The following is a 57,671-nucleotide window of genomic DNA, read 5'->3' as shown; positions in this document are numbered from 1 at the left end:
AAATTAAAATAGGAGAAAATATGAAAAAAGCATTAGTTTGTTCGGTATGCGGTTATATTCATTTAAAAGATACTGCACCGGAAAAATGTCCTGTTTGTAATGCAAGTTCAAAAGTATTTAACCTAAAAGATGATGCATTAAAAACAAATGAAGATATTGTAACAACCGGTGAAAGCCACAAAAAACATCTCCCTGTTATTTCCATAAATAATGTAAGTGAAAATGTTCAAGAAATAAAAGTAAAAGTCGGTGAACTTGAGCATCCCATGATGCCGGAACATTATATTACAAATATAATGTTTTATGCGGATAATGAATATGTTGGCGGTATAGCATTAACACATAATTTAAAGCCGGAAGGTTCGATTTCTTTAAATGCCAAGGGCAAAAAAATATCCGTTATCGAACACTGTAACATTCATGGAGATTGGATAACGGAAACAACTGTTTAAAAAATCAAAATCTATTTGAAAATTCTATATTTTTTTAGTAGAGTAAAGAGGTTGACAAACTATCCAAAAGGGGAAAACTTATGAAAAGCCTTAAAGGAACAAAGACAGAAAAAAATTTGTTACAGTCTTTTGCCGGTGAATCGCAGGCAAGAAACAGATACACATTTTTTGCATCCGTAGCAAAAAAAGAAGGTTACGAACAAATATCTGCACTTTTTTTAGAAACCGCAGATAACGAAAAAGAACACGCCAAGAAATTTTTTAAATTTTTAGAAGGCGGAACAGCCGAAATTACGGCAACTTTTCCTGCGGGAATAATCGGAACAACCATACAAAATCTTGAAGCTGCAGCAGACGGCGAAAACGAAGAATGGACGAAAGCATACCCCGAGTTTGCAAGAATTGCCGAAGAAGAAGGTTTTCAAGAAATCGCGGATTGTTTCAAATATATTGCATTAGTTGAAAAAGCACATGAACAAAGATATAGAAAACTTTTAGACAATATTAAATATGAAAAAGTATTCACAAAAGATGGTGTTGTAAAATGGAAATGCAGAAACTGCGGCTATGTTTATGAATCTAAGGAAGCTGCGGAAAAATGTCCTGCATGTAACCATTCAAGAGCATATCAGGAACTTTTTGTAGAAAATTACTAAAATTTGCTTTGCAAATTTTGATGTATAGATGGCATGGATGAATAGAGGTATAAAAAAGAAAAAACACTTTGTGTTTTTATAACGGAGGTAGTAAAATGAGATACGTATGTAAAGTTTGCGGTTGGACAAGCGAAGATGGTGCAAAACCGGATAAATGTCCTATATGCGGAGCACCGGCAGATAAACTTGAAGCTATAGTTGAAGGTGAGAAAACTTATGCAACCGAACATAAAGTAGGTGACGGACAAGTTGAAGACAAAGAAATTGTTGAAGGTTTAAGAGCAAATTTCAACGGAGAATGCACAGAAGTAGGTATGTATTTGGCAATGTCCAGAGTTGCAGAAAGAGAAGGCTATCCTGAAATTGCAGATGCTTTTAAAAGATATGCTTTTGAAGAAGCGGAACATGCTGCAAAATTTGCTGAACTTTTAGGTGAAGTAGTAACAAACTCAACACAGAAAAACCTTGAACTCAGAGCTCAAGCCGAACATGGTGCATGTGCAGGTAAAATGGAAATTGCAATAAAAGCAAAAAAATTAAATTACGATGCAATTCACGATACAGTACATGAAATGGCAAAAGATGAAGCAAGACATGGTAAAGGTTTTGATGGTTTGTTAAAAAGATATTTTAAAAAATAAAAGTATCTTATAAACAGTAAATATTTAAAGGCGATATCTTAAAAAGGTGTCGCCTTTATTTTTTGCCTATTGACAAACAATTATTAAAATGTTAGATTAATATAACATTTTCAATAAAAACTAAAAAAGTTTTGTTTACTTAAAGGAGTTTTTATGAACAAAAAACTTACCGAATCTTTGGAAAATTATTTGGAAACGATAGGTATGCTCATAAGAAAAAACAAAATAGCAAGAGTTAAAGATATCAGTAAAGAATTGGATGTAAAAAATTCAAGTGTAAATATTGCTCTAAACGTTCTTGCCGATAAAGGTCTTATTATTCATGAAAAATACGGTTATGTTGAACTTACTCCCGAAGGTCAAAAAATTGCAGACGATATTCAACATAAAGAAGATGTTTTAGTTCAATTTTTTACCAAAATTTTAGGTGTTGATGAAAATGTTGCTTTAAAAGATGCTTGTAGAATGGAACATACTATAAGTGATGAAACATTGGCAAAACTTATATTTTTTATAGGTAAAATAGGTAAAAAGAATACTAAAAAAACTAATAAATAAGGAAGAAAGTATATAAAGTGGAATTTTTAAAAGAGATAGTAAATGTTATTTTTTCAATATTTAATGCAATGTCGTTTTATTTGCTGTTGGGTTTTTTGTTTGCGGGAATTTTACATGTTCTTGTTCCGCAGCAACTGTTTTCAAAATATTTATCAAAAAATAATTGGGTATCTGTTTTATATGCCACATTGTTCGGTATTCCGTTACCGTTATGTTCTTGCGGTGTAATACCTACGGCAATGGCATTATACAAAGAAGGTGCATCAAAAGGTTCCGTAATTTCTTTTCTTATAGCAACACCGCAAACAGGTATAGATTCTATAATTGCAACATATTCGTTGTTAGGACTTCCTTTTGCAATAATTCGCCCTGTAGCGGCATTCTTTACTTCAATTTTTGCAGGCCTTGTAACAAACGTTTTCACTTCAAAAGAAAGTACCGCTAAAGTTACGGCTCAAAAAAACACGGAAGAACAAAAACTTTCGTTCGGTCAAAAAATAAAAAGAGTTTTTCAGTACGGTTATGTTGAAATGATGGAAGATATAGGTAAAATGTTGTTGTTCGGTTTAATAATTGCAGGACTGATTGCCTATTTTGTTCCGGACAACTTTTTTACAATATTTAAAGGTAACACCTTATTAACAATGTTGTTAATACTTGTAGTTGCAATTCCCATGTATGTTTGTGCTACCGGTTCCATACCTATAGCAATAGCGTTAATGATGAAAGGTATGAGCCCGGGCACCGCTCTTGTTTTACTTATGGCAGGTCCTGCTGCAAACATTGCTTCAATGATGGTTATAGGTAAAGTGTTAGGCAAAAAAACATTTATTATTTATTTAATAACACTTGTTATAGGCGCGATAGGATGCGGACTTATTATGGACAACTTTTTGCCTGCAAGTTGGTTTGATGTTTCTAATTTCGGTATGGCTGCACATAATCATCACGGCGGTTTTTATTATTTTAAAGTTGTTTGTTCGTTTATATTATTTGCTCTTTTAGCAAATTCAATATTATTTAAGAAACACAGAGAAGAGGCGGAAGTTATGGAAAATAATGGTAACAAAATTGCATTTAAAATTAACGGTATGACTTGTAACCATTGTAAAGCTAATGCAACAAAAGCAATAAGTAATTTGAAATCAGTAAAGGAAGTAACTGTAAATTTAAGTGAAGGCGTTGCTTATGTTGACGGTAATCCTACTGATGAAGAAGTAAAGTCGGCTGTGGAAGCGATAGGATTTACTTTCGGTGGAAGAGTTTAAAAGATAATTTGTAATTATATTAAAAAAGCACTTGGTGCTTTATATTTTTTTGATCTTTAAGTTAGATAAAACTAATATTTATAATATAAACTAAAAAATATAATAAAAACTAATATTTTTAATGTTAGCTAAAAATAGATGGTAAGGAAAATACAGGAGGAGAAAGAAAAAAAATGGAGATGATTTTAAGTAATTTAAAATTGAATCAACCTGCCAAAGTAAAAAAAATAACGACATCTGATTCGGTTTTAACGAAAAAATTACTTTCTATGGGTATCTTGAAAGGTGAACAAGTTGTTGTAACAAAGAAATCTGTTTTAGGAGATCCTATAGAAGTAACAATAAGAGGTTACAACTTAAGTCTCAGAAAAGATGAAGCTTCACAAATTTTAGTGGAGGTTTAATGATGACATTATTGAACGGAAAAGAAAACACATCCTTAAGATTTTTGGCTTTTGACAATATAGCCACGGACGAAAGAAAAAAACTAATAGATTTAGGGTTTGTGCCGGGTGAAGAATTAAAAATCTTAAGAGATATGAAATCCGGATTTATAACCGTCTTATTAAAAGGCGGAAAAATTGCATTAGACAGTAATAGTGCATCAAAAATTTTGGTAAAAGAGGTTTAAAATAAAGTGGAAAATTTAAAGAAAGTAAAAATATGTTTGGCCGGTAACCCAAACTGCGGAAAGTCAAGTTTGTTCAACAATATAACGGGGTTAAGACAACATGTAGGAAATTATCCCGGTGTTACCGTTGAAAAAAAAGAAGCTTTTGTAACAAAAAACGGTTATGAACTTCAAATTATAGATTTGCCCGGTATTTACGGCTTATCGGCAAGTTCAGAAGATGAAATAGTAGCAAGAAATGTTTTGATAGAAGAAAAACCGGAACTTGTAATAGATGTTGTAGATTCTTCTAACCTTGAAAGAAATCTTTATTTATATGCACAGTTATCGGAATTAAAAATTCCCGTTATAATCGCAATGAATATGACCGATATTTTGGAAAACAAAGGTCAAAAAATAGATTATAAAAAGTTGGAAGAAAAATATAATGTAGTTGCTGTTCCTATAGTCGCAAGTAAAAACAAAGGAACTGAAGAACTTTTAAATACGGTAACGGATGTTTTAAGTAAGAAAAAAACTGTTAAATCTGTTTCTATAGATTACGGTAAAGAAATTAATAAGGAAAAAGATACTGTTTGCCAAATTATATCCGAAGATGTAAACCTTGTATTAAAATATCCAGTTAATTTTTTAGCGGTAGAGTTAATAAAAAAAGAACCTTATGCCTTGGATAAAATCAAAAGTGCTAAAAACTCTTCTGCAATAATCGAACAGGTGGAAAAGAGTAACAAAATAATTTTTGATTTACATAACGAAAATCTTGAGGCCGTTTTTGCAGATAAAATTTACGATTGGATAAAGATAGTTGTAAGTGATGTTTTATCGAAATCAAAATCCGTAAAAAAAGATTTTACCGAAGCAATAGATAAAATTGTTTTAAACAAAATTTGGTCTGTTCCTATATTCTTGCTTGTAATGTACATTATTTTTAAATTTGCATTTACGGTATCCGAACCTATAGTAGGTTGGTTTGAAGCAGGTATCGAATGGTTATCCGATTTTGCAACAGGTGTTATCCCCGAAGGCATTTTCCAATCGTTAATAGTTGACGGTATAATCGGCGGTGTCGGCGGAGTATTAGGGTTCTTCCCGCAAATTATATGTATGTTCTTTGCCATCGCATTTTTTGAAGATACCGGTTATATGGCAAGAGCGGTGTTTATTATGGACAGAGTTATGAGAAAGTTCGGTCTTCACGGAAAATCGTTTGCATCTTTGTTAATTGCAACTAACGGTTGTGCAGTTCCCGCAATGATGGCATCAAGAACAATAGATAATCCTAAAGACAGAATTATTACACTTCTTGTTACACCGTTTATGATATGCGGTGCAAAACTTCCTATATTTGCACTTTTTATAGCGGCATTCTTCAGTAAAAGTTCAACACAAGCAGCAAACACAATGTTTATATTTTATACATTAAGTGTTGTTATAGCACTTTTTTCCGCATGGGTATTTAAGAAAACATTGTTTAAAGGTGAACCGGGATATTTCGTTATGGAACTTCCCCCTTACAGAGTTCCTACAATAAAAGGTCTTTTACTTAAAATGTGGGAAAGAGGTTGGATGTATCTTAAAAAAGCCGGTACCATCATATTATTAATGTCTATTATTATTTGGGCGGGTTTAACATTCCCTCAAGTAGATGAAGAAAAGTTGGGAGAAGTTTCCGAAGAAGAAGTTGCAGCGGCTCAAATGGATCAAAGTTATATCGGAAAATTGGGACACTTTATTGAACCTGTAATAAAACCTATCGGTTTTGACGGCAAAATGGGTATAGCTTTAATTGCAGGTCTTGCAGCAAAAGAAGTTGTAGTTAGTACTTTGGGAACAATTTATTCTATGGGTGAAACGGATGTTGAAGATGATGAAGCGGTAAATTCTTTAGCGGATAAAATCGCTTCCGATCCGGATTGGAGTCCGTTAAAATCCGTGGCATTTTTGATGTTCTGTTTAATTTATGTTCCTTGTATAGTTGCAATAGCTGTATTCTATAGAGAGGCAGGTTCAAGATTAAAATGGCTGATAATACTTTTTGCTTGGACAACAGTTTTAGGATACTTGTTATCGTTCATTGTATATCAGGGCGGAAGGTTGTTAGGCTTTTAGCCTAACAACGAGGTATAGAGGGCTAGAGGGATAGAAGAATAGAAAAAATCGCAAAGCGATTTTATCCATACATCCATACTTCCAGCCACTAAAATTTCGTAGAAATTTTTGGTCCATACCTCAAGAAAAAGTCGTTGGAGGTAGTAATGGAAACAATTTTTGTTTTATTGATAGTTGCTCTTTGCGCTTTTGTCCTTATAAAAAAAATATATAAACAAGTGAAAGGCGGTAAATGTGATTGCGGGTGCGGTTGTGACAACAATTGCGGAAGTTGTTTAAAAAAAGACAGTTGTATGACACAACTTATGAGAAAAAGTAAAAATAAAAAATAGTTGGCAAAAAATAAAAAAGGAGAGTAGAAAAAAATGAAGAAGTTAGCAGTAGCGGCATTTTTGGCAGCAACAGTAACACTTGGCTTCTCTAATGCTTATGCGGCAGAAGCCGAAAGTCTCTTAGAAGGACTTTCAATTAACGGAGGAATTACTTTGATTTTGCAATCTTTGCAAAAATCAAATGTTTCCACAGCAACAGACGGTTTATTTTATGAAACACCTACAATCGGTTCATATTCCGTAGATTTGGAAATCGAAAAGAAGTTTGATGATAACAACACAGCTTTTTTGCACTTAGAAACAGGAACAGGCGATGCAAACTCCCGTTTTACGGCTTTTTCGGGAATCAACAGAGATGCGGACGATTCAGGTAATCAGGTATCAGTAACAGAAGCATGGTTCGAACATAAATTCAACGATGCTTTCGGTATGACATTCGGTGTTATAGATCCTACATCATCATTAGATGATAATGCTTATGCAAACGATGAAACTTCACAATTTTTAGGTGATATTTTCAGAAATGCACCTGTAATATCTTTCGGAGATAATGCTATCGGTTTAAAAGCGGTTTATGAAACGGACTTCATAGATGTTGCAGCACAATATCTTAATGTAGAAAATACAGTTGAAATACCTGGCGAAGAAGTTAATAATGATGATATCACAAGACACGGTTTTGTTTCCGCAGAAGTAAACTTTAAACCGGGCTTTATAGAAGATATGGAAGGAAATTACAGAGTTTATGTTTGGGGATTGCTTGATGGCGGTATGAAATGGGAAGATGGTGAAAAGACAACCGATTACGGATTCGGTGTCAGTATAGATCAACAACTTTCAGATATTTTCGGTGTATTTGCAAGATACAGTTGGAAAAGAGATGATGCCGTTTCTTCAGCAATCAGCACTCTTGACGGTGACTACGAGTCTCCTTGCAACCAAACATGGAGTATCGGTGCACAAGCAAAAATTAAAGCATTGGGCGATGAAGATATCATAGGTTTGGCTTTCGGTCAAATGATGGTTTCCGATAAAGCAAAAGATGCTTATGGATTAGATTTCAAAGCGGAAGATCATTTAGAAGTTTATTACAGCTGGAATATAAGTGACTATTTAGCCGTTACACCAAGTATTCAATATGTAAATAATATCTGTGGTGGAATGTCTGAAGAACAAGGAGCAGATAATTCTGCTTTCGTAGGTTCTATAAGAATGCAAATAGGTTTCTAAAAATTGCCCGAAGGACAACCGAAATTACTAATTGATAATTAATAATTTCTAATTGTAGTTTTAAAGTCTTGACGAGAATTTACTTTCTCCTCAGAAGAAAACGGATGCAGTTGTTCGCCAACAAACTCTGCATCCGTTTTCCTTTTTTAATTTAAAATTGCTAAAATATATTTATTATGAAACAAGAAATAAATTATTCGGAATATTTTCAAACAAAAGTATTGGAAGAAATTTGCAGATTGTTTTTTGAAAACAATCTTGATGACATAAACCATTTGCCTTTTAACATCATACCTAAAGGTAATGATCCTCAGGTTCGTTGTTGCGTATATAAAGAAAGAGCTATTTTAAAATTAAGAACTCTTGCTTCTCTGGGATATTCAATAAACGATGTTGATGAAGCATTGCCTTTGTCCGATTATCTTAAACCTGAAAACGAAAAAAAATATAAAACGAACAATAAACTTTTAACCGTTCTTGAATCCGCATGTTCGGCATGCGTTAAAAGCAGATATATGGTAAGCGAAATATGTAAAGAGTGTTTGTCAAGAAAATGTATAAATGCCTGCAATTTCGGTGCAATATCTTTCGAAGATCATAAAGCACATATAGATACGGACAAATGTAAAAACTGCGGCAAATGTAAAGAAGCCTGTCCTTACAACGCAATTTTAAAACTTGTTGTTCCCTGTGAAGAAGCTTGTCCGGTAAATGCAATAAAAAAAGACGGTAAAGGCAGGGCAAACATTGATCACAGTTTGTGTATAAGTTGCGGAAAATGTATAGGAGCATGTCCGTTCGGTGCCATAATGGTAAGAAGACAACTGCTCGATGTTCTAAAACTTTTACATACGAAAAAACTTGTAGCATTAATAGCACCTTCAATCACGGGACAGTTCGGAGCACCTATAAGCAAAATTACAACCGCTCTGAAACAAATAGGCTTTGAACATATTTTTGAAGTTGCTTTAGGCGCGGATATTACCGCAAAAAAAGAAGCGGAAGAATTTGAAAACAAGTTGGTGGTAAACAAACAACAATTTATGACAACATCATGTTGCCATGCTTATATAAGATTGGTAAAAAAACATCTTGAAAAACTAAAACCGTTTGTGTCCGATACTTACACTCCTATGCACTATACGGCAGAAATAGCAAAACAAAAATATCCTGATTGTATTACGGTATTTATAGGACCTTGCTTATCAAAAAGAAAAGAAGCGCAGGAAGATCCGTTGGTGGATTATGTTTTAACTTTTCAAGAACTAAAAGCAATAATTAATACAAAACATATAAATATAGATTTATGCCAAGAAACCTCATCGGAAAATCCCCCGACAAAATATGCAAGGGAATTCGCCGTTACCGGAGGTGTATCTCAAGCATTAAAGCATTATTTAAGAATAGATACCAAATTTATTAAAGATGAACTCATTACGGATTTGGACAAAAAAAGTGTTCTTAAATTATCCGCTTATGCCGACGGACACTGCAATTCAAACCTGATAGAGGTTATGGTATGTAAAGGCGGATGTGTCGGCGGTTGTGAAACAATCAAGCCAATCAAACAATCTACCGAAGACGTAAAAAAGTTTTCTTTATAAAAATTTTACAACATATTTCTTTTTTAATATAATGTTACTCTAATCATAAATTTCCGGAAGGAGATATCATGGGATATACTAAACAAGACGTAATAAAAATCATTAAAGAACAAGATGTAAAATTTATCAGATTACAGTTTACCGACATTTTCGGTCAACTTAAAAATGTTGCAATAACCGCAAATCAAATAGAAAAAGCATTAGACAACAAATGTATGTTCGACGGTTCTTCAATCGAAGGTTTTGCAAGAATAGAAGAAAGCGATATGTATTTATATCCCGATCCCGACACATTCGTAATATTCCCGTGGAAACAGGAAGAAGGTAAAGTTGCAAGATTAATTTGCGATATTTATACTCCCGACGGAAAACCTTTTGAAGGTTGCCCGAGAAACATTTTAAAAAGAAGCTTAAAAAATGCCGCAAAGTTAGGTTATACATTTAATGTAGGTTCCGAACTTGAATTCTTTTTGTTCTTAACCGACGAGCAGGGAAAACCCACGACAAAAACTCATGATGCGGCCGGATATTTTGATTTAGCCCCCATAGATTTAGGTGAAAGTGCAAGAAAAGAAATGTGTTTAACTCTTGAAGATATGGGATTTGAAATAGAAGCCGCACACCACGAGGTTGCAAGAGGTCAACACGAAATAGATTTTAAATATGCGGACGCATTAAAAACCGCGGATAACATAAACACATTTAAACTTGTTGTAAAAACAATAGCACAAAAACACGGACTACATGCAACATTTATGCCTAAACCGATATTCGGTATTTGCGGTTCGGGTATGCACATAAACCAATCCTTATTTAAAAACGGTAAAAATGCTTTTTACGATGAAAAAGACAAATTGGGACTTTCAAAAATAGCATATAAATATATTGCAGGATTAATGTATCACATAAAATCTTTCTCTGCAATTTCAAATCCCCTTGTAAACTCTTATAAGAGATTGGTTCCGGGATATGAAGCTCCTGTTTATATTGCTTGGTCTGCAAGAAACAGAAGTCCGTTGGTAAGAATACCTGCGGCAAGAGGCGCTTCCACAAGAATAGAGTTAAGAAATCCGGATCCTTCTGCAAATCCTTACTTTTTGTTAGCATCATGTTTGGCTGCCGGAATTGACGGAATAACAAAAAATATGAAAATAAAACCCGCCGTTGACAGAAACATTTATCAAATGACAAAAGAAGAAAGAGATAAAGCAGGTATAGAAAACTTACCTCACAATTTAATTAATGCCGTTAAAGCAATGCAAAAAAGTGAATTAATAAAAGAAACTCTCGGAAACCATGCATTCAATCTTTACACTAAATCAAAAATTGATGAGTGGGATGCTTACAGAACAAAAGTTCATCAATGGGAAATTGATGAATATCTTATAAACTACTAAACGACAATGTATAATGTATAATTTAAAATGTACAATGTCGGTAAAAATTGCAAAGCAATTTTTGTTAAATTATTAGATTTTTGCAAAGCAAAAATACATTAATTATAAATTATAAATTGTAAATTATAAATTGAAAAAGCACCGAAAGGTGCTTTTTTTTATGCAAATAAAAAGCCCTTGGTGAAAGGGACAGTTATGGCAGTCCGTACCACAAGTTTTACTTGTTACTACATCACCAAGGGCAATACAAGTATAACTGCCAACCGGACACTTGTCAACAATTTTTTTCTATTTAATAACAACCGAAATACTTATCAACCGTCACTATAACGGTTCTTATATACTCGGTAAATATGTATTAAAAACAAAAGTTATCCACAAGTTGTTAACAACCATAAAAAAGACCGGAAGAAAAACTCTTCCGATCTTTTAATTTTTATAAATTACGGATTTAATCCACATTATTACTTGTTGCTGTCTATACTTCTATCCGTCTATACTTCCATACATCTGATTATTCTGCTGTTGTAAGAATTATTTCCACTCTTCTGTTTTTAGCTCTTCCTTCTTTTGTTGCATTTGAAGCTATAGGTTCTTTTTCCCCTTTACCGATTACGGAAATATCATTTTTAATTTTATGATCTTTCTTTAACGATGTTGCCACCGAAGAAGCTCTTTGTTCGGACAACTTTTGGTTAACTTCATCACTTCCCACACTGTCTGTATGACCTTCTATCAATACTTCCGCATCCGGATAATTTTGTATCTCGTTTGCCACCTCTTTCAATTTTCCTTTTCCGTCCGCACTAAGTTTAGTGGTTCCGAAATTAAATGTAGGACCTGATATTCTTATACTTTTAATAGTCTTTTCTTTCATTTGTTGAGCTTCTTGCTCACTTACGATTTTAGCTTCATAATTTTGCAATTGTTCTTGTAATGCTTTTTCTCTTTCTTCAGCTTCCCGTAAAGCTTTTTCTCTGTCTCTTAATTCTTGTTCTTCTTTAGTTTTAGCAGCCTGCAATTCTCTTTCTTTTTCTTCCAATTGTTTTCTTAATTCTTCTTCCTCATTTGCATTGTTATCAACTATTTCTATCACTCTTTCTTCTTTTTTATTTTCATTCATAACTTTCTTGTTATGTTTGCATCCGAATTTATATATCAATCCTATATTTGCATAATAGTTTGTTGACACATCTGCAAAATTTCCTAAACCGTTTGCGAATATTGTCCAGTTTTCAGATAAATCATAGTCTGCTCCGATTCCGCCGGTCAATGTCGTTTGAGCATTTTCGGCACTCCATATCTTCATCTTGGTTTCATCGGCAAAATCCAATAACGATATCTCTATTTCGTTACGTTTATCGGTTAATAACTGTCTTACTCCGGCTTTAGCATACCAACCGAACTTCTTTATTTTTCCGTTTATTTCAAGTCCGGCTCTTGCTTCTGCCGTCATTGCATCATAATTTTCTATCTTCAAATTCAATGATTCGGCACCTTTTTCCTCATAACCCTCATTGTTCATATAACTTCCGATTACTCCCACAAACGGTTTCAAGTACATCTTATGTCTTGCCTGACTGTCTTTTTTATTCAAACTTATTTTGTACCCTGCTTCCAAATCCAATGCTGCACTGTAGCCGTTATGATCACTGTTTGCGGTTCTATCCATAAACTCTATTGTTCTATCTATCGTATATTGTTCATATCCGCCCAACAACATACCTTTCAATAACCATTTATCATTTTCATATCCGCCATATAAACCTAAATTAATATCATTCATAGACGTTTTATCTTTTCTCTGTTTCAATTCGTTTGTCCCGTATCCTCCCATAACGCCTACTATCCATTGTCCTTTTGATTCCGCTTCATCTTCATATTGTACATCAGCATCATTTTCGGTACCATCAACATTGTATTCGTTCGGAGCCTCTTCATTACCGGTAACATAATATTTGCCCGGTTTTTCCGCAGATTTTTCGTTTACTTTTATATCATTGCCATCAACAAAATATACTTGCGGCACAGCTTCATACTTTTCATTCTTTTTCATTTCGTTACCGTCAAAATATTCTATAGGTTCGTCTTCATTACCTCTTACATAATATTTTTTTGGAACTATGTTTCCGTCAACGAAATATTCGTTTATTCCTACTTCATTACCGTCAACAAAATATTCGTTTTGTCTGTTACCGTTTACATAGTTTATTTTCAATTCTCTGTTTTCGTAATTTTCATTTGAAGATTCCGTTTCTTGTTTTTTAGATGATACAATATCAAATCCTACTAAGAATCCGTTTGTAGTTGTATTAAATTTCGGTGAGTTGTCATCTTCTTCAACATTATACGTATTATAATAATATTCTCCCCATATTCTATCGTGAATTTTTGTGCATGGTGCATAACTTGTTCTTTCTTTAATCTTATCGTATACATGTTCGGCTTTTGAATTAAAGAAAGTTAAGTTGGTTGCATTTGCATGTATTACACCGGCAACATCGTTGAGTGCAGCTTTCAATGCGGGTATATTTGTTTCTCCCGTTTCAGGATCTTCATAATAGTAGAAATGTTCCATCACATCTAACGGTAATGTTATATCTCCGCCGTTTCCTGTTGAGACAGCATCTATTGCATTTGCCGCTTCTTGTTCGTTGTGACTTCTATCAAAATCTGTTGCCTGCGAATATTCACTTTGTTTTCTCTGTAACTCTATCTTCAATACATTTCCTTCGGTATATACTCTTGTTGATATTCTTGTATCATATCCCGGTCTTAAATCGGTTGCATCGTTATCATTGAATTCAACATTACCTTCTTTATATTCGTATCCGTCTGCCAATGTTTCTGAATTTATTAATTCTATTGTTTCTTTTACATAATATTTCCCTTCCAAGTTGTTCAATGTTATTGTTGCATCTTCTCCGATTGTTGTTGTTCCGGACACTTGAGTATTATCATTATAGTGACCTTCACTATCCATATCGAATTGTCCGAATTCTACATCATAGTTTCCGTTATCTTCAAATATTAAGTTACCGTTTACTTTGAATGTAGTTGTTGAATTTCCGGGTGCAAGTGACGCATCTTTACCTATTATCAAATCGCCTGCCGTTATATCTCCGTATCCTTTTAATATAGAATCCGTCAATTTCATTGTATCGGTTACTTCAAAAGTGCTTCCGCTTCCACCCATTGAAGAATCATTGTTGATTACAAATGTTCCGTTTGTAATATTTGCATTTATCGCTTTAAAATTATTTGTTACCGTCATTGTTGCAGCACCGGTCTTATCGAATGTTCCCATATCGACAATTTCGTTTAATGTAACTTCGCCTTCTTCGTCGTAGAATTCAACCGATGATTTTTCATCTCCGCTGCCTACAACTTTTCCGTTGATATTTTCTGTTGTTCCTCTTATTCCGCCTTCATTTATTACAGTATCTCCCGTATATGAATTGGAGTCCATTTGCAAATCTAATATTCCGTTTCCTGTCTTTACCAAATCTTTATTTCCGAATATTTCACCGGTTAATATCGTGTCTGCACCAACAACTTCTATATTTACATCGTTTTTATCTGTTCCCATTATCTCATTTGCCAATTTAACTTCATTCTCACTGTTTATTATTAATTTTCCGCCGGCCATATATATTGTATTTTCGCTTATTCCGGTTTCTGCTGCTATTTCTATTGCACCGCCCGTAATTGTTGTTGTTCCGGTATATGAGTTATCACCGCTTAATGTTACCGTTCCTTCACCTTCTTTTACTATCTTTCCTGCTCCGATTATTGTTGCAGCTATTTCAGCTTCTTCTTCATCCGTTAATCTCAATACCGTTCCTTCTCCGGTTATTGTTATACTGTCATTTATATTCAAATCTGCTGCATCGGTTATTAATGATGAACCGTCTGCTACCGTTATTGCATCTGCCGTTATTAAACTTTCTCTTTCGTTTTCAAAATCGCCGCCGGTTATTTCTATTTCTTTCTGTGTTATATTTGCTTGATTAGTTAAATCGCCTTCTACTATTAATTTACCTTCATCTCCGGTTATTTCGTTTGTATTTGTTCCGCCGGTAAATGTTAATGTGCCGTCATTTTCTATTCCGTCTGTTGTTGTTATGTCATCCGCACTTGTCTTAAATCCGCTGCCATCGGTTACAGTCATTGATGTTTGACTTATTGTTGTACCGATATAGTTTTCTACTTCTCCGTCTATTGTTAAGTTTCCGCTTCCTGATATTTCGTTCTTGTTCGTTCCTTCTCCGGTATATGTCATTTCGCCGTCGTTTGTTATTGCGTCTGTTGCCACTATGTTATTTACATTCGTTTCTAAGCTTGCTCCTTCGTCTATCGTTACCGTAGTTTGTTTTATATTTCCTTTATCATCATCATTTATTACATCTCCGCTTATCTTCAAGTCTCCGTCTCCGGTTATTGTATTTACATTCGTTCCGCCGGTAAATTCCAAGTCTCCGCTATTTGTTATTTCGTTGTCTGTAACTATATTATCTGCATTTATCGTTAAACTTCCATCTTTTGATATCGTTATTGTTCCTTGTTCTATGCTTCCGTTTTCATCATCGTTTGTTACTGTTCCTTCTATTGTTAAGTTTCCGCTTCCGGTTATTATGTTGCTGTTTTCACCTTCGCCTACAAATATCATATCTCCGCTGTTTTCTATTCCGCTGTCTGTTGTTACATCTCCGATGTTTGTTGTAAATTCCGAGTTATCATTTACTGTTATCTTATCCTGATCTATTGTTGTTCCATCTGCATTTGTAACATCTCCGGCTATTACAGTTTCTCCTGTGCCGCTTATATCACTATCGTTTGTTCCGCCGGTATATGTTAATGTTCCTTCATTTGCTATTCCATCACCTGTTGTCGTTATATCATCTGCATTTGCCGTGAAACTTCCGCTTACCGTTACTGAACTTTGGCTTATTGCCGTTCCGGTTGAATTTGTTACTGTTCCGGCTATTGTTAAGTTTCCTTCGCCCGCTATCTCGTTCTTATTCGTTCCTTCTCCGGTATATGTCATTGTTCCGTCATTTGTTACTCCGTCTGTTGCCGCTATATTATTTACATTTGTCTCTAAGTTTGCTCCTTCTGTTATTGTAACTTCGCTCTGTTTTATGTTTCCTTCGTTTACAACTTCTCCGCTTACTTCCAAACTTCCTTCGCCTGTTATTGTATTTACGTTTGTTCCGCCGGTAAACTCAATTTCTCCCGCATTTGTTATCTTGTTTTCTGTTACTATATTATCTGCATTTATTACCAAACTTCCGTCTTCTGTTATCGCTATCGTTCCTTGTTCTATACTTCCTTTATCATCATTATTTGTTACACTTCCTTCAATCGTTAATGTCCCGCTTCCGCTTATTACATTATTGTTCTCTCCGCCGGTAAATATTAAATCACCGACATTTGTTATTCCTGTCGTTGTTTCTATATTGCTTGCATTTGTTGTTAAACTTGCACCTTCGGCTACAGTTACGGTACTTTGTTGAACGGCAGCATCATTTATTACATCTCCGACTATATTTATTGTTCCTGTACCTGTTATTTCGTTTCTGTTTGTTCCGTCAACAAATGTTATCAATCCGGAATTATCTATTCCGTTTTCTGCGCTTACGGCTCCGGCATTTGTTAATAAAGAGCCGTCTTCGCCGATTGTTATATCGTTTGCCGTTATTGCTTCAAGAGAATCATTATCATTTATCAATGTTCCGTCTATCGTTACTTTATCTTGTTCTATCGTGCTGTTTTCTCCGTTTGTTAATGTTGCGCCATTGTTTATTGTCGTGTTTCCTTCTCCGGTTATACCTTTATCCAATACTGTTTCCGCATCTTCTCCGGTTACTATTAGTTCTCCGTTATTTGCTATATCGGTATCTGTTTGGTTACCGTTAAATGTTACGGATGATAATGTTACTGTTCCTTCATTTGTTATTACCGCATCGCCGGTATTATTTGTAAATGTTACATTTGTTATCGTTGCTGTTCCTGAAGATTCACCGACTTTTTCTACTGTTATTGCATTTTCAAATCCGGACATTTCTGCCAAATCTTCGATTGTTAATGTATGTGTATCTACATTTATTCCGACAACTCCTGTTGTGCTTGTTAATATGCTGTCGTTTCCGTGTATTATTAAATCTTCTTTCAAGAAGTTGTTTGTTACTCCTTCAGGTTGTTCTATCCAAGCGGTAACATAATCGGTATCTTCCGTTATACTATAACTTGTTGCACCGTCATATATTGCATTTGCAAGTCCGCCGTATCCTTCTGCAACTAAATTCAAGAATGTTCCGTCATCGGTATTTTCTGCAGTTACTTTATACTTGATATTTGTTGTATAAATGTCCGGTGATGTTATTGCATATATATTAGATTCTGATATTTGAATTGTCGTTTCTGCTTTATTGCTGTCCGTTAAGAATTTAATATCATCTATTGTTGCTTGGCTTCCGGATTCTGCAGTTATATTCGTTAACATATCCGCTGATTCTTCTTGCACATTCAAATCTAACTGATAATTCCAATTTATACCGCTTGCTACCGTTATCGGTGCAACAACATTTCCTATTTGTTCATTTTGTGTATTTAATGTAGCACCGTCTCCCATAATCAATGTTGTTGTGTCTGCCAAATAACTTTCATCATTTAACTTTAATGTTGTTCCTGTTAAATTAATATTATTATTTGATACAGAGTTATCTATTATTATTTCACCGTCTTTAATGTTTATTGTTCCGTTGTTTCCGGTTATTTCATAACCTACCGTTCCGCCGGTTAAATTGTATGTTCCGCTGTTATTTATTTCCGCTTTAATATTATCTGCATTAGATGTTATCGTTCCGGCATTTTCTATCGCATTTGTACTTTCTATTGTTCCTTCGTTTACTATTGTTGCATTTTCATCGTTCGTTATATTTTCTGCTTTTATTGTTCCGGTGCTGTTAATTGTTCCGCTGTTTGTTATTATTGCAGCTGTTATTGTCTTTCCTGCATCATTTGTTAATTTTCCGTTCGTCGTTACTTCTAATTCGCCTTGTTCTATGTTTGCAGCGTTTTCCACCGTTCCGGTTATTGTTAAGTTTCCGGAACCGCTTATTCCATTAGCATTGGTTCCACCGGTAAACGTTACACTTCCGGCATTTACTATTCCGTTTTCTGCTACTACTGCATTTGCATTTGTAGTTAACGAACCGTTTTCAACAACCGTTATTTTATCCGTTGCCGTTATTGCTCCGCCGTTATCGTTGGTGTTGGTTAATGTTCCCAAAACATTTATTTCTTTTTGGTTTATTGTTCCGGTTGTGTTTGCAACATTTGATTCTTCATCTATTGTTGTTGTTCCTGTTCCGTTAATAACATTTTTATTTGTTCCGCCGGTCAATATTAAATTGCCATCATTTGTTACTTCTTCCGTTGCTCTTATTGTATCTGCGCTTGTTGTTAAACTTCCGCTTTCAGTTACTGTTATTGTGCTTTGTTTAACTTCTCCGTTATTTAATACTTCTCCCGTAACATTAAGTTCTCCGTCACCTGTTACCTTATTAGTATTGGTTCCGCCGGTAAATGTTACACTTCCGGCATTTACTATTCCGTTGGTTGCAACTACTGCACTTGCATTTGTAGTTACTGAACCGTTTTCAACAACTGTTATTCTGTTTGTAGCCGTTATCGCATTTTCAGTATCATTATTATTGGTTAATTCTCCGCTTACTTCTATATCTTTTTGACTGATTGTTGCTTCTTCGTTATTTTCCACTTTACCGGCTACTTCTAATTTTCCTGTTCCGCTTATATTGTTTACATTTTCTCCGTCATATAGTATTACTGTTCCTTCATTTGATATTCCTTCTGTTGTTGTTACCGCACTTGCAGATGAACTAAATACCGATCCACTTTCTACCGTCACTTTCTTCTGTTCTATACTACCTGCTTTTCCTTCTATTTCGGTATTATCAAATCTTCCGTCACTTATTAACAATTCTCCGTCACCCTTTATTATGTTCGCACTCTGTGCATCACCGCTTACGGATATATCCAATACTCCGTTGTTTGTTATTGCTCCGTCATTTGTGTACGTATCTAACAAGTTATGTGTTATCAATGTTGCCCCGGTTTCTATTGCTATTCCTGTACCTGTTGTTACTATTTCTCCGCTGTTTTCAAATGTACCTGCAGATACTGTTACACTGCTTTGAGTTACATTACCGTTGTTTGTTAAATCTGCGGTAGTTACTAAATAACCTTCTCCGGTGATTGCGTTTGCATTTGTTCCGCCGGTAAATACTAATTCTCCGTTGTTTGTTATACCTATTGTTGTTTCTACATCATTTGCATTTGTTGTTAAGCTCTTTCCGCTGTTTACGGTTACCGTACTTTGTTTAACACTTGCACTGTTTGTTACTGTTCCGTCTATTACCAATTCTCCTGTTCCGGTTATATTATTTGTATTTGTTCCGTTAGTAAATGCTACTATTCCATCATTTGTTATTCCGTTTGTCGAAACTACCGTATCAGCATCTGTTATTAATGTTCCGTCTTCTTCTACATTTATATTTTGTTGACTTATTGTACTTCCTTCTCCGTTTATCAATGTTCCGCTTGATATTGTTGTCGTTCCGGTTCCGGTTATACCTCTTTCTAATGTTACACCTTCTCCGCTTATTGTCAATTCTCCGTCGTTTGCTATATCTGTTGTTGTTTCGTTACCGCTGAATGTTACTGATGATAATGTTACCTTACCTTCATTTGCTATTACCGCATCTCCGGTATTATTTGCAAATGTTACTGTTGATACTATCAATTCACCGTTTTCATTTACTTTTAATGCATTGTTGAATCCGTTAAATCCTGCCAAATCATGCATATTTAACTTTGTATTATCGCTTACAACAACACCTTCAACATTTGTTGTACTTGTTAATACATTGTTGCCGCCGATTATTTCCAAATCACTTGTTAAATAATTTTTACCGTTTATCCATGCCGTTACCATATCGTTTTCTGTTGCCGAATATGTCTCATCACCGTCGTATATTGCATTTGCAAGTCCGCCGTATCCTTCTGCCGTTAATTGTAAATATGATCCGTTTTCATCACCTGTTAATACTACCTTATAGTTCATTAAATCTGTAGAGAAATAATATATTTCATCTTCGATATTTACTATATTTGCATTAGCTATCTTTATCTTATCGTTGTTTGCTTTATCTGTTAAAATATTTAATGCACTTATCATTACCGTGCCGGAGTTATCAGCCACATTACTTAACATATCTGCTGTCGCATTTTGTAAATCTATATCAAGTTTTATTTCCCAATTTGCAGCTGTTATAGCCACTTCCGCATCTACCGTTCCTATTTCTCCGTTTTCAATATCCAATACGGAATTTGTCCCGCCGATTGACAATGTTGAACTATCTTTTAAATAACTTTCTTCTTGTAGTTTAAGTGTAGTTTCCAAGTTTATTGTATTGTTTTCTATGTCGTTTGCTATTGTTACTTCATCGGTCTTAATATCTATCGTTCCGTTGTTACCTGTTACCTTATAACTTACTGTTCCGCCGGTAACAATATATTTACCGCCGTTATTCTTTATTTCTGCGGTTACAATATGTTCTGCATGAGATGTTATTTCTCCGCTGTTTTCTATCACATTTGTACTTTCTATTGTACCTTCGTTCGTTATTGTTCCGCTGTTTGTTATCCTTGTTGCCTTTATTTCCGATTCGGTTTCATTGTTTATTGTTCCGCTGTTGTAAAATTCATTCGTATCTATTATTCCGCCTTCTTTATTGGTTATTGTTGCGTTTTCGTTGTTTTCTATTTTATTTGAAGTTATTGTTCCGGAACTTGTTATTGTTCCATTATTTGTTAATTCAGCCGCAACAAATTCCGATGCATTATTTATTGTTCCGCTGTTAGATAACTTACTTGTATCTATTGAGCCGCCTTCTTCATTGTTTATTGTCGCATTTTCGTTGTTTGTTATATTTATAAGTTCCAATGTTCCCGTATTATCTAATAATGCATTCGTTTCATTTATCAAATCATACGAATTTATTGTTCCGGCATTTGTTATTTCCGATTTATTTGTTAAATCGTTTATATTTATTGATTTTCCTTCATTGTTAGTTAACTTACCGTTTGTTACTATAACTTCATTTTGTTCTATATCTGCATCGTTTTCTACTTCTCCTGCAATTTCCAATCTTCCGTCACTATATTCGCCTCCGGTTATTTCGTTCGTATTCTTTCCGCCCGTAAATGTTATTGTTCCGATATTTACTATTCCGTTTGCTGTTACTACATTGTCTGCATTTGTAGTCAATTTTTTATCTGTTGATACAGCAACTTTTCCTTGTTCTACTTTACCTTCGTTTACTACTTCTCCGTCTATTGTTAAGTTTCCGGAACCGCTTACTTCATTCTTATTTGTTCCACCCGTAAATATTAATGTTCCGTCGTTATTTATTATTGTCGCAGATACTGCATTAATATTATCTGCATTTGTTGTTAAGCCCGCTCCGTTTGCCACATTTATTCCTGTTCCTACATTTATTGCCGCGTTGTTTGCGAACATTCCGCTATTTACATTTATTGTATCTTGGCTTATATTCTTATTATTAACTAATGCACCTTCTACATTTAACGTTCCTGCCCCTGATATTATATTCTCGTTTGTTCCACCTGTGTATATCAATGTTCCGCTGTTTGTTATCTCTCCCGTTGTTGTTATTTTGTCCGCACTTGTCGTTAAACTCTTTTCTGCTGTTATTATTACATTCTTCTGTGCTACGGTTGCACTGTTTATTACTTCTCCATCTATTATCAATTCTCCCTCTGTTCCGGTTATTGCATTCGTATTCTCTCCGCCGGTAAACATTATTGTTCCTTCATTTGATATTCCGTTATCCGCTTTTACTGCTCCCGCATTTGTCTTTAATGTTGCGCCGTTTGCTATTGCAAATTCATCCGTTGCTTCTATTGCATTTGCAGTTTCGTTATCATTTGTTAATGTTCCTGCTATTGTTATACTTGATTGTTTAATTGTGCTGCTTGTTCCGTTTGTTAATGTTGCACCGCTTGCTATATTTGTTGTTCCGTTTTCACCATTTATTCCGTTTTCTATCGTTACAACTCCTTCGTCTATATTCAATATTCCGTTGTTCGCTATATCTGCGGTTGTATTGTTTCCGCTAAATGTTACGCTTGAAAGATTTACTGTTCCTTCATTTGTTATCACCGCATTTCCGGTATTGTTCGTAAATGCTACGCTTGATACGACCAAACTTCCTTTTATTCCGTCTATATTTTCTACGGTTATTGCATTTTCAAATCCTGAAAATTCTTTCAACTCTTCTATCGTTAATGCATATGAACTTGTTTTTATTCCGGTTAATCCGGTTGTTGTGGTTAATATTCTGTTGTTGCCGTTTATAGTCATACCGGCTTTCAATGTATCGTTACCCAATATCCATTCTTTTGTATCATCCGTTTCTTCAGTAACACTGTAACTTAATGCTCCGTCATATACTGCATTTGCAAGTCCGCCGTATCCGTCCGCAATTATCTTTAACCATGTCCCTTCCGCTTGCTCTTCATCCACAACTATCCTGTATCTGATATTTGTTGTATATGTATACGGATTCGGTTCCGTTTGTGCATTTATATCTAAATTCGCTATTTGAATTAATGTTTCGGCTGCTCCGTCATTTAACAATTTTATACCGTTTATCTTCGCTATACTGTTTACTTCTACTTCCGATATCGTTAATGTATCTGCTTTCTTGTCTGCCAAATCTATATCCAATTTTAAATTCCATGTCGCTTCGGTTATTTTTATTCCCGCTCCTACGGTTCCTATCTTATCGTTTTGAAGATCTAATGTTGCTCCTTCTTCTATCGTTATTGTTGAATCGTCTAAATAATTCTCTTCTTCCAATTTAAGTGTTGTTGCCAAGTTTACATTGTTCCCTGCTACTGTTGTACTTACTGTCACTTCATCGGCTCTAATATTAACTGTTCCGTTATCTCCGGTTACCTTATAACTTACAGTTCCGCCCGTAATGTTATATTCGCCGGCATTATCTACTTCCGCTTTCATGTTATCGGCATTAGATGTTATTTTTCCGCTGTTCGTTACTGTTGCAGCATCTATTGTTCCGTTATTTAATATCTCTCCGCTGTTTGTTACTGAAGTTGCATTTATCGTTTTTTCTGCATTATTTGTTAATTTTCCGCTTATAACTTCAACTTCTTTTTGTGTTACATTTGCATCATTGGTCACTTCACCTGATATCTCTAATCTTCCGTCTTCTCCTGTTATTTCATTTTTATTTGTTCCTGCATTAAATGTCACTGTTCCTGAATTTACTATTCCGTTTGTCGTTACTACATTATCTGCACTTGTTGTTAGTTTTTTGTTGTCATTTATTGTTACTTTGCTTTGTTCTGCTTTTGCTTCATTTGTTACTACACCATCTATATTTAATTCTCCGTTTCCGCTTATTATATTTTCATTTGTTCCGTCATAAAATATTACCGTCCCTTCATTTGATATTCCGTCTGTTGTCGTTATCGCACTTGCCGATGATGTTAATACCGCTCCGCTATTTACCACTATATTTCCTTGTTTTATCGTTCCGCTTCCAGTTTCTGCATCGTACATATTATCGAATTGTCCCGCACTTACCAACATTTCTCCGCTTCCGTCTATCACATTTGAATTCTGTACATCGCCGGCTACAGATATTTCCAATGTTCCTTCATTTGCTATCTTTCCCGTTCCGCTGCTATGTGTATCCAATTCTCCGTGTGTTAATAATTTTGCTCCTTCCGCTATTGCTATACCTTCACCTGTCGTCTTTATTCTTGACTCTTCACTGTTCTCCGTTACTCCGCTTGCTATTGTTACACTGCTTTGAGTTATTGATTTGTTATTTATCAAATCTCCGGTTACTGTTAAATATCCTTCTCCGATTATTTCGTTACTGTTTGTTCCGCCGGTATAAATTATGTTTCCGTAATTTGATATTTCATTTACTACTTTCAATGCACTTGCATTTGTCGTTAATTTTCCATCACTACCTATATACATATCATTAGATGTTATTGTATTTGCAATTTCGTTGTTATTTGTTAATGTTCCGAATATCTCTATTTGTTTTTGATTTATTTTACTTTCTGTTCCGTTTACTAATTCTGCTCCGCTTTCTATTCTCGTTGATCCTGTCTCTCCGCTTATTCCTTTTTCTAATGTCGTTGTCGTTCCTTCTCCATCCGCAACTATATTTAATTGTCCGCTATTTTCTACATCTGTTGTTGTATAGTTTTGACCAAATGTTACACTTGAAAGATTTACCGTTCCTTCATTTACTATCACAGCTTCACCGGTATTTTTTGTAAACGTTACATTTGAAACATTTAATGTTCCTTTTTTATTATTTTCAGTATCTTTTTCTACTGCCACAGCTCTGTCAAATCCGGAATATTCAATTACATCTTTTATTGTTAATGTATTCGTGCTTGTTTTTAATCCTGTTAAAAATCTGCTGCTTTCCGGTGTTGTCGTTATCACTTTATTATTACCGTTTATTACCATATCTTTCTTTATCGTATTGTTGCCCAATATCCATGCCGATGTTTCATCTACATCATCTTCTACTTCATAAACTTCTTTTGCATCATATACCGCTCTTGCTAATCCGCCGTATCCGTCCGCTACTATTTTTAACCATGTCCCTTTGTTGTCTCCGGTATCTATATTCTCTGTCGTTATTTTATACTTAATTCCGCCTACTATTGAATAAATTACATCTTCAATTTCTTCTTCCGGTGTTACTCTTGCATTTATACTTTCATTTGTTATTTGTATTGACGCTTCTGCTTTATTGTTCTCTGTTTCCATAAAGTTTAAATTTAATAATGCTTTACCGGAAACAGACTCTATTATGTTTAATGTATCTGCCGTTCCATCATCTAACTTAACATCCAAATTTAAATTCCAACTTGCATCGGTTATCTTTACTGCCGATACTTGTCCAATCTTTTCGTTTTGAATATCTAATGTCGCTCCGTTTCCGATTGTCAATGTTGATGTATTTACTAAATATTCTTCTTTTTCCAACTTTAATGTTGTTCCCAAATTTACGGTATTATTTGATATTGAAGTACTTATTGTTACTTCACTATCATTAATATTTATTATTCCGTTTTCGCCGTTAAAACCTGTCACTTTATAACTTATTGTTCCGCCGGTTACATTATATGTTCCTGTTCCGATGTTTTCTATTGTAGCTTTAATGTTATCTGCATTTGATGTTATAATTCCTTTATTTCCTATTCCGTTTTCAACTTCTATTTCACCTTCGTTTGTCAGTATTGAATTTGAATTGTTAGCAAAATTTTTTGCTGTTATTTTTCCGGAATTATCTATCGTTCCTCTATTCATTATTCTTGTTGAATTTATGGTTTTATTTTCTTCGTTTGTTAATTTAGCGCCTCTTACCACTTCTACATGATTTTGTGTTACATCGGCAGCATTTTCTACTGTTCCCGCTATCTCCAATCTTCCGTTATCTCCGGTTATCTCGTTTGTGTTTGTTCCGTCAAATAATTTCAATGTTCCGGAATTATCTATTCCGTTTTCCGTTGTTATCAAACTTGCACTTGATGTTAATACTGCATTTTCTGCTACTGTTACTTTACCTTGTTCAATACTTCCTACTTTTCCGTCTATTTCTGTATTATCAAATGTTCCTGCAGATATTAACAATTCTCCGCTTCCTGTTATCTTATTTGCACTTTGTGCATCACCGCTTACTGCAACTTCCAATGTTCCTTCATTTGCTATTTCTCCGTCGTTTGTATATGTATCTAATTTATTATGTGTTGTTAATTTTGCTCCGTCCGCTATATCTATTCTTGTTTGTGTTATACTTCCGTCGTTTACTACTGTTCCGGTTATATCTAATTCTCCTGTTCCGGTTATATTATTCCCGCTTGCATTTGTTCCACCCGAAAATACTGTTAATCCATTATTTACAAAACCGTGTAACATACTGCTTGCATTTGCTGTGAATGTTCCGGCATGAACTATAAAGTTTTCTGTATCAAAGAATTTATATCCGTTAGTATCATAATCAGCATTCATTTCCAATGTTCCGCCATAAAGGTTAACATTACCTTTATATCCGCTCATATCTTCGTTCAATACAACTTTTCCTGTTCCGGAAGATTCGGTAACGCTTACCTCTGTAACTTCATAATAGGGAGCTTCATTAAAAAGAGAAATGCGTTCATATGATATTGTCGGGTTAATATTTATTGTACTGGTTGCCCTTACAACTCCTTGTTCCGCGGATACTATTTTATCGTTAAATATTATACTTCTACCTTCGTCCGCCCATAAATTTATTATTCCGTGGTCATCGTATATTGCATTGGATTCTCCGTTTGCAGTATTTCCGGTAAACACCATATCGCTTTCTTTTGATACTAAATTTAATTCTGCTACACCATTTACAACACCGGAATCATTATAATCCGTTTCATTATAAATTGCTCCGCCGTTTTCCGCAGCCGAATTATTACTGAATGTTCCGCCGTCTGCTATTGTTGTTACCAATCCTCTGTTAAAAATCGCTCCACCTACTCTGGCTGAATTAGAATCAAAAGTAACATTTTCACCTATTGTTAAATATCCTTCATCATTATAAATTGCACCGCCGCGACCATTTTCTCCGGAACCCAATGCCGAATTGTTACTGAAAACAGCATTATCGCCTATAGTTGCATTTCCAAACCAAGAAGAATATATTGCACCACCGCTTTTGTCAGATGTATTGGAACTGAAAACAGCATTGTCACCAATAGTCATTAATGCGGAATTTCCGTTAGCGGTATCACTAAAAATTGCACCGCCTACACCAACCGACTTGTTGGAAACAAAAGCAGCATTGTCTCCTATTACAAGGTCTCCGTAATTAAATATTGCCCCGCCGTCACCGGAAGAAGAATTATAATTGAATGTGCTGTTGTTCTCTATGTTTACTGTTCCGGAATTATATATTGCACCGCCATAATGAGTTGATGTGTTAGTACTGAAAGAAACATTGTCTCCTATATTTACTTGTCCGCCGTTATTATGAATTGCCCCGCCAAATCCTTCTGCCGTATTATTTTTAAATGTTACTGTAGATACTTCCAATGTTCCGCCCGATTGTACTGTTATTGCACTTTTAAAGCCTGAATATTCGGCTACATCTTTTATTGTCAGTTTATGTGAACCTGTATTTATTCCGGTTAAATAACTTCCGTCAACCGTAGATGTTGTTATTATCTTATTATTTCCTTCTATTACCAAATCATTCTTTAATGTGTTTTGTCCCAATATCCAAGACGATGTTGTATCTATATCTTCCGTTACACTATAACTTGGTGCTCCGTCATATACTGCATTTGCAAGCCCACCGTATCCGTCTGCAACTATCTTTAACCATGTCCCTTCCGCTTGCTCTTCATCCACAACTATTCTGTATCTGATATTTGTCGTATATATGTATGGATTAGGATCTGTTTGAGCATTTATATCCAAGTTTGCTATTTTAATCAATGTTTCGGAAGCTTTATCAGACAAAATCTTGATTGCGTTTATTGTTGCCTGACTGTTATCTCCTATCTCAATTACATTTATATTATCTGCTGTTTCGTTTGCTAAATCTATATCAAGTTTCAAATTCCAATTTGCATTTTCGGTTATTTTTATTCCTGCTCCTACTGTTCCTGTCTTATCGTTTTGAAGATCTAATGTTGCTCCACTGTTTACTGTTAATGTTGATGTATTTACTAAATATCCTTCTTCTTTCAATTTAAGTGTTGTACCTAAATTTACATTGTTCCCGGATACAGTTTCTGCTATTGTTACTTCTTCTTCATTTATGTTTATTGTTCCGTTTTCACCTGTTACCTTATAACTTATCGTTCCGCCTTTAATATTGTATATTCCGGAATTTGCTATTTCTGATTTCATTCCGTCTGCATTAGATGTTATTGTTCCGCTGTTTGCTATCGCATTTTCAGATTCTATTGTTCCTTCGTTTGTTATTGTGCCTGCATTTGTAAATGTTCCTGTGGATGTTATTGAACCATAATTTGTCATTCTTCCATAAGCATCGTTCGTTATGTTGTTGGCTAAAACTTCTGCCCCTTCATAATTATTTATTATTCCGCTATTTGAAATTGTTCCTGTAGATTTCAAAGTACCATAATTTTCAAAAATACTTGTATCTCTCCTGGTTTGTGAAACATCATTTGTTTCTACAAGAGAACCTTCTTGATTTATCATCTTTCCCGAATTGTATATTTTATTTCCTACAGACAATGTCCCACTGCTTGTAAGCGTTCCGGAAGATCCGTTTTCTAGCGTTCCGGACACAGTCATAGTTCCGGTACTGGAAAACAATCCGGAATTGTTTACAGCACCAACAGTTACGGTTCCGCTACTCAAAAACGTGGCAGATCCACGACTGTTTAATGTTCCTCCTGCCGTTATGTTTCCCGTGCTTATAATAGTTTTATAATTGAATATGCTGTTAGTTATGTTAATATCGCCATCATTGTTAAGAACATTGTTATTACTCAAAGAGTTTGCAGTTATTGTTTTTCCTTCATCATTTGTTAAATTACCGGTAGTTTCTACCACCACTGAACCTTGATTTACGTCTGCGGCATTCTCTACTGTTCCGGTTATACTTAATTTACCTGTTCCGCTTATATTATTCTCGTTCTTGCCGCCGTTAAATGTTAATGTTCCTTCGTTTCCTATCTTGTCTGTTGTGGTTATATCACTTGCATTTGCCGTAAAACTCTTTCCGCTATTTATCGTTACAGAACTTTGATTTATTGCTTTTCCGTTTTCATTCGTTACTGTTCCATTTATCGTTAAGTTTCCGGTTCCATTTATAACATTTGCATTTGTTCCTGTTCCGTTAAATGTTAATGTCCCTTCGTTTTCTATTTTATCTGTTGTGGTTATATCATTTGCATTTGCTTCAAAACTCTTTCCGTTATTGATTGTTATTGAACTTTGTTTTATTGTTTTACCTGCTTCGTTTGTTACTGTTCCATCTATAGTTAAGTTTCCGGTTCCATTTATAACATTTGCATTTGTTCCGCCGGTAAATACTACTAATCCTTCATTGTCTATTCCGCCTGTTGCACTTACTGCTGTTGCATTTGTCGTTACTTTTCCGGTTGCTCCTACACTTACTTTTTCTGTTGTACTTATTGCTCCGCTTGTTTCGTTACCACTTGTTAATGTCCCACTTACCGTTATATTTTTTTGACTTATTGTGCTGTCTGCTCCGTTTACTAATTCTGCACCATCTGCTACTATCGTTGTTCCTGTTCCGCTTATACCGTTCTCTAATGTCGTTGTCTTATCTGTTCCGGTTATATTCAATGTCCCACTATTTGCTACATCTATATCTGCATCGTTTCCACTAAATGTTACATTTGAAAGTTCTGCCGTTCCTTCATTTGCTATCACTGCATTTCCGCTATTATTTGTAAATGTTACTGTTGATATTACTAATTCTCCGTTTGTATTTACCGTTATCGCTCTTTCAAAACCTCTAAATGCCTCTAAATCGTTTACTGTTAATTTTGTATCTTCACTTACAATTATTCCTTGTGCCGATGTTGTGCTTACCAATATGTTATTGTTACCATTTATTGTTAAATCGTCCTTTAATGCATTGTGCGTTACTCCATCCGCCACTATCCAAGCTGTTAAATAATCTGCATATTCAGTCAAATTATATTCACTTGCCCCGTCATATACTGCATTTGCAAGCCCGCCGTATCCTGCTGCTATTATGTCCAACCATGTACTATCAGATTCATTTCTTGCTGTTACTTTATAATTTATTCCACCTATATTATAAGTATCAGAAGCTGTTGTTGCATTTATACTATTTGTCGTTGTTATTTGAATTTGATTTGTTGCTTTAAGATTATTATTTGTTCCTATAAAACCTATATCCGATATTAATGCATTGCTGTTTGCTACTACACTTACTACATCCAACTGGTCTGCAGTTAATGTGTCTATATTTACATCAAGTTTTAAGTTCCATGTTGGTGCTGTTATGCTTACTCTTTTTACTGTTCCTATATTATCGTTCTTTATATCTAATGTTGCTCCATCAGTTATTGTCAATCCTGTACCATATGATAAACTATCTTCTTTCTCCAAAGTAAGTTTGTTATTGTTTTCTATTGTTACTATATTGTCTTCTATCTTTCTATCACTTGCTATCGTTACATCTCCATTTATGTTCACTTTATTTGTTCCGGTACTACCACTACCAAATATATTGTATCCGCTCAATGTTCCACCGGTTATATTAAATGTTCCACCCTTATTGGTTATTTTCCCTCCTGCTATAACTATATCTTCGGCATTAGATGTTATTGTTCCTTCATTTACTGTTGCATTTGTCAATGTCATCGTTCCGTCATTTGTTATTGTTGCACCTGCATAGTTGTTTAACGCTGTTACTGATAGAGAGCCTGCATTTATCAATGTTCCGTAGTTAGTTAGTTGTGATTGATTTATTGTACTTTCGCTACCACTTACTAATGTTGCTCCTGTATTAATGTTCATTTGTGAAGATGTTCCGGCTCCAACTATTCCACCTTCAAATGTCGTTGTTCCACTTCCAAATGTCAAATAACCATCGTTATATATATCGTTCAGTTCTCCGTTTGCCGTGTTCCCGCTGAATACAGAATTGTTTATTGTCAATGATTTGGAAGAGCCATTGTATATTGCTCCTCCATATTGTTTTGCTATGTTATTAGCAAACGAACTATTTTTAATTGTTACTTCTCCATGGTTAAGAATTGCTCCACCCTTACCGTCAGTATCATCTGCTTTGTTGTCATAAAAATTCGAATTATCAACAATAACAGAACCAATATTGTGTATTGCACCACCACCACTTGCTCGATTGTTATAAAATTCCGAATTGGTAATTGAAACATTACCTGAATTAATAGAAATTGCTCCACCGGTAGATCCACTGTTAGAATAAAATTTCGAATCGAAAATTGAAGCATTACCTCTTTCATTATAAATTGCTCCACCGCGCGTTCCTGCATTGTTATTTTCAAATGTACTATTATAAATTGTTAAATTTTTACCGTTGTTAATTGCTCCACCGGAACCTATGGCGGTATTTGTACTAAAAGTTGCATCTTTTATTATTAGAGAACCACCATTACTAATTGCTCCACCGGAACTATAAGCCCTGGTCGTTTCATTTTTGATAAAATTTGTATTTGTTATTGTAGCAGAAGAATTTCCGCTTAAGTAAATTGCCCCACCGTTGGAATCTACCTTATTACCATAAAACTCAGAATCGGTAATTGTTAATTTAGTTCCGGAATGATAAATTGCTCCACCAAATGTTTTTGCGGTATTTGTGCTAAAATTTACATTGTTTATTGTTAAAGATGAACCGGTATAACTATAAATTGCTCCGCCAGCAGGTTGATTACTACTACCGGTTGTACTATTAGCATAAAATCCCGAATCGGAAATTGAAGCATTACCTGAATTATAAATTGCTCCGCCGTATGTTGTTGCTGTATTTGTACTAAAGTTTACCGATGATACTTCTAATTCTCCACCGGCATTTACCTTTATCGCAGTTCTAAACTTTGAAAATTCCTCTAAATCTTTTACTGTTAATTTTGTATTCTCGGCTACAATAATACCATCAAGTGTTCCGCTTGTCGGTGTTGCTTTTAACGTGTTTCCGCCACCGATTATCTCTAAATCATTCTTTAATGTTCTTGTTCCTTTTATCCATGATGTTACAGTATCATTTTCCACAACTTCATATGTTTGAGCTCCATCATACACTGCATTTGCAAGCCCACCGTATTTGGCTGTATCTGCTACTATTTTTAACCATGTCGAATCTGTTTCTGTACCATCTACACTTATCTTGTAATATATTCCGTTTATTCTTTTATCTGCTAATACGTTTGCTAACTCTGCATTTATGTTCTTGTCTGCTATTTGAATTTTGTTTTCCGCTTTAATGTTAGTACTACTTATAAAATCTATATCCGTTATTTTTGCTATACTGTTTGCTGCTACTGTATCTATTATCAACTTGTCTGCACTTGATTCTTCTAAATTTACATCCAATTTTAAGTTCCAAGTTGCTCCGGTTATGCTTACATTATTTAATTCACCTATATTATTGTTTTTTATATCTAATGTAGAACCATTTGTTATTTCCAGTGTAGATGTATCTAAACTATTTTCTTTTTCTAATTTAAGAGATTTATTTCCTTCTATCTTTACTGCACTATTGGTTATTCTTTTTCCGCTAGCTACCGTAACATCACCCTGTATATTTACTTTTGAATTTTCTAACGATGTTCCGGACACATTGTAACCCACCGTACCACCGGTTGCATTAAATGTTCCGGCGTTTGTTATTCCGTTGGTTACAGTGATATTACTTGCATTTGCAGTAAAACTGCTATCGTCGTTGATATCTATTGATTTTTGATTTATACCGGTTCCCGCTAAATTTTCTACATTACCCGATATCTCTAATTTCCCGGCTCCGGTTATTGTGTTTTTGTTTGTTCCTTCGGTAAATTTTAATGTTCCGGCATTACCTATTCCGTCGGCTCCTGTAGTTATGTTGCTTGCATTTACCGTTAATTTACTGTCTTGGGTTATTGTTATTGAACTTTGATTTATTGTTTTCCCTGATGTATTTGTTACCGTTCCGTCTATAGTTAAGTTTCCGTCACCACCTATATTATTTTTATTTGTTCCGCCGGTATATTTTAATGTTCCCGCATTTGTTATTCCGTTTGTTGCGGTTATATCGTTTGCATTTGCTGTTAAACTGTTACCATCATTAATATTTATTATTTTTTGATTTATTGTTGTTTCTGTTTTATTTTCAACATCACCTGATACTTCTAATCTTCCTGTTCCTGTTATATCGTTCTTGTTTCTTCCACCGGTAAATTCCACTATACCCTTATTATCTATTTGTCCGTCTGATGTGCTTATATTACTTGCATTTGCCGTTAATTTTCCGTTATTTGTTACAGATATTACGGAGTCCAATATTTTACCATCCACTCCGCCTTTATTCATTGTTAAGCTGCCGCTGGAAACATTTATTGTTTGATATGCTATTGTTTTTGAGGATTCTACAACACCGGCTTTATCACTTTTACCTATGTTTATTTTATTTTTTGTTGCATTATAATCACTCGTTATTCCCTCTTGAATAACAAAATTATCTAATATATTTATTGTTGACTTATTGTTTGTTATTTGTCCTACAACTTCCGAATTTTCTATAGTTAATCCTTTGTTACTGGTTAAATTATTTACCAAATCCGACTCTATCTTCGCATTTTGCAACGTTAACGATCTTGTACCTGATAAATCTGTTGTTGCCTGCTGTACGGTTTTACCATCTAAATCCAAAACTACATCTCTAGTATTTAACTTTATATTAAATATTCCGGTGTCTTCTGTCGATACTAAATTTTTCAAAGTATAGCCATCCGAATTCGATAAATTTAAAGTTAAATTTCCATTATTATTTAAGGTGTTATTATCATAAGTGTCATCACCTAAAATTTTATTTACGGTTGTATTTGTACCGGCATCTCTTGTAACAGTATTACCATCACCTTGAATATACATAGTACCATGTTCCAATTTGGTACCTTTGATGTTTATGTTTCCGTTATAATAATAATCTCCTGTTCCTTCCGTACTCCAATATAAGTCACCATCACCGTTAACATAAATTTTACCGGAATTTTTAACTGTATCCGTTATTTTAAAATCATTATCGTTTAAAGCTACATTCAAAATCCATGATGCACCTCTATTTACAACAACTTCTTTTTGTTTAAATGTTGCTCCGTCTACAGCTCGTCCGGTCTCATCATATCCAACCTTTAAAGTAACATTTCCTGAAATTGTTGTTATTCCTTTATTTGCTTGATCATTATTGGTAATTCCACCGGTCATAGTTGTGTCACCCGTAAAAGTCAAATTACCGGCATTATAAATATCTCTTGCTTTAGTTTCTCCGTTAACAGTTGAATAATTATTTTTAAATATCGAACTTCCTATTGACATAGAAGCCGTATCCGTATTATATATCGCCGCACCCTCATAATTAGCATTTGCACTGTTATTCGTATTACCTATAAACTCTGCACCGTTACCGACTTTAACAATACCTTTGTTGTCATTATATATTGCTGCGCCGACACTATATCTTTTATTTGTAACATCCATATCGGTGTCACTCGTAGATTTATTGTAGTAGAACTTTGCATTTTCGCCGATTGTCGTAGTCGATGCATTAATATTAGCTATCGCTACTCCTGTTCCGCGACCTGTATTTGAAGAAAACTCTACATTATTTCCAATTTTCACAGTGGATTGTTCCATGTTATATATCGCTGCACCTGCACTATTGTCATTATTTTGTGCCTCATTATAAGTAAATTTTGCATTATCTCCGATTTCAATATAAGCATTTCTATAATTATATATAGCTCCACCGGATGTATTTGTTGCGGTATTGGATGTAAAATTTACATCGTCATGTATTACAATTCTTGCATTGTTTGTATTATATATTGCACCACCGTTTAATGCTGTATTATGTTCAAAGTTTGCATTATCTCCGATTTCTATTCTTGCATTATCGTTATTATATATTGCACCGCCAATATCATTTGCCGTATTTGTTGAAAACTTTGCATTACTTCCGATTGTCAAATTAGCATTTTTCTCATTGTATATTGCACCGCCCATATCATTTGCCGTATTTTCCAAAAATTCCGCTTTATTTCCTATTTTTATTTTAGCTCCGTCATAATTATCTATTGCGCCACCTTTATCGGCTCTATTATAAACGAATTGTGTTTTAAGATCTTCGTCATCACCGACACCAATCTCCATATAAGCGCCTTTATCGTTTGTTATTGCTCCTCCTGCAGCAGTAACAGATGTACCGGGATAAGCTGTAACTGTATTGGTACTGAATATTGCACCTTGGGATATTGTCATTGTGGACTGTCTATTGTATATAGCACCATATATCCATCCTGTTGTCATAGATGCCAAAGAACTTGTTTTATTATTATCAAATACGGCATTTTTACCGATTTCTATTTTTTTATTGGAACCTACATTGTATATTGCACTACCTGCCTGTGTTGCGGTATTAGATGAAAAATATGCACGCTCTCCGATAGTCATATTTGAACTGTTATTATAAATTGCTCCGCCTTGTGTGGCTCCGTTATACGTAAAAGATGACCTATTGTTCAAGTTTATATTGCCACTTGAAGCATTATTGTAAATTGCTCCGCCGTTTGCTGCTTCATTATATGCAAAAGAAGCTCTCTCTCCTAAGTAGTTTATAGTGCCGGAACCGTTATTGTAAATTGCACCGCCATCCGTTCTTGCCTTGTTGGTTGAAAAATTTATATTGTCATGCATAACTACACTTGCATTATTATTATAAATTGCTCCACCGGCATTTTTGGATTCATTTTCGATAAAATTTGCTCCGTTTCCAATTTCTATTTCTGCTGATGCATTGTTATATATTGCACCGCCATGAGTATCGTTTCTCGTGCCGGACGTTTTATTTTTATTGAAAGTAGCACTCTCTCCTATTTCAATTTTTGAACCTGCACCGGTATTGTATATTGCTCCACCATTTATTCTATTGTTTTGAACTTCATTAGAATCAAATTTTACATTTTTACCGATTGTTATTTCTCCGCCACCGGTATTATAAATTGCTCCACCGCCGTCTCTAACATTGTTTTCAGATCTTCTGTTATCAACAACATTTGAATTAAATTCTACATTGTCTTTTATTGTCAATGTTCCTTTATTGAATATTACACCGCCCTTGGCCTGTGCCTTATTACCGGAAAACACCACTTTGCTTGAAGGATCATTTTCTACACCTATTGTTGTTGTTCCCTCATTATATAATACACCTGCACCGGCATCATCCAGATTAGGCCAAATACGATTATTTTCAAATGTGGAGTTTACTATTGTTAATACCTTCCACGGATTTACGGTTAAGACTCCACCCATAGTTGCACTATCGTTAGAAAAATTAGACATCGTTATATTCTTCAATGTTAAATCGTTTACAATTATGCTTCTTCTTTTTCCTTCTGCTGCACTAAAAGTATCTTCCCCGTTACCATCTATCGTATATTTTCCGGTAAGTTCATCATCTTCATAAATACCACCATCTATTATAAGCGTTCCTGTTTGTATATAACCGCTTGTTGTTGATTCTTGATTAGTGTTAACTATGTCCCCAGTAAGAACTGCCGTTCCATCAGACGACAGCACAGAAGTAAAATCCGACCATAATGTTCCGACAGGAATCGGCTCCGCATAACTCAGCGGCGAAAAGGCTAATGTTATAGCCAACACGACAGCAATTAACTTGCTTGATTTTTTTATAAAATTATTAAACATTTATGGCCTCCAAGACAAAACTTCTTTTTATTTTATATATTATATTTATATATTATTTTAACATACCATTTTACATTATATAAAAAAAACTCATAAAAATTCAATATTTCATTGATTTTTCATTGCCTTTTTAATTTTTATTATGTTTTTTTGTTTTTTTATAAAGTACTAAAACAGGAAGTTTATAATAAATTTCCAACTTTCTCGTCTTAAAAATAAATATTATTGACAAATGTCAAAAATATATGATATATTCCGTTACTGACAAATGTCAAAAACAATAAAAAAAGGCAAAATTTATGGTAAGACCTTTAAAATGCAGAAGAATTTGCAGTTTTCCGCAAAATTTAACTTTCGGTCCCAAAAATTCACATGAAGTTGTTGAAATGGCTATTGACGAATACGAAACTATCCGTTTAATAGATTTGGAACAGTTAACTCAAGAAGAGTGTGCCGTTAGAATGAATGTTGCAAGAACCACCGTTCAGGCAATATACAGCAGTGCAAGAAAAAAACTTGCCGATTGCTTAATAAACAACTCTTGTTTAAAAGTGAAAGGCGGAGACTATGAAATATGTGAATTTTCAGGAAAACATTGCAGAAAAAATTGTTGTAAACAAAAACATAAAAAATAAAGGAGACCGACAATGAATAATGAAGAAAAAGGTTGTTCATGTTCACATCATGACAAACAATCATTTATGGAAAAACCTCACGAAGCAACAAAAATAAAAAAGATTATAGGTATAGTCAGCGGTAAAGGCGGAGTAGGAAAATCGTTGGTAACATCTTTACTTGCAGTAGCAATGAATAAAAAAGGATACAAAACCGCTATTATGGATGCAGATATTACCGGTCCTTCAATACCGAAATCGTTCGGTATAAAAGAAAGGCCTATCAACGGAGAAACAGGCTTTTTTCCTGTTCTTACAAAAAAAGGTATAGATATAATGTCTATAAACTTGCTGTTGGATAACGAAACAGATCCTGTTATTTGGAGAGGTCCTGTTATTGCAGGTGTAATAAAACAGTTTTGGAAAGATGTTATATGGAACGAACAAGATGTTATGTTTATAGACATGCCACCGGGAACGGGCGATGTTCCTTTAACTGTATTTCAATCTATACCGGTAGACGGAATTATAGTTGTTACATCTCCGCAGGAACTTGTTTCCATGATAGTTGAAAAAGCAGTCAACATGGCAAAAATGATGAATATTCCTGTTTTAGGGCTTGTGGAAAACATGAGTTATCTGAAATGCCCAGATTGCGGTAAACAAATAAATGTTTTCGGTGAAAGTAAAATAGAAGAAGTTGCCAAAAAGTTTAATATTTCGGTTATAGATAAGTTGCCTATAGAGCCGAGTGTAGCATCTTTATGCGATAAAGGCGAAATAGAGAAAGTTGATGGTATAAATTTAGACAAAAACGTTGCAAATATAGAAAAGTTGTTATCTTCAAAACAGGTATCCGTAAAAGAAGGGCCTATGAAAGTAGCAATAACTTATGAAAACGGTGAAGTATTTCAACATTTCGGACACACGGAAAATTTTAAAGTTTATACAGTAGAAAACGGTAAAATATTGTCCAGTGAAATTATATCAAGTAACGGAACAGGTCACGAATCGCTTGCAGGAATGTTAAAAGGGTTGGGAATAGAAACATTAATTTGCGGCGGTATCGGCGGCGGAGCAAAAGTTGCTTTGGCGCAGGAAGGTGTAACGGTATATCCGGGAACAAGCGGAAAAGCGGATGATGTGATGAAAGATTTTCTAAACGGAACTCTTAACTATAATCCGGATACAATGTGTTCACATCATAGTCATGAACATGGTGAAGGTCACAATTGTCACGGCAGCGGACACAGTTGCCATCACCATGATTAATTAGTGATTAGAAATTATAAATTAGCAATTAATGTATTTTTTGCTGCGGCAAAAAGTCTAAAAAATAAAAATACCAAAATTACTCATTACTAATTACTAATTGCTAATTGTTTTAAAATTTGACAATAAACAAATAAAGTTATAGAATTGGAACACTATGGCAAAAATAACAGTTAATCAAGACAGATGTAAAGGTTGTGGACTTTGTATAAATGCATGTCCTAAAAAATGCATTGATTTTTCAACCGAAATTAACAAAATCGGTTACCATTATGCGGTATTAAAAAATGAAAAAGAATGTGTTGGTTGCGGATCTTGCTATCAAATGTGCCCCGATACTTGCATAGAAGTGTACAGGTAAAAAACAATGGTAAAAAAATTAGTAAAAGGTAATGTGGCTTTGTGTGAAGGAGCAATAGCGGCAGGCCTGGATGCTTATTTCGGCTATCCTATTACTCCGCAAAATGAAGTTCCTGCTTACATGTCCAGAAGAATGGTCGAGTTGAAAAAGGTTTTTATTCAAGCAGAATCAGAATTGGCAGCAGCCAATATGGTGCTTGGGGCATGTGCATCAGGTAAAAGAGCAATGACATCATCGTCATCTCCGGGAATATCTTTAAAACAGGAAGCAATATCATATATGGCAGGTATGGAAATACCGGGCGTTATTGTTAATGTTCAAAGAGGCGGACCGGGACTCGGCAACATTGCAGGTTCTCAAGCAGACTATTTTCAAGCAGTTAAAGGCGGTGGTCACGGAGATTACCACTTAATAGTTTATGCTCCTGCAAATGCACAAGAAATGTATGAAATAGCATACAATGCATTTGATGTTGCACAAAAATACAGAAATCCGGTAATGTTGTTATGCGACGGTATTGTAGGGCAAATGATGGAACCGGTTGATTTCAATAAAGAACCGAAAACAAAATTCGAAGACAGAGATTGGATTTTGGACGGTTGCAAAGGAAGAGAACCGAGATCATTAAAATCTTTGCTTATGCAAGACGGTGTTTTGGAACAACACAATTTAGACTTACAGAAAAAATATAAAACTATAGAAGAAAACGAAGTTAAAGCAGAACTTTATCAAGTTGAAGACGCTGAAGTTATAATAGTAGCTTTCGGTATATCTTCAAGAATTTCAAAAAATGCAATTAAACAGGCAAGAGCCAAAGGCATAAAGGCAGGTTTAATAAGACCTATAACTTTGTGGCCTTTCCCAAGCAAAATAATTGAAAGTTATGCTAAACCGGGAGTAAAATTCTTCTCGGTGGAATTTTCTTTAGGTCAAATGGTGGAAGATGTAAAACTTGCCGTTAACGGTAAATGCCCGGTAGATTTCTTGGGCAGAGCCGGCGGCGGAATAGTTTCGGATAAACAAGTATTAGATAAAATAGAAGAACTTGCAAAGAAATAGTTTACTGTAGGAAAAAAGACATGGAAAAAATATTATCAAGACCAAAAGCATTAAAAGATTTTCCTTTATCATATTGTCCGGGATGCGGACATGGCATTGTGCACAGACTTGTTGCACAAGCTATAGATGATTTAGGAATAAGAGAAAGAACAATTGCCGTAGCACCTGTGGGTTGTGCGGTATTTGCATACAATTATTTCAATTTTGATACTACGGAAGCTCCTCACGGAAGACCTCCTGCGGTTGCAACAGGTATCAAAAGAACAAATCCGGACAAAATTGTTTTCACTTATCAGGGAGACGGTGATTTGGCTGCTATAGGAACAGCAGAAACCATTCACTGTGCAAACAGAGGCGAAAACATAACCGTAATATTCATAAACAATGCAAATTACGGTATGACCGGCGGACAAATGGCACCTACAACATTGTTGGGACAAGTAACGGAAACAACACCTTTCGGCAGAGATCCTCAAAGAGAAGGTTATCCTATAAATGTTTGTGAGTTGTTAGCAGGTTTGAAAGGAACAAAATATATTGAAAGAGTATCCGTTTGTGATGCTCCTCATGTAATACAAGCAGGAAAAGCTATAAAAAAAGCTTTCCAAAATCAAGTTGAAGGAAAAGGTTATTCATTTATCGAAGTTGTATCTCATTGTCCTGTAGATTGGGGTAAAACTCCGTTGGAAGCGACAAAGTGGGTAAAAGAAGAAATGTTTAAAACTTTCCCTTTAGGTGTAATAAAAGACGAAACAAAATAAGACGGGACAAAATAAAATGAAAATTTACGAAGAAATAATATCAGCAGGTTTTGGCGGACAAGGCGTTTTACTTGCAGGAACTCTTCTTGCACAATCAGCATTGGAACAAGATTTAAAAACAACATGGTTCCCTTCATACGGAGCGGAAATGAGAGGCGGAACAGCAAACTCTACAGTTATAATTTCCGATGAAGAAATCGGATCTCCTGTAGCATTTGCACCTACTGCTTTAATAGCATTAAATAAACCTTCATTAGACAAATTCTTGCCCAGAATGAAAGAAGATGCGGTAGTTATTGCAAATTCTTCATTAATAAATGAAGCGGATTATAACGACAAAAGAATAACATTTATTCCTATAACGGAAATTGCAGATAAACAAGTAGGCAATATCAAAACAGCTAACATGGTTGCCGTAGGTGCTTTGGTAAAAAGAATACAAGCCCCGAGTTTAGACCATGTAAAAAAGGCTTTGGAAACTGCTTTTGCTGCAAAGCCTAAAGTTATTCCTTTAAACATTAAAGCTGTTGATGCCGGATATAATTGGACGAAATAAAATTTGCTTCGCAAATTTTGATGTATGGATGTATAGAGGAATAGAAACGACAAAAAAAAGGATAATATGAAAATAAGACCGGCAAAAGTTCAAGATGTTAAACAAATGCAAAAAATAATAGAATTTTATGCAGACAACAAAGAAATGTTGCACAGGTCATTAAATTCTATATATGAAAACATACAAGAATATGTTGTTGCCGAAGTAAAAGGTAAAATTATCGGTTGCGGTGCTTTACATGTAAGTTGGGATAATCTTGCCGAAGTAAAAGCTCTTGCGGTAGAAAAAAATTATGCAAGGCGCGGTATCGGAACAAAAATAGTAAAAACTCTTGAACAAAATGCTTTAGGTTTAGGTATATTTACAACTTTTGCATTAAGTTTCAAACCTGCATTTTTTCAAAAAATGGGTTATGAAATAATATCAAGAGAAGTTTTACCGCAAAAAATATGGAGTGAATGTATAAACTGTCATTTATTCCCGGATTGCGGGGAAGTTCCCTTAATAAAAGACCTTTCGGTTAAATCAAAAAAATTGAAAAAAACAACCAAAAAGAAAAAATAATTAAAAAAAGATGATGCTGAATCATCTTTTTTTTTGGGGAAATAATGAATCAAGAACCTATAGAACCGGAAATAGTAGATGAAAAAGATATGAATAACTTGCAGCCCGATTCCGAAAAGAACAAAAAACTTTGGTCTTGGATATGGTTAATAGCTTCAATAATATACACTATTATTCCGTTGGATGCGGATGCCGCACCGGTTATAGGTTGGCTTGACGATTTATTACTTTTAGGTGCAGCAACAACAAATTTCATTCAACAACATTTCTTTCAAGCTAATATTGCATTAAATAAAATATTTAAAACCGTTAAATTTATTTTAATAGCATTAGCAATATTAATTTTACTTATTCTTATTTTAATAATAACACTAATTGTAAAAAATTAATCTTATCGGAAAAGTAAGTATTTATGAATTCGGCTTGGCAAAGTTTAATTTTATTATTCTCGATTTCATTTATAATATACCCTTTTGTTTCCGCAAAATTTCGTTGGATTTTTTTGTTAATGGTAAGCTTAATTTTTTTATTTGCGGTTTCCGGACCTTTATGTTTTATTTATACGATTATTTTCGTTTTAATTTCTTATATCGGTGCTTACTATATAAGCGAGTCTCATACCGAAAAAAACAAAAACAAAATTTTAATATTAACCGTAACAGCACTATTCGCGGGATTATTTCTTTTTAAATTTACTAAATTTATTCTTCCAGTAAATATATTAATCGGAAACTTTTTTCATGTCCCGGAAAAATTCGTGCGTGATATTATTGTTCCGGCAGGAATATCTTTTTATACTTTAATTCTTGTTGCTTATGTTGTGGATGTATACAGAAAAGTTACTACCGTTGAAAAAAATTTTTTTAAATATCTTTTATTTTCAATATATTTTCCGCAACTTTTAATGGGACCGATTGTAAGACATAACGACACTAAAGAACAACTAATGTCTCAAAAACCTATAGATTATTCATGCATACAATTCGGAATATTAAGAATTTTATGGGGAATTTTTAAGAAACTTGTCATTGCCGATAGAATTGCCGCAGTTGTAGATTCAATCTTTTTAAGAGGTTTTGCCGCACAACCCACAATTTGTCTTGTTATAGGAATTTTTTTATTCGGATTTCAACTTTATGCGGATTTTTCTGCCGCAATGGACATCGTTTTAGGAATATCCGAATGTTTCGGTATAAAATTGCCTGAAAATTTTCGTAATCCTTACTTTTCAACAAGTTTTCATCAGTATTGGCAAAGATGGCATATAACAATTTTTACTTTTTACAGAGACTATATTTTTTATCCGGTGCTGCGGAGCAAACCCGTTATGTCTATAAAAAATTATTTACAAAAGTATTCAAAAATCAATGCCGAACATATTCCCGTTTTCATTTCTTATACAGTTGTTTGGACTTTTGCGGGAATTTGGCACGGTTTAAGCCCTAAATTAATGTTCGGAACATGTCTTCTTCCGTGTATATATTTAATACTTACGGATATTGTTCACGATTACACAAAAAAAATATATAAAAAATATAAATCTCTTCAAAAAAATTTAATATACAGAATTTGTCAAATGATAGGTGTATATTTTCTTCTTTGTTTTGTCTATATATTCTTTATAGTCTCAAACTTACAAGAAGGATTTTATACGATATTCGAAATCGTTTCAAATTTCAATACTAATCTAAATATTAATTTTTTTAATACAAACGATTTGTTCATAATACCTACGGGAATTGTTTTACTTCTTATAGTAGACATAATTAAAGAAAATAAAACAGATATTAAAAATATTTATGTAAATAAAATACCTGTTGTGTTTCATTGGTGCATATTATTAATTTTAATAACAATAATTTTGTCATTCGGAATTTACGGACCGAATTATAATCCTACGGATTTCGTATATGCTCAGTTTTAAAGGATATTTTTGTGAAATTTAAAATTATTATTAATTCTTTATTTATTTTATTTTCTACAATCATAATCGCTTTTCTTTTGTCTCAGTTGGTCTCAAAAACAACTACGGAATCTGCGGCAAAAATTATTTGGACCGTAAACAATTTAAAGCCGAACAGTGTTGATGTCGTTATCGTGGGACCTTCCCCTTCAAGATACGGTTATAATTCGTTAGTAGCATGGAACAGATACGGAATTACTACATTAAACTGTTCATTCGGATATTTAGCGGGTCCGCTTGTCAAAAATATGCTTATCGAGTGTTTAAAAAGGCAAAAACCTAAAGTAATACTTATTACCGTGGACAGCTTTTTGTTTAATAATATGGGCATTTTATTAAAAAACGGAACATATGTAGGTTTAAACAATTTATCATTTGATATTTTTCCCGAAATAAAGTGGTCACTGAACAAAATTGATTTTTTGAAAAATGTAATAAAATATTACAACCTCGATATAAAAGACACTATTCATTTTTTGTTTCCCATAACATCCACACATAAAATTTCAATTACCGGCATAACAAACTTTAAAAAGGATTTGTATTTTGCTTGCAAATATAAAAATTATTTTTCCGGGAACAATATTTCGTTTAATTTGAAAAATTTAAAATCATATCAAAAATATAACGGTGCAGAATTTTACACAAAAGAAAGTCTTGAAGATTTGTTTGTATTTTGTAAAAATTTGGATATACCTGTAATTTTTATAGATGTTCCCCATACCGTCACTTTTACAAAACCATACTATATGAATAATGAAAAATATGAAAAAATCTTTTCTTTTGTTAAAGAAAACAATTTTGATTTCATATATATAAATAATTATCGCACAATTAGAGATTTAAAACTGTCTTATTACGATAGTTACGATAATTCTCATCTAAATTATTGGGGATCAATAAAATATACCGATTATGTTGCCAAAATACTTGTAGACAAATATCATTTGGAAGACAAACGAAACAACCCCGACTATTCATTTTGGAACGATGCCGCAAAGCAATACATTAAAGACATAAAAGATAATTTTGATGTAGACATTTCACTTTAAACAAGGATAAAAAATGAATTCAATTGTTGAAGTTTGGGAACAATTATCTAAAGAATACGGTTCAAGACTTGCATTAAAAGATGAATCTGCCGGGTATTGTTTATCTTTTACGGAACTATACGAAACAATAAATAAAACTTCTCAAATAATTGAAAATTTAAATCTCAAAAAAAACTGTAATATTTTACTTTGTTTAAATCCGCACCCGTTATGGCATGTTATAGATCAAGCAATCATGACAAGCAATTGTGTATCCGTTTTGGCAGATCCCACGTCGGGAATATCCGAAATAAAACACATTATAGAAACAATGCAAATTGAAACTTTATTTACGGATAACATGAAAGTTGTATCGGAGTTGGCAGAAGAAAAAACATCTATTCATGTTTTTTATACCGGCACATTCGATACAAACACTTATAAAAACAATAAAATTTCAAACATTCACAGTCTGCAGGAAGAAATAAATTCCGTTAAATATGAATCTAAACAAAACAAAGAATATTTGCCGGACGACTTAACTTCAATAATGTTTTCTTCCGGAACAAGCGGCAAAACAAAAGGTGTTATGTTTTCACATCAAAGTTTACTTTCAACTTTTTTGGGATATCAAAAAGTAGTTTTTCCCGTTTATAAAAAAACTTGTGTAAGTGTTCTTTCTTGTTCTCATGCAGCTCCGAGATTAACAGAGTTGGCATTATTATCCAACGGTAACACAATAATTTATACAGGTTATACAAAATATTTTAAAACCGTCAAAAAATATAAACCGTATTATCTCTTATGTGTTCCCAAAATATTGAATGCTATTATCGGAGAGTATAAAAAAGAATGTTTAAAAACTTCAAAAGTTTTTCAAATATTAAACAATATTGCTTTTAATATTTCTCTTAAATATTATGAACAGAAATTTAAGTATAGTAAGAGCATTATAATAAAAGCAATAACAAAAATGTTAAGTATTTGTAATGTTATTTGTTATACTTGTTTTATAAAAAACATAATTGAAAAGTTTATGAATCCCACAACTTATGTAATTGCATTTGGGGCTGTTGCAGGCAAAATCACGGAAAACATTCTGGGCGCCATGGGATTAAATTTACTTGTACATTATGGTATGACGGAAGCATCTGTTATATCATACTCGTCAAAAGAACATAAAAAAGCTTATTCCGTAGGAAAAATAAATCCGGATATGGATGTTATTATATCCGATGTGGAAACCGGTAAAAAACTTGGATTTAGCCAAAAAGGAATAATCAAAGTTAAAGGCAAACAAGTGATGAAAGGATATTACAATAACGAAGAAGAAACAAAAAAAGCTTTTGATTCCGAAGGATATCTCATAACCGGTGATTTAGGATATATAAGTGAGGACGGATTTTTATATTTTGTTGGAAGACACAAAAATATAATAGTTTTAAATAACGGCGAAAATATCGATAGTGTTAAAATAGAACAAATTTGTGCCGAATCAAAATTTGTTCAACAAATAGTTGTTTTCGGGCAAGATAAACCATACTTAACCGCCGCTATAGTTTTAGATAATGATTATGTAAAAAAGTGGGCAGAAAATAAAAACATTGATATTACCGATAAAAAAGTTAATGACTTATTAAAAAAAGATATTATAATAGATATTAACAACCTCATCGGTGAAAATAAATTTTTTAGATGGATAGAACAAATAAAAGATATAGTTTTTATAGACGAACCGTTCACAATCGAAAACGGTTTAATGACAAGAAAATATACGATTATACGAACTAAAGTTTACGACAAATACCAAAATTTAATAGATAACATGTATAAATAGGAGATAAAATGTTACGAACTTTTGAAGTGTTGGCTCCTGCAAAAAATTTGGAATACGGAATACAAGCGGTAAAGTGTGGTGCCGATGCCGTATATATTGCTTGCGACAAGTTCGGTTTAAGAAACAGATGCTCGAATTCCGTAGAGGATATAAAAAAGTTGATTGAGTTTGCTCACAGGTATTGGGTAAGAGTATATGTAACATTAAATTCCACTATATATACGGAAAAAGATTTTAAGTATATAAGAGAAACAATTATTGATTTATATAAAAGCGGTGCTGATGCCGTTATCATTTCCGATATGGGAATTTTAACATTGGATTTGCCGCCGATACCTCTTTTCGCAAGTGTAAACACCAAATGTTTAACCGCCGACAAAATAAACTTTTTAACAAAAGTAGGTATAAAAAGAGTAATTTTGCCGAGAGAACTTTCTCTTAAAGAAATACAGTATATCGGCAAAAACACAAATGTTCCGTTAGAAGCATTTATTCACGGAACAATGTGCGTTGCATACAGCGGAAACTGCTATTTTAAGTATGCACAAATGATAAAAAACACACAGGCAAAAAAAGAACTTTTAAATTATCAATATTTTTCTTCTAATAACGGAGCTTGCGTTACAAACTGTACTCATTATTATAATCTTTTAGATGCCGACGGTAACTATATAGTTAAAAACGATACTTTGTTACACATACATTATTTGAATTTGTTGGACAAATTGGAACCGTTATTTAAAGCCGGAATAACTTCTTTCAAAATAGAAGGCAGACAAAGAGAACTTAGTTACCTAAAAAATATCGTTGCTTTAGCTAACAAAAAAGCCAACGAAGTTTTAAAGAAAAACAAAAAGTATGGTATACGATTTGCAAGCGGAACGTCCGTAGTAGATTTTGAGCCGAACCTAAACAAAGTGTTTAACAGAGGATTTACGGAATATTTCTTTAACGGAAGAAAGTCGGAAAACTTAAATTCCAAAGGCATATACGGAACATACATAGGCAAAGTAAAAAATCAAAGATCTAATGTTTTAGAAATAGCAACAAAATCAAAGTTGGCAGTAGGAGACAGATTCTTATGTTCTAAAGAAAATACAAAAAGTGAAATAATAAACATTGTTGATATAAAAAACAGCAAGTATGTTATCGACAGAAAAGATATAAAAATAAAAGATTATAAATTGTATAGAATAGTAAACGCAAAAGCCATAACCGAAATAGAAAATGCTTTTACTTACAGATACTTATCAACAAAATTAACGATATCGGAAAACGGTAAAACGAAATATAAATTAACCTTAATAGACGAAGATAACATAACGACTTTTATAACCTGTAAAAAAGATTCGAATGCTAAAATTTCAAAGGATAATTTGTTGAAAAAGTTCAATATCGATAAAGAATACGAATTCCAAGTTGTTGATATAAAAGCACCTAAAAACATTAACTTAAAAGAAGAAGATTTGTTAAAATTCCGCAAAAACTTATATTTAAAATTAAGAGCTGCCAGAGAAAAAGCAAGGCCGAAAGAAAAAGGAAAAATTAAAAATAATACCATCCCCTATCCCAACAAAGATATAACATCATTGGATAATGTTGTAAATGCAAGAGCTGTAAAATTTTATAAACAACACGGGGTAAAAAATATCGAGTACAGTGTGGAACATAATACCGAAATAAAAGACAAAAAAATATGGAACGGAAGATATTGTATAAGATACGAACAAGGTTATTGCAGCAAGAAAAACAGAAAAGATACTCCGAAAATGCCGTGGTATTTGGAAGACAAGTTCGGGAACAAATACAAATTGCAGTTTGACTGCAACAAATGCGAAATGAGTATTTTAGGATAATAAAATATATACGGAGAATAAAATGGAAAAAGAACAAATAATAAAAGAGTTGGAACAAATTTTTAAGTCGGTATTGGAAGAAGACGATTTAACAATATCCGAAAATATGGAAACATCCGACATTCAAGGTTGGGATTCTTTGGCACACATAAATATCATAGAAGAAATAGAAAAGCATTTTAATATTCATATTTCGGTAGGTGAAATTGTTGTTTTGAAAACCGTCGGTGATATGGTTAAATTGATTCAAAGCAAAATTTAACAATAAATAAAACCATAAAAAAACAGGGGATAACAAAATCCCCTGTTTTTTGTTTGTTATAAATCAGTATTACTTAATTTTAAATGTTGCATTTACCGTAACGGCTATTTCTTTTTCCTTAGAAGATGTATTATATATGCCGTAATCGGAAATATCCATTGATAACGGTTTTCTTATTTGGAATACACCGGTTTTTGCCGACAAAAGTCCGCAAATTTTATTTCCCGAACTTTTTGCAATTTCTTCTGCTCTTGCTTTTGCATCAGCCGTTGCAAGTGCCAACATTTCAGCTTTTAATTCGGCAAGATTGGAAACAAAATATTCCAAATTGGAATATTCCAAATATATATCTTGTTTTGCAAGAGCTTTATTATCGAGTGCAAGCTTTTCAATTTTTTCTATATCGTCGGATTTTACTTCTACTCTCTGGCTGAAATTATATCCGGTAATGCCGTTATTACCATAATTTGCATAAGAGCTTACAGGCTCAATTAAAATATCTTTTTCTTCTATACCGTTACTTGCCAAATATTTTTTTACTTTAATTAAATCTTCCTGTATCCAAGACGGGCCTTCACTTTTATAAGCAACGTTTGTCGTTCTGTTTATCGACATGTTCCATTTTATAATATCAGAAGTTACCGTTTTTACACCTTGACCTACAACTCTGATAGATTGTTCGTTTCTTGCTGAAATGAAAAATGCTCCCCAAACAAATGCCGCAATAATAATTCCTACTGCCAAAATTGATGCTGTCTTACCGTTCATTTCCTTCTCCTTATTAAATTATATTTAATACTTTTTTCTTCCAATCTTCAGCAGTTTTGTCGTTGTCGTTAATTATACATTATACATTGTAAATTATAAATTGTCGTTTTAAATTCCGATTTCTTTTAACAAATCTTTTAATACCGTTGCGGAATTAACAAAAGATTTTTGTTCCGTTTCATTAAATTCTATTTGTTGAACTTGTCTGATACCATCTCTGTTAACTACAGCAGGTAAACTTAAATATACATCGTTAATGTTATACAAATTATTTACCAATACGGATACAGGTAATACGGAATTTTCGTTAAGTAAAATTGCTTCGGTAATTCTTGTAAGTGCAAGACCTATTCCGTAAGAAGTTTCACCTTTTTTCTCTATTATCTTATATGCCGAATTTTTTACATTACTGAAAATTTCGTTAAGTATGGCTTTATGGTCACAATTTTGCTTTTTATCGCATAACATACAATGGTTTTCTATGTTTACTCCGCCGACTGTTGCTTTGCTCCATACGGGAAACTCGCTGTCTCCGTGTTCACCTAAAATATAGCCGTGTACACTTCTTGCATCTATGTTACAATGTTTTGCAATTTCGTATCTGAATCTTGCCGAATCAAGTAATGTGCCCGAACCTATAACTTTATTTGCGGGTTTACCAGAAATTTTATAAGCTGCATAAGTTAAAACATCTACAGGGTTGGATGCTATCAAAAGTATTGCATCCGGAGCATATTTCATAATTTCGGGAATTACGGATTTAAACAAATTTACATTATCTTTCAATAAATCTATTCTTGTTTGTCCCGGTTTTTGTTTTTTCCCTGCGGTTATTACAACCAAATCAGAACCTTTTATATTAGAATAATCACCTGCATTTACGGTTACTGCCGGAGTAAAAGGTGCGCCGTGCGACAAATCTATTGCTTCACCTTCGGCTTTATCTTTAAAATAATCAACAAGTGTTATTTCTCTTGCACAACCGTTAATCATTAAGGAATAGGCATACCTTATACCGACATTACCGCAACCGATAATAGAAACTTTAGGTTTTAACATATCTTTCTCCTTTAAAATAATAATTCAATTATATTATTTTTTGTTGAAAAAATTAAATTTTTGTAAAATAACTTCATTATGGGAAACATTAATCAACCAAACTTAGTAAAATTTTTCTTCGGTTTAATTTTTAATGAAACTTTTAATATCGAAGAAGTTTATAAAGTATTGGAACAAAAGTTTAACAATAAAATAGATATTTACAGCCCCGCAATAGATTTTACGTTTACAACTTATTACAACAAAGAAATGGGTGAAAAGTTAAAAAGGCAATGGATTTCTTTTGAAAAACCTATATTGCCCGATGCTTTGGCAGATATGAAGATAGAAACAAACAATATTGAAGATTCTTATGCCAAAGATAAAAACAGAATAGTAAATATTGATCCGGGATATATTACACCGGCAAATGTTATTCTTGCTTCAACAAAAGATTTCAGTCACAGAATATATTTATCTAAAGGTATTTACGCCGAAGTTACGACAATATACAGAAAGGAAGGTTTCACAAAACTTCCTTGGACGTACCCCGATTATTTATGTCCTACGGCAACCGAATTTATACTAAAAGCAAGACAATGTCTGTTAAAGAAATAGGATTAAGAATAGTGTTTTTTATAGTTTTTCTATCCATTTATATATTGGGAAATGCTTACATTATTTACAGAGTTATGCACGACTTAAAACTTCACGGACTTGCTCTTACAATATTTATAATTTTTTATCTTGCAATAACTTTTTTGAGTGTATATTCTTTTAAAATATCGAGATTTAACAGTCCGACAATATCGGCAAAAATTTTAACGGAAATAGGATACATTTGGCTCGGAATATTTTCTATATCTCTTACATATCTGTTAATATCTCACCTAGTATTCATTTTCGGACATACTCCGAAATTCAGGTACAACACAACATTAATAACCGTAATTTTAATTGCCGTTTCTTCCGTTTATTCCATAATTAATACATGCGGTGATCCGAAAGTCAGAGAATATGAAATAAAAGTTCCTAATTTACCTGTAGACAAACTTTCAATTGTCCAATTATCGGATATTCATATAGATGTGACAACAAAATATGATACTGTTAAAAGAATCGTAGAAATAACAAATTCTTTAAATCCGGATATTATTGCATTTGTAGGTGATTTGGCAGATACGGATATAACAAAAACTTATGAAAAGTACGGACTTTTAGATTTTAAATCCAAATACGGAACTTTTGCCGTCAGCGGGAACCACGAATATTACAGAGGTATAACAAATTACGAATTTGTTTGTGATAAAATAGGATTTAAGCTTTTAAACAACGAAAATGTTTTAGTAGACGACAAATTTTATGTTGCCGGTATCACCGATCCAACATCAATACAAATGAACTACAAGCCTTTAAATGTTGCGAAATCTTTAGAAAACATAGATTTCAGTAAACCGGTAATATTTTTATCTCATCAACCTAACCCGTTTTTTGAAAGTCAAAAATATCCTATAACGATACAACTTTCCGGACATACTCATGCCGGGCAAATTCCGCCTTTTGATATCATCGAATACTTTTTATACAAATATTTCTGCGGCTTATATAAAGACAGTGATTCCTACATTTATGTAACCACAGGAACAAGATGGTGGGGCCCGCCGATGAGACTTTTTTCAAAATCCGAGATAGTAAAATTTAATTTGGTAAAAAGTTCAAATTAATTTATCTTTTCTTGTTTTTTCAATAACTACTAATTTTAATTACAAACCAAAAACCACTACATATAGTTACGAAACCCATATAAAAAATCAATATATTGTGTTTTAGGTATTGACAAGCCATAAATTAAAACATATAATCAATTTATAATTTTTGAAATCTTTTGTTGGTGTTTTCTCATAAAACTTAATAGGAAATTCCGTTAGAATCGGAAGCACTCCCGGTGCTGTGATAGGGAACGAAAAACTTTTTGAAACAAAGTCACTGCTTAATTTAAGCGGGAAGATAAAGTTTAGTAGGTTATTACCCTTAAGCCAGAAGACCTGCCGACAAATACATAATATTTATAAAGGTTGTCGAGGAATGACTTTTTATAATTCAAATGGAAACAAGAAAACCAGGGTGCCTTTCCATAATTATGTTCAAAATTAATAGAAGTGTCAAAATAAAATTTAAAAAACAGGAGAAATTTAAATGGAACAACTTTCGGTTTTTGATTGTATCGTAAAAAGAGACGGCAAGCAAGAAAAATTCAATTCACAAAAAATTCAACAGGCAATTTTAAAAGCAGGTCAGGCAACAAATGAGTTCGACGACAAAATCGCTTCGAAATTAACGGTAAAAGTTTTAAGTATCGCACAAGAAACCATTACGGACGGACATCCTACCGTAGAACAAATACAGGATATCGTTGAAGAAGTATTATTAAATTCTCCTTATAAATCTTCGGCAAAAGCTTACATTATATACAGAGATCAGCACTCAAAAATGAGAGAAATCGTTTCTAAGTTTAATGTAGATTTAGTTGATCAATATTTGTCTAAAGCAGATTGGCAAGTAAAAGAAAACAGTAACATGTGCTATTCCCTTCAAGGTTTAAACAACTATATATCATCGGAAGTCAGTAAAGCATATTGGTTAAACAAAATTTATACCGACGATATAAGAAAAGCTCATACCGAAGGTGATTTACATATTCACGATTTAGGAATTTTAGGTGTATATTGTGTAGGTTGGGATTTGCACGATTTATTGGTTACAGGTTTTAAAGGTGTTGCCGGTAAAGTAGAATCAAAACCTGCTAAACATTTTAAAACGGCATTGGGACAAATAATTAACTTTTTCTTTACATTACAAGGTGAAGCAGCAGGTGCTCAAGCATTTTCAAGTTTTGATACATTGCTTGCACCTTTTATCGCATACGACAATTTATCTTACAAAGAAGTTAAACAAGCATTACAGGAATTCTTGTTCAATTTAAATGTTCCTACAAGAGTTGGTTTCCAGTCACCTTTCACAAACTTAACGCTTGATTTAAAAGTTCCTAAACATTATAAAGACGAAGCAGTTATAATCGGAGGAAAACCTCAAGCTAAAACTTACGGCGATTTCCAAAAAGAAATGGATATGTTAAACAAAGCATTTTTGGAAGTTATGCTCGAAGGTGATGCAAAAGGCAGAGTATTCAGTTTCCCTATCCCTACATACAATATAAGCAAAGATTTCGATTGGGATAATCCTGAATTAAAATTGTTGTGGGATGCAACGGCAAAATACGGTATTCCTTACTTTGCAAACTTTATTAATTCCGATATGGATCCGGACGATGCAAGAAGTATGTGCTGCAGATTAAGAATTGATAACAGAGAATTAAGAAGAAGAGGCGGCGGACTTTTCGGAGCATCTCCTTTAACGGGTTCTATCGGTGTTGTTACATTAAATATGCCGAGACTCGGTTATGAATCTAAAACAGAAGAAGAATTTTTCCAAAAATTAGATAAGTTAATGACAATAGCTAAAAACAGTTTGGAAACAAAGAGAAAAGTTTTGGAAAAACTTACGGATCAAAACCTTTATCCGTATATGAGCTTTTATTTAAGAAACATTAAACAGAGATTCGGTTGCTATTGGAAAAACCATTTTTCAACTATCGGTGTTGTCGGTATGAACGAATGCTGCTTAAATTTCTTAAAAGAAAACATCGCAAGCCAAAAAGGTAAAGATTTTGCAATAAAAGTGTTAACTTTCATGAGAAACACATTACAAAAATATCAGGAAGAAACAGGAAACATATATAATTTGGAAGCAACTCCGGCGGAAGGAACATCTTACAGACTTGCAAAGATAGACAGAAAGAAATATTCCGACATTATATTTGCAAATATGGAAGCGGTTAAACAAAATCATCCGCCTTTCTATACAAACTCTACACAGTTGCCCGTAAATTATACGGACGATTTATTTGAAATTTTGGAATTGCAACACGAAATACAATCGTTATATACCGGCGGAACGGTTCAACATATGTTTATCGGCGAACAAATTACAAATACCGAATCTATGAAGAACTTTATTAAAAAGGCATTTACAAACTATAAATTACCTTATATGTCTATCACTCCGACATTCAGTGTTTGCCCTAACGACGGATACTTAAACGGTGAAGTAAAAACTTGTCCTCATTGCGGATCAACATGCGAAGTTTATTCCAGAGTTGTAGGTTATTTAAGACCTGTATCACAATGGAATGACGGCAAACAAGAAGAATACAAGATCAGAAAAGTAGCAAATATGTAAAATTTGGTGAATGGGTGATAAACAAATTGCTTTGCAATTTGTTGGTGAAAAGGTGAAAAATTTAAGTTGTAAAAATTTGCTTTGCAAATTTTTCTAAATAATAACCTTTAAGCCATTCACCCATTAACCCTTTAAACAAACACGGAGTGTTGTATGAGAATAGGCGGATTACAAAAATTTTCATTTATAGATTTCCCGAATAAAACCGCAGCAATTATTTTTACACAAGGTTGCAATTTCAGATGTGCATATTGTCATAATCCGGAACTTATTTATCCCAACATGTATCAAGTTCCTATGCCGGAAGAGCAAATTTTTGCTTTTCTCGAAAGCAGAAGAAATCAGTTGGATGCAGTTGTAATAACAGGCGGAGAACCGACATTGCAACCGGATTTAATTGATTTTATAAAAAAAGTTAAAGCAATGGGCTTTTTAGTTAAACTTGACAGCAACGGCTCAAACCCGGAAGTATTGGAACAAATTATAAACCAAAAGTTGGTAGATTTTATAGCTATGGACATAAAAGCACCGTTTGATAAGTATAATTTAGTTTGTTGTGTTCCGGTAAATATCGAAAATATAAAACGCAGTATAGAATTAATTAAAAATTCAGGTATAGACTTTTTGTTTAGAACTACTTACGATAAATCTAAATTGTTTGATGAAGATATACAAACAATGACTAATTTCCTTAATGTTGATACTCATTATAAAGTTCAAAAATGTAACCCTGTAATATTGCATTAAAGATGTTTCTTTTAAAAAAATATTTATCTTTATTTTTAGCTTTTTGTTTTTTCATTATAACGGTAATTCCTCAAGGAGTTACCGTTTCTGCTGTTGCTCAAAATTTTCAAAATATTCAAAACATACAAACCGAAAATTTTGCAAAACAATATTCCGGTAATTCTTTATCGGACGGTCTTTTAATTGAAGGATTATCACCGCAAAAACAAGAAAAATTTTTGGCAGCATGGATACAAGAACTAAAAAATCAGAATTTTAAAGATTCCGAAATAATTAATATTATTAAAGAGTGGGAACAAAAACATCCGAAATTTCTTACCGAGAAAACAGACATTACCGAAACGGTTTTAAAAAATAATAAATTCAGTATGAAAGGTTGGCTATTAAAAGCAAAAGATTTCTTTAAGAGAGATTTTTCAGCATTTAAAGCAGCATTTCTATACAAATATGAGGGAGAAAATCCCAACGGACTTAACCAAACAACAATTAACGAAATGGAATCAAATATCAGATATTTCCCCTTCATACAATTTATGTTGGGATTTGATTTATACAGTTCGTTCTCGATGGTATTTATGCAGTCCAACGGATACGGGTTACCGTTTATTTCTTTGGTAATGTCGTTACTTGCACCGATATCTTTTGCTACATCGGGTATTGGCGGATTTATAGGAGACAAATTCTCAAAGAGAACATTGATCATTCTGTCTATTATCGTTCACGCATTGGGAACAATAACATTCACATTGTCCGGTCTTTCTCCTGTACTGCTTATAGCCTCGCAGATACTTCCTACAATAGGAATTTCGTTACTTTCGTTAACATTAAGTCCGTTCTTATATAAATCGTTGGATAATCTCGGACAAAAAGATTCGTTCAAAGAAATTTACGGTTCCAACTTATCGTTATTCTGGATAATAATGTCCGTATCTTCATTATTGGGCGGAGCCTTGGCAGCAATAACAGGTCAAATGGCGGTAATTGCAATAGCTGCTATTCCGGACATTGTCATTGCGGCAGGGGCATTGTTATTTACACACGACGAAAATATAATCGTTCCAAAAGAAGAAAACGTTGAAACGGAAAAAGCAACGACACAAAAGAAGAATATAAAAGATTTTGTTGCGGAATTGTTTGCTCCCGTAAAGAAGTTATCTACAGACAAAAAGACATTCTCTCTTGCTACATTAAATATAGTTGTAAACAATATGTTCTTTGTTGTTTTATGTTTCTTCTTGCAACCTACACTTATGGCAACAGGTATAAATGTGGGACTTTTGGCTCCTGTATACTTTGCGGGAAATTTAATGCAATCTTTAGCATCGCATTTAATAAGCAAAGTAAGTTTTATTGTGGAAAACAAGGCGGTAAGAACAATAACGTTTGCAGTATCTGCGGGACTGTTTGCTTTGTTTGCAGCAACGGGACATCCGATATTCTTGGTTTCCGTGTATGTTCTAATGAACTTCTGGCAGGGAACATCTTCGTTAACGGAAGTTTCTGCCGTATATAAAACTTTAGATGATAATATGAGATCAAAATGGTTAGGGTTCAAATCTATGTTTGGTATGATAATTTCCACCTTAACACAAATTTCTATAAGCGGACTTCTTGCAGTAGGACTTTCTAACAACATTATTATTGCAGGTGCAGTCGGTATTATTACCGGGGCATCGTTCATAATACCGAAATTGATTGATAGAACATCCAAGAAAGAAAGTGTTCTAACAAACGATATGGATATAGGCGTCAACCAAATAAGAGCAATGTTATCTTGTGCATAATTTTGTCTTATATTGACTTAGAGTTGCTCTAACTTAGTAGAATAGTAAAATCATTATTCTTTTATAAAGGAGTTTTTAGTATGAAAAAAGGGTTAGTGCTGTTAAGTGTTTTATTGTTTAGCACAACTGTATTCGCTGCTGATGTTAATTTAAGTTTGGAAAAACTTTTTGAACAACAAAATACTATTACAACAAAACAAGAAGTAACAAGCCGAGATATAGAAAAAGTTAATCCGACACAAGCGATGGAAGTTTTAAAAAATGTACCCGGAGTGCTTATTCAAAAGACGGGTGATACCGGAAGAACGGATCCTTCCATTAGAGGTTTCGGTGATAATTGCAGAAGAATAATTGTATTAATTGACGGTAAACCGGAATTTATGTCGTTATTCGGGTGCGGAGTTTC

The 57,671-nt window shown here is 33.7% G+C and carries 35 protein-coding genes and 1 riboswitch (1 of these 36 running past the window's edge); of the genes, 32 read left to right on the top strand and 3 right to left on the bottom strand.

Features of this window, described 5'->3' with window-relative positions:
- From B2Y85_RS06155 to glnA, 13 genes are all read left to right on the top strand, one after another.
- Window positions 1-12, top strand: partial view of an FprA family A-type flavoprotein gene (locus B2Y85_RS06155; RefSeq protein ID WP_372519599.1) — the end only. It extends 1,167 nt beyond the left edge of the window; the window shows 12 of its 1,179 coding nt (coding positions 1,168-1,179); its start codon lies beyond the left edge, outside the window; the stop codon is at window positions 10-12.
- A gap of 8 nt (window positions 13-20) precedes the next feature.
- Window positions 21-452 (top strand): desulfoferrodoxin family protein, encoded by a 432-nt coding sequence (locus B2Y85_RS06150; protein ID WP_372519598.1) that lies wholly within the window; start codon window positions 21-23, stop codon window positions 450-452.
- Between the two features lie 80 nt (window positions 453-532).
- Window positions 533-1,108, top strand: a complete 576-nt coding sequence (gene rbr / locus B2Y85_RS06145) for a rubrerythrin (RefSeq protein WP_372519597.1) — start codon at window positions 533-535, stop codon at window positions 1,106-1,108.
- Window positions 1,109-1,203: 95 nt separating this feature from the next.
- The gene (locus tag B2Y85_RS06140; RefSeq protein ID WP_372519596.1) at window positions 1,204-1,749 is read left to right on the top strand and encodes a ferritin family protein; all 546 of its coding nucleotides are present in this window, start codon (window positions 1,204-1,206) and stop codon (window positions 1,747-1,749) included.
- A gap of 153 nt (window positions 1,750-1,902) precedes the next feature.
- Window positions 1,903-2,307: a metal-dependent transcriptional regulator gene (locus B2Y85_RS06135; protein WP_372519595.1), complete on the top strand. Its 405-nt coding sequence runs from the start codon at window positions 1,903-1,905 to the stop codon at window positions 2,305-2,307.
- Window positions 2,308-2,324: 17 nt separating this feature from the next.
- Window positions 2,325-3,575 carry a permease gene (locus B2Y85_RS06130; protein ID WP_372519594.1) on the top strand — a complete coding sequence of 417 codons (1,251 nt, stop codon included), beginning with the start codon at window positions 2,325-2,327 and terminating at the stop codon, window positions 3,573-3,575.
- Window positions 3,576-3,748: 173 nt separating this feature from the next.
- Window positions 3,749-3,979, top strand: coding sequence for a FeoA family protein (locus B2Y85_RS06125; protein WP_372519593.1), 231 nt, complete (start codon window positions 3,749-3,751; stop codon window positions 3,977-3,979).
- On the top strand, window positions 3,979-4,206 hold the full coding sequence (locus B2Y85_RS06120; protein WP_372519592.1) for a FeoA family protein: 228 nt from the start codon (window positions 3,979-3,981) through the stop codon (window positions 4,204-4,206). The genes B2Y85_RS06125 and B2Y85_RS06120 overlap by 1 nt, the downstream gene beginning before the upstream one ends.
- A 6-nt stretch (window positions 4,207-4,212) precedes the next feature.
- Window positions 4,213-6,315 carry a ferrous iron transport protein B gene (feoB, locus tag B2Y85_RS06115; RefSeq protein WP_372519591.1) on the top strand — a complete coding sequence of 701 codons (2,103 nt, stop codon included), beginning with the start codon at window positions 4,213-4,215 and terminating at the stop codon, window positions 6,313-6,315.
- A gap of 146 nt (window positions 6,316-6,461) precedes the next feature.
- Window positions 6,462-6,647 carry a FeoB-associated Cys-rich membrane protein gene (locus B2Y85_RS06110; RefSeq protein ID WP_372519590.1) on the top strand — a complete coding sequence of 62 codons (186 nt, stop codon included), beginning with the start codon at window positions 6,462-6,464 and terminating at the stop codon, window positions 6,645-6,647.
- Window positions 6,648-6,680: 33 nt separating this feature from the next.
- A complete protein-coding gene (locus B2Y85_RS06105) occupies window positions 6,681-7,877 on the top strand; it encodes a carbohydrate porin (protein WP_372519589.1) in 1,197 nt (398 codons plus the stop codon).
- Between the two features lie 176 nt (window positions 7,878-8,053).
- Entirely contained in the window at window positions 8,054-9,481 is a 1,428-nt protein-coding gene (locus tag B2Y85_RS06100) for a monomeric [FeFe] hydrogenase (RefSeq protein WP_372519588.1), read from the top strand.
- 65 nt (window positions 9,482-9,546) lie between these two features.
- Window positions 9,547-10,878: a type I glutamate--ammonia ligase gene (gene glnA, locus B2Y85_RS06095; RefSeq protein ID WP_372519620.1), complete on the top strand. Its 1,332-nt coding sequence runs from the start codon at window positions 9,547-9,549 to the stop codon at window positions 10,876-10,878.
- Between the two features lie 514 nt (window positions 10,879-11,392).
- Here the strand turns inward: glnA and B2Y85_RS06090 are convergent.
- Complete coding sequence (locus tag B2Y85_RS06090) at window positions 11,393-36,493, bottom strand: OmpA family protein (protein WP_372519587.1); 25,101 nt, start codon at window positions 36,491-36,493, stop codon at window positions 11,393-11,395.
- Window positions 36,494-36,792: 299 nt separating this feature from the next.
- Here B2Y85_RS06090 and B2Y85_RS06085 point away from each other — a divergent pair, with 299 nt between their 5' ends.
- The 13 genes from B2Y85_RS06085 (at window position 36,793) to B2Y85_RS06025 (ending at window position 48,629) form a co-directional block, all read left to right on the top strand.
- Window positions 36,793-37,128 (top strand): DUF134 domain-containing protein, encoded by a 336-nt coding sequence (locus B2Y85_RS06085; RefSeq protein WP_372519586.1) that lies wholly within the window; start codon window positions 36,793-36,795, stop codon window positions 37,126-37,128.
- 12 nt (window positions 37,129-37,140) lie between these two features.
- Window positions 37,141-38,379, top strand: a complete 1,239-nt coding sequence (locus B2Y85_RS06080) for a P-loop NTPase (RefSeq protein WP_372519585.1) — start codon at window positions 37,141-37,143, stop codon at window positions 38,377-38,379.
- A 157-nt stretch (window positions 38,380-38,536) separates the two neighbouring features.
- Window positions 38,537-38,740 carry a 4Fe-4S dicluster domain-containing protein gene (locus B2Y85_RS06075; protein WP_372519584.1) on the top strand — a complete coding sequence of 68 codons (204 nt, stop codon included), beginning with the start codon at window positions 38,537-38,539 and terminating at the stop codon, window positions 38,738-38,740.
- A 6-nt stretch (window positions 38,741-38,746) separates the two neighbouring features.
- On the top strand, window positions 38,747-39,799 hold the full coding sequence (locus B2Y85_RS06070) for a 3-methyl-2-oxobutanoate dehydrogenase subunit VorB (protein WP_372519583.1): 1,053 nt from the start codon (window positions 38,747-38,749) through the stop codon (window positions 39,797-39,799).
- A 20-nt stretch (window positions 39,800-39,819) separates the two neighbouring features.
- Window positions 39,820-40,560, top strand: a complete 741-nt coding sequence (locus B2Y85_RS06065) for a thiamine pyrophosphate-dependent enzyme (RefSeq protein ID WP_372519582.1) — start codon at window positions 39,820-39,822, stop codon at window positions 40,558-40,560.
- 16 nt (window positions 40,561-40,576) lie between these two features.
- Window positions 40,577-41,116, top strand: a complete 540-nt coding sequence (locus B2Y85_RS06060; RefSeq protein ID WP_372519581.1) for a 2-oxoacid:acceptor oxidoreductase family protein — start codon at window positions 40,577-40,579, stop codon at window positions 41,114-41,116.
- 66 nt (window positions 41,117-41,182) lie between these two features.
- Window positions 41,183-41,680, top strand: coding sequence for an N-acetyltransferase (locus B2Y85_RS06055; RefSeq protein ID WP_372519580.1), 498 nt, complete (start codon window positions 41,183-41,185; stop codon window positions 41,678-41,680).
- 44 nt (window positions 41,681-41,724) lie between these two features.
- Window positions 41,725-42,069: a hypothetical protein gene (locus B2Y85_RS06050; RefSeq protein ID WP_372519579.1), complete on the top strand. Its 345-nt coding sequence runs from the start codon at window positions 41,725-41,727 to the stop codon at window positions 42,067-42,069.
- 119 nt (window positions 42,070-42,188) lie between these two features.
- Window positions 42,189-43,604: an MBOAT family O-acyltransferase gene (locus tag B2Y85_RS06045; protein WP_372519578.1), complete on the top strand. Its 1,416-nt coding sequence runs from the start codon at window positions 42,189-42,191 to the stop codon at window positions 43,602-43,604.
- An 11-nt stretch (window positions 43,605-43,615) separates the two neighbouring features.
- On the top strand, window positions 43,616-44,695 hold the full coding sequence (locus B2Y85_RS06040) for a hypothetical protein (RefSeq protein ID WP_372519577.1): 1,080 nt from the start codon (window positions 43,616-43,618) through the stop codon (window positions 44,693-44,695).
- 13 nt (window positions 44,696-44,708) lie between these two features.
- Complete coding sequence (locus B2Y85_RS06035) at window positions 44,709-46,511, top strand: AMP-binding protein (protein ID WP_372519576.1); 1,803 nt, start codon at window positions 44,709-44,711, stop codon at window positions 46,509-46,511.
- A gap of 8 nt (window positions 46,512-46,519) precedes the next feature.
- A complete protein-coding gene (locus tag B2Y85_RS06030) occupies window positions 46,520-48,367 on the top strand; it encodes a peptidase U32 family protein (RefSeq protein ID WP_372519575.1) in 1,848 nt (615 codons plus the stop codon).
- A 22-nt stretch (window positions 48,368-48,389) separates the two neighbouring features.
- Complete coding sequence (locus tag B2Y85_RS06025) at window positions 48,390-48,629, top strand: acyl carrier protein (RefSeq protein ID WP_372519574.1); 240 nt, start codon at window positions 48,390-48,392, stop codon at window positions 48,627-48,629.
- A 69-nt stretch (window positions 48,630-48,698) separates the two neighbouring features.
- Here the strand turns inward: B2Y85_RS06025 and B2Y85_RS06020 are convergent, their stop codons facing one another.
- Window positions 48,699-49,397: an SIMPL domain-containing protein gene (locus tag B2Y85_RS06020; protein ID WP_372519573.1), complete on the bottom strand. Its 699-nt coding sequence runs from the start codon at window positions 49,395-49,397 to the stop codon at window positions 48,699-48,701.
- 108 nt (window positions 49,398-49,505) lie between these two features.
- Entirely contained in the window at window positions 49,506-50,456 is a 951-nt protein-coding gene (locus tag B2Y85_RS06015) for an L-lactate dehydrogenase (protein WP_372519572.1), read from the bottom strand.
- Between the two features lie 78 nt (window positions 50,457-50,534).
- Here B2Y85_RS06015 and B2Y85_RS06010 point away from each other — a divergent pair, with 78 nt between their 5' ends.
- From B2Y85_RS06010 to B2Y85_RS05985, 6 genes are all read left to right on the top strand, one after another.
- A complete protein-coding gene (locus tag B2Y85_RS06010) occupies window positions 50,535-51,053 on the top strand; it encodes a DUF4416 family protein (RefSeq protein WP_372519571.1) in 519 nt (172 codons plus the stop codon).
- Window positions 51,035-52,159, top strand: a complete 1,125-nt coding sequence (locus tag B2Y85_RS06005; RefSeq protein ID WP_372519570.1) for a metallophosphoesterase — start codon at window positions 51,035-51,037, stop codon at window positions 52,157-52,159. The genes B2Y85_RS06010 and B2Y85_RS06005 overlap by 19 nt, the downstream gene beginning before the upstream one ends.
- A 148-nt stretch (window positions 52,160-52,307) precedes the next feature.
- Window positions 52,308-52,502: riboswitch (cobalamin riboswitch) on the top strand.
- Between the two features lie 129 nt (window positions 52,503-52,631).
- Entirely contained in the window at window positions 52,632-54,734 is a 2,103-nt protein-coding gene (locus tag B2Y85_RS06000; RefSeq protein ID WP_372519569.1) for a ribonucleoside triphosphate reductase, read from the top strand.
- Between the two features lie 153 nt (window positions 54,735-54,887).
- Window positions 54,888-55,481 (top strand): anaerobic ribonucleoside-triphosphate reductase activating protein, encoded by a 594-nt coding sequence (locus B2Y85_RS05995; RefSeq protein WP_372519568.1) that lies wholly within the window; start codon window positions 54,888-54,890, stop codon window positions 55,479-55,481.
- A gap of 2 nt (window positions 55,482-55,483) precedes the next feature.
- Complete coding sequence (locus tag B2Y85_RS05990) at window positions 55,484-57,265, top strand: MFS transporter (RefSeq protein WP_372519567.1); 1,782 nt, start codon at window positions 55,484-55,486, stop codon at window positions 57,263-57,265.
- An 80-nt stretch (window positions 57,266-57,345) separates the two neighbouring features.
- Window positions 57,346-57,671, top strand: a 326-nt coding sequence (locus B2Y85_RS05985) for a TonB-dependent receptor plug domain-containing protein (RefSeq protein ID WP_372519566.1), incomplete at its 3' end; no start/stop codon positions are given.

The sequence above is a fragment of the Candidatus Ruminimicrobiellum ovillum genome (assembly GCF_002392975.1).
GTDB classification, from domain to species: Bacteria; Elusimicrobiota; Endomicrobiia; order Endomicrobiales; family Endomicrobiaceae; genus Ruminimicrobiellum; species Ruminimicrobiellum ovillum.
Note: the sequence above shows the minus strand (reverse complement) of the source record. Positions and strands in the feature narration are given on the sequence as shown.

Coding starts and splice junctions, on each gene's coding strand:
- B2Y85_RS06140 (WP_372519596.1), top strand. CDS start 1,204: ATGAGATACGTATGTAAAGTTTGCGGTTGGACAAGCGAAGATGGTGCA.
- B2Y85_RS06080 (WP_372519585.1), top strand. CDS start 37,141: ATGAATAATGAAGAAAAAGGTTGTTCATGTTCACATCATGACAAACAA.
- B2Y85_RS06020 (WP_372519573.1), bottom strand. CDS start 49,397: ATGAACGGTAAGACAGCATCAATTTTGGCAGTAGGAATTATTATTGCG.
- B2Y85_RS06105 (WP_372519589.1), top strand. CDS start 6,681: ATGAAGAAGTTAGCAGTAGCGGCATTTTTGGCAGCAACAGTAACACTT.
- B2Y85_RS06100 (WP_372519588.1), top strand. CDS start 8,054: ATGAAACAAGAAATAAATTATTCGGAATATTTTCAAACAAAAGTATTG.
- B2Y85_RS06030 (WP_372519575.1), top strand. CDS start 46,520: ATGTTACGAACTTTTGAAGTGTTGGCTCCTGCAAAAAATTTGGAATAC.
- B2Y85_RS06085 (WP_372519586.1), top strand. CDS start 36,793: ATGGTAAGACCTTTAAAATGCAGAAGAATTTGCAGTTTTCCGCAAAAT.
- B2Y85_RS06035 (WP_372519576.1), top strand. CDS start 44,709: ATGAATTCAATTGTTGAAGTTTGGGAACAATTATCTAAAGAATACGGT.
- B2Y85_RS06075 (WP_372519584.1), top strand. CDS start 38,537: ATGGCAAAAATAACAGTTAATCAAGACAGATGTAAAGGTTGTGGACTT.
- B2Y85_RS06045 (WP_372519578.1), top strand. CDS start 42,189: ATGGTAAGCTTAATTTTTTTATTTGCGGTTTCCGGACCTTTATGTTTT.
- B2Y85_RS06150 (WP_372519598.1), top strand. CDS start 21: ATGAAAAAAGCATTAGTTTGTTCGGTATGCGGTTATATTCATTTAAAA.
- B2Y85_RS06060 (WP_372519581.1), top strand. CDS start 40,577: ATGAAAATTTACGAAGAAATAATATCAGCAGGTTTTGGCGGACAAGGC.
- B2Y85_RS05990 (WP_372519567.1), top strand. CDS start 55,484: ATGTTTCTTTTAAAAAAATATTTATCTTTATTTTTAGCTTTTTGTTTT.
- B2Y85_RS06135 (WP_372519595.1), top strand. CDS start 1,903: ATGAACAAAAAACTTACCGAATCTTTGGAAAATTATTTGGAAACGATA.
- B2Y85_RS06055 (WP_372519580.1), top strand. CDS start 41,183: ATGAAAATAAGACCGGCAAAAGTTCAAGATGTTAAACAAATGCAAAAA.
- B2Y85_RS06120 (WP_372519592.1), top strand. CDS start 3,979: ATGATGACATTATTGAACGGAAAAGAAAACACATCCTTAAGATTTTTG.
- B2Y85_RS06010 (WP_372519571.1), top strand. CDS start 50,535: ATGGGAAACATTAATCAACCAAACTTAGTAAAATTTTTCTTCGGTTTA.
- B2Y85_RS06050 (WP_372519579.1), top strand. CDS start 41,725: ATGAATCAAGAACCTATAGAACCGGAAATAGTAGATGAAAAAGATATG.
- B2Y85_RS06025 (WP_372519574.1), top strand. CDS start 48,390: ATGGAAAAAGAACAAATAATAAAAGAGTTGGAACAAATTTTTAAGTCG.
- B2Y85_RS06090 (WP_372519587.1), bottom strand. CDS start 36,493: ATGTTTAATAATTTTATAAAAAAATCAAGCAAGTTAATTGCTGTCGTG.
- B2Y85_RS06070 (WP_372519583.1), top strand. CDS start 38,747: ATGGTAAAAAAATTAGTAAAAGGTAATGTGGCTTTGTGTGAAGGAGCA.
- B2Y85_RS06000 (WP_372519569.1), top strand. CDS start 52,632: ATGGAACAACTTTCGGTTTTTGATTGTATCGTAAAAAGAGACGGCAAG.
- B2Y85_RS06110 (WP_372519590.1), top strand. CDS start 6,462: ATGGAAACAATTTTTGTTTTATTGATAGTTGCTCTTTGCGCTTTTGTC.
- B2Y85_RS06125 (WP_372519593.1), top strand. CDS start 3,749: ATGGAGATGATTTTAAGTAATTTAAAATTGAATCAACCTGCCAAAGTA.
- B2Y85_RS06005 (WP_372519570.1), top strand. CDS start 51,035: ATGTCTGTTAAAGAAATAGGATTAAGAATAGTGTTTTTTATAGTTTTT.
- B2Y85_RS06015 (WP_372519572.1), bottom strand. CDS start 50,456: ATGTTAAAACCTAAAGTTTCTATTATCGGTTGCGGTAATGTCGGTATA.
- rbr (WP_372519597.1), top strand. CDS start 533: ATGAAAAGCCTTAAAGGAACAAAGACAGAAAAAAATTTGTTACAGTCT.
- B2Y85_RS05995 (WP_372519568.1), top strand. CDS start 54,888: ATGAGAATAGGCGGATTACAAAAATTTTCATTTATAGATTTCCCGAAT.
- B2Y85_RS06065 (WP_372519582.1), top strand. CDS start 39,820: ATGGAAAAAATATTATCAAGACCAAAAGCATTAAAAGATTTTCCTTTA.